The organism is Wolbachia endosymbiont (group A) of Conops quadrifasciatus, assembly GCF_964027015.1.
In the GTDB taxonomy this organism is placed as follows: domain Bacteria; phylum Pseudomonadota; class Alphaproteobacteria; order Rickettsiales; family Anaplasmataceae; genus Wolbachia.
The window spans coordinates 576,713-634,383 of the sequence record NZ_OZ034722.1 but is presented as its reverse complement, the minus strand read 5'-3'; the positions used below and the strand labels follow the sequence as shown (position 1 = coordinate 634,383).

The window sequence follows — 57,671 nt, the reverse complement described above, 5'->3', positions numbered from 1 at the left end:
TAAGGGTCACCCACTTGCCAACAGGGATAATTGTAATACAGCAAGATGAAAAATCGCAGCACAAAAATAAAGCTAAAGCGCTTAAAGTATTGAGGGCAAGGCTATACGAAATTAAAAGACAAAAAAAAGAAATAGAAAGGTCAACAATGAGAAAAAGTCAGATTGGCTCTGGTGATCGTTCCGAGCGCATAAGAACATATAATTTTCCACAATCAAGAATAACAGACCACAGAATTAATCTAACTTCACATCGGCTAGAGCAGATTATAAAAGAGGGTGAACTAGATGAATTTATTGAGGCATTAATTTCACGTAATGAAGCAGAAAGATTGGCCGGGGAAAGTTAATCGCTCACATCTGTAAAAAGATCATTAATTATACCGGATCTTTTAAAAACAATAAACAGGCAGTAAAAACAAGTTTTAGTACTATCGCGGATAGAACAAGAACAGCTACACTAATTGCTTGACCATTGTAAACGTAGCTTGTTAAGCCGATAAAAATAGCTATAGACCTGCTGCAAAAGGTGATTGAAAAAATAATGTGAGAGAAGTAGAAGAAGAATAAGCAGATTGAGTAAGGTAAAAAAATGAGCTTTAGTTACTATAACATGAAGAAACACCCAAGAAACTTTCGTAGTATAACAGGTTTAACTATAGAGGAGTTCGAAAAGGTAGTGGAAAAAGTTAGGTCTGGGTGGGAAAGAGTTGAAAAACAGAAAAAGTGCCATGGTAGAAGATCACAACTACCAACTCTAGAAGATAAGTTATTTTGCGTAATTTTGTACTATCGCACTTACATAACACATAGATTTTTAGGGTGCCTGTTCAATGTGCACAACGCAAATGTATTTAGGTTACTGAAGAAAATAGAGCCATTACTTGCCAAAAAAGTTACTATAACAAAAGATAGAAGTATGACACCAGAAAAAATACTGAAGATTCTGGCTGATGTTACAGAACAGCAAATACAGAGACCAGAAGATAGTAAAAAACGGAAGAAATCATATTCAGGAAAAAAAAGAACCAACACTATGAAAACTGAGATTGTTATCGAAGAAGGTGGAAGAATTTTATCAGTGTCAAATTCATATCGTGGTAGAATTAATGATTTTCGCATAAGGAAACAAGAAAAATATTTACCAATCGATAGCATAAAATATGCCGATTCTGGATATCAAGGTTGGCAAAAATTGCAAAGCAATGTTATAATTCCATATAAAAAGTATCGTAAAAAGCCATTAACTCCAGAGCAGAAAGAGCATAATAGAAGATTAGCATCATTTAGAATGAGAGTAGAAAATAAGATCCGTGAGATAAAGATATTTAAGATTATGTCTCATGTTTACCGCAATTTTCAGAAAAAATACAACCTGAGGTTCAATATTATTGCTGGTATTGTGAATCTTAAGCACGCCTTTTAGTTAACCTTGATTTTAGTCACCCTCCTTTCCTTCTTTTTATTGCTTGATTCTCAGCAGGTCTCATGATAAAAGCTCTAATGAACGAGACTGCAGAAGAAGCTGTGCCTTTAATTTCAGGGAAAACATTTATTGATGCATTAAAAATCACTGGCTGGCAAATTGCACAACCGATAGAAAAAATAATCATAGACAGTGTTACTAAGTAGAAAGAGTGGGGTACAATTATACTGAATATTACAAGCAATAGAGACCCAATAGCACCCACGCTCGTGCCAGAAATTACACACTTTATTGCTCCAAGTTTCTGCAAGATTTTGCCAGCAAATAGACTGATGAGTGAGAAGCACCCAACTATTGCACCTTGATGTAGTGCATAAATAGTGCTAGATAAACCAAAAGTCTTCATATACAGAAAAGGTCCACAAGTGATGAATGACATATAAGCAGCAGAAAAGAGGCTTGACATTAAAGACAACGTAACAAACCTCGGACTAGATAGTAGTTTTCTGTAATCTTTCGTCATTTTTTTCAAACTAAAAATATCGCGGTCCTTTTTTGTTTCTGGTAACAGAAAAAGCAGCAAAACCCAAGAGATCAAACAAAGTATTGCAACAGTTGCATAATTACCACGCCATCCTACAATTTCATCAATGAAACTGCCTAACACTGGCGCAATTGCCATGACAACTGTAAGAACAGAATTCATGATTCCAATAAATTTCACTGTTTCGTTACCTTTATAGCTGTCTGCAACGATTGCAAACACAACTACAGATGTGCTGACACCAATGCCCTGAACAAAGCGAGAGATTAAAAGCCAAAAAATCGACGGTGCAAAAACATAACCAACAGCGCCGATTAATAACAAAGTGTTACCTATGATCATAATCCTTCTTCTGCCATAGCATTCAGACAATGGACCAAAAAATAACCCTCCTATGTAAAAGCCTAGGAAATTATAAGCAATAGTTAATTGAATTGTGCCTTCTGATACGTTAAAATAGTGCACCATATCAGGAAAACTAGGTACGGAAATGTCAATTTCAATGAACTTAGCAATTAGAGACAGGATTAATAGAAAGGGTAGTAACAAATGAATAAAAATATCACATTTAAAGCGTTGAAAGAAGAACATTTTTTACTGTTATTAAAATGATTAGAAACACCTCATGTGAAGCTATGGTGGGTAAATTGGACACTAGGGTTAATTAAAGAAAAATATGACAACTATGTTAAAGCCCTTACTCTCTGTCCTAACTTTACTTATTTCCTCTTACTTTTTCAACAGTCCGTCTAAATTACCACAAGCAGTTTAATTTTTCATCATTATTCAAAAATATGCAAGGAGCTTTATAGAAACTTAACATAATTTTATCATAAAAATGTCATTCTTAAGTCTTATATAAAAACAAATTTTGACACTAAGTGAATCTTTTTCAATTAACTATGAGCTGGATAAATTGGAAAATAAATTTTGTTTACTTTTATAATACCTTAAGATCTAATATCACTTTATCAGTCAAAAGTATCACAATAGGCTAGTATGTTCCTTACTCTTTTCCTAAAAATATTACCTGTTTATATTACAATATTTATTGGTTATTTAGCAGGAAAATGTTTTAAAATTGACAGAAACACTATATCTCAAATACTCTTTTATATAGCTAATCCAATAGTGATTTTATATGGAGTCTCTCATACAGAAGTTAATTTAAAAGTAATTTCTCTGCCGATTTTGATATGGTTTATAGGTAGCACTATGTCCTTATTAGTGTATTATCTTTCTTCTTTTTTATTTAAGGATAACACGAGAAACATATTAGCGTTTAGCTCGGGCAGCACAAGTATGGGTTATTTTGGCCTGCCGATTGCCATGGCTTTGTTTGATGAAGATTCAGTATCTGTATATGTTGTTTGTTATATAGGAATGGCGTTGTTTGAAAATAGCTTAGGATTTTACATAGCTGCAAATGGTATTTATACCGCAAAAGAATGCATATTAAAGTTGTTCAAACTTCCTTCGCTTTATGCGATGGTTCTGGGCTTCTTTTTAAGTATATATGATATACAAATACCTACTTTTTTAACAGATGTTATGATGAATATTAGAAGTACATTTGTCACATTAGGGATGATGCTACTTGGAGTGAGCATTGCAAATATTACAAGCTTTAAAGTAGATTGGAAGCTTGCTTTGATCACTATTACAGCAAAGTACGTATTCTGGCCACTGTTTGTTTTAGGAATTGTCCTTCTAGACAAACATGTTATAGGTGTATACGACGAGAGTATATATAAAGCACTGATGTTGCTGGCTATTATTCCAGTCTCTGGGTCCAGTATAATACTTGCTAATATTTTGAATTATCAACCAGATAAAGCTACTCTGTTGCTTCTAATTAGTACTGCAGTGGGACTATTTTATGTTCCACTAATAATATCATTATTTTTTACTAAACTTATTCTTTTTTGATCAAGCGGTAGATAAAACTTAAATTTACACTAGCTTCTTGCATAATCACATAAAAAACCTACTCTTTTTTGTCATTCCAGCGCGTGACGCTGGAATCTAGTTTCACTTTATGATGGTGTCATGAAAGTAGCTAACACTGGTTCACTCTATAATGGTGTCATTCCAGTGTCAAGCACTGGAATGACACCATAGGGGCGCTGGGATGACAAGAAAGGGGCTTGAATGACAGGAGGTAACGCAAGAAGTCTACTGCTATTCCACGTCAAGAACAACCATAAGTTCATTAGGGTTCACATAACCTAAAGCATTTTTTGCTTGCTCATCAAGCAGATCTAAATCTAAGCTTTTTTCATATAAGCCAAATACTTTATTGTCCAACTTTTCCTTTTCAGAAGAGATATCCTTTAGCAAAAGCTTATTGTACTCAATCTCTTTTTTTAAGTCGATTAACTTCAATAAGCCACGTTTACCTGTAATTGTGCTAATGCTAAAATATAATGTAAGAGAAGAAATGAATAAGGCTGCGCTTAAACACAGTAACTTTTGCTTCTTTTTAGATATAAGCACCATACTTTCACATACAAGAAATACATAACATGAAAAGGTGAACAAAAAGCTAAGAACCTTGACGCGCTTTACACCTTGGCTTTACCTTGTTTATAATGTAAATCTTACCACCCCTTTTCACAACTTTACAATTTTTATCTCTGTTACGATGAGATTTTAGCGACCCTTTGACTTTCATATCTATAGTAAGAATTAAATTACCTTACATTATGATCACTTACAGAGAGTTAGTCAATTGATAAATTTTTCACATTTTATTAAAATACTGTATAATTGTTGCTGATACTTCTTCGATTGACTTTTGCGTGACATCAATAATTGGCCAGTTATTCTGCTTAAATAGTTCCTCTGCTTCTTTAATTTCCTTTTCTACTTTCTCAGGGTTAGCATATATATTATTATCTTCATTGTTAATTGAAGTAAGTCTATTTTTGCGTATTTCTATTAGCCTACTTACGTCTATTGTTACCCCTATCGTTAGTTTATTTTTTAATTTTGCCAAGTCGACATAAAAGGGTACTCCACTAACAAAAGGAATATTTGCAACCTTATAGCCTCGATAAGCTAAATACGTACTGGTGGGAGATTTTGATGTACGTGAAACTCCAACCAAAATTATATCTGCTTTATTAATATCTTGAATACTTTGTCCATCATCATGATTAATAGTGTAGTTTATTGCCTCAATGCGCTGGAAATATTCGTTATTTATCTCAGTATGCAAGTCAAACTTTTCGTCTTTTTCAATTTCAAGATAGGACGAAATTTCTCTAATAATATGTGATAATATTGCTCTATAGGGAATTTTCAACTTTATACAGTTATCTTTTAGATATTTTCTTAGCTCATCATCAGTAATAGTGCATATAACAAAGTTATGCTCATCACTTTTCTTATTAATTTCCTCCAAAATTTTGTCAACCTGCTCTTCTCCTTTCACAAAAGACCAAACATATTCGATTGTTTCTACAGAACGAAAGTGTTTCAGAGCTGATTTTGCAACTGATATAACAGTTTCACCACTTGAATCTGATACTAAGTGTAAATTAAGCTTTTTAAGGGTCATGTTTTATATAGTGTTATACTAAAAATAATAGCAAGCAATCGGCTACTGAAATTGTGCTAATTTGTTAATCTATGTCAATGCAGAAAAACTATCCTGTTGATAAAACTCAAACTAATTGGTAAATTCTTAACACAATTATTCTCAAAATGAATGTTTTTATTAAAGCCTATAAATTTCACTTCTTTTTCTAAAAAAGCACTACCTTGGATTGGGATTATTTGTTTCGCATGTTTTTTAATTGGAATGTTTTTAGCGTTATTCTTCTCCCCAGAAGATTATAAACAAGGAGAAATTGTACGAATTATGTACATTCATGTGCCTTCTGCATGGCTTGCTCTTGGAATATATGGATTAATTGCATCACTTAGTTTTATTTCATTGGTGTGGAACAATAGCATTGCTAGTGTCTTGGCACATGCTGCTGCTCCTGCAGGGACAGTCTTTTCTGCAATATGCTTAATCACAGGTAGCATCTGGGGAAAAGGAACCTGGGGCACTTGGTGGGTATGGGATGCAAGGCTTACTTCAATGCTAATTTTATTTTTCCTATATGTTGGCTACCTTTCATTGTGGAGCGCTTTTGATAATGAAGCGAGGGCAGAAAAATCAGCAGCAGTATTTGCCATTTTTAGTGCTATAAATATTCCCGTAGTAAAATTTTCTGTGAATTTATGGTCTACTCTCCATCAGCCAGCAAGCATTTTGAGAAGAGGTGGAGTAGCAATAGAAAGTTCTTTGCTGTTTCCACTCGTTGTAATGTTTATGTTTTGTGCCACATTTTTTTTAGTAGTGTGGATACTGTATTCGCTTTACTTAATTAATTTATATAAGATAAAGAGAGAAATTAGTGTGCGGTATTAGGTAGCTTTGTAAGTATACAGGTAAATATGCTAGAGAAAATTAGGCAAAATATCTTTGGTCACTTTAAATACTTGCCTGCTGAAACTGAAGAACGTTCTATGTTATGTGATCTAACTAATTTTAAAAGCAGCAATGACCAACTAACTAGAATAGATCAGGTATTGAATCGAGATCAACTTGAACATTTTACCAACGTTCTTGAAACATATGATGCAACGGCACGTAGTTTTTACGATGAGGTGCATTGTAAAATAGCAACCGTTGCAACCATGAACTCTAAAATATTCAAGGAGCCTACCAGTATCTTTAAAGTAAATGTTCATGTGATTCCACAGATAATTTCTGTTTTTTGATTCTATCTGTCCATTTATCATTTTCTATATCTTGTTTGTTGGTTGCTCTTTTTTCTTGCTCAATAATTGCCTTATCTACCTTCTGATAAATTGCATCAATTGCATTTTTTTCTTTGTATACTTCGCTTTTCCCTTCAATAATTAACTTAATAAAAGTATTTACAACAGACTGCACTTGATTATGATTAATATGGCCTCTTATCAAAGAAGGTAAAGAGCCTAATTCCATTATATGTTGACCTATGTTATTACCTATACCTTCTGTATGCATTAACATTTCATCATCAAACTCTTTCAATACTTCTGATGCTATTTTACCTTGAAAGGAAAGCCCTAAATTATCTGCTACTTCACTTATTAATAACTCTCTGTTTTCTTTATTATCTTCCAATTTAGCATAATCACTTAATAGATCCATAACTGTAGATACTCTGACTTCAACAAGATCATTAACATCTTCTAGAGCAAGTCCTAACCCCAAGAACCTCTCTCTGAGATTTTCGCTTAAAAGATTGATAAACTCTTCATTTGCATCCGATCCTGTAGTAGATATTGTACCATCTAAATAGTTACTTTGAGTACCTAAGCTATACTCTATTTGTATTTTTGTCTCAGGTTTAAATCCTAATTTTGCACAGAATTTCTGAAAATATTCTTTAATAATGTCAAACAAGCTCTTGCCATTATCTTTATAATTTTTTAACTCTTTAGGAATAGTAAGTGACAATTTACCATCTCTGTATGTTACAAAGTCTTTACCATCTTGAGACTCAAGTGTAAATTCTAATGAGTTAGACAGATCACATATCTTATCACCATGCATAACTTGATTTTTAACAGAGAGTATTGGTAGCCTCATATCAGATCTAATTCTCACATTATTTTGGTTAGCACAATCAATGTTTATTACTTTTTTAGGATTTTCTACTATGAACGACTGTCCAAGTGCAAGTTGGGTTTGTATAAATGGAGCAGCCTCATACCCTGCTTGATTACAATTAGTGACTAGCTCTTCTAAAATAGCATCACTTGGAACTTCTGCCCCAGCGTATCTAAACATTTTTTTGAAAACTTCTTTTGCAAAGGAACGGTAATCCTTGTTTTCATCTCTCTCTGTAGGTAATAGATGGATATACCCGTGGCCAGCATTGTAAAATTCTTCAAATTCTTTCTTATATGAATCGGTTTTTTGATGATTGGCAGTTTTGGGATCTTTGCAGTATAGCTCATCCAATGTATCACTTACAAGCTCTTTCTCAATATCTTCAAGTACTGAAGCAACAAATGCTTTGCCATGATCCGTATCTATTTCTCTTGTTCCTTTTTTGTTAAATATTTCGTCATTATATATATCGTCACTATTAAAAAGTTCGCTTTTGCGGTGCTTAGCTCCTTCCTTAAATGCAATAATAAGATTTTTATCTATTTCTTTTCCGTTAATAATAAAATTCATCCTTTGAAAATCTAAGAACATTGTTTCACCAGAATTTGCTAATTCATTATCTTGATCTGCTCTTAATTTACTAAAATTGAACTCTTTAGCTGTGGCCTTTAATCTAACTACCGGACTCTTATTATTTTTTCCTTTTGCCTCTTTCATAAATAACACCTTACTGTAAATATGCTGTAAGTTGTATCATATAATGATGAATAATTTGGTAATATATTAAGAAAATCGACAGTATATTTCTTTATTTAAGAGGTGCAGGAAAGGCGCAGATTTCTCTTTCCATTTGTAGCGTACTGCATTAATATTTATGTATTAATTTAGAAAATAATGATGAATAACATTGTAATTGTTGGTCTGCAATGGGGTGACGAAGGCAAGGGTAAAATAGTAGATTATCTTTCTGATAATGCAGATGTAGTTGTGAGATTTCAGGGAGGAAATAATGCAGGGCACACTATAGTAATAGATGATGAGGTTTATAAATTAAATTTACTGCCCTCTGCTATTTTGAGAACGGGCAAAATATCCATCATAGGAAACGGTGTTGCTCTTGATTCACATGCTCTAATCTCAGAAATAGAGTCATTGAAAGTTAAAGGAGTGGACGTAAACTATAACAACTTGATGGTATCCGAGAGCTGTCCATTAATACTTAGCGTACATAAGGACAAGGAAAAGCTATTTGAAGATTTAAACGGAAATCACAAAATTGGTACAACAAACAAAGGGATAGGGCCATGTTATGAAGATAAAGTTGGAAGGAGAGCTATACGCCTTTGTGATTTAGAAAACGCAGATGAGCTCAATAAAAGAGTGGATACTCTTCTGAATTACCACAATGCTATTAGAAAAGGCCTTAACTACCAGGTGGTTAAAAAAGAAGAAATATTAAAAGAAATTCAAGGGATTTCAAAAAAAATTCTTTCATATAAAAAACCTGTGTGGAGGATATTAAATGACTTTGTGAAAGAAGGTAAGAAAATAATATTTGAAGGCGCCCAAGGCACATTTTTAGATATCGACCACGGAACTTACCCTTTTGTTACTTCAAGTAATACTGTAGCGTCGCAAGCAATAACAGGCTCAGGATTAGCCTACAATGCTTACATTATTGGTGTGGTAAAAGCTTATACAACAAGAGTGGGCAATGGTCCATTCCCTACTGAGCAAAAGAACGAGATTGGAGATAGCTTATTTACTATAGGCAAGGAGCTTGGAACAGTGAGCAATAGAAGAAGGCGCTGCGGATGGTTTGACGCAGTTTTAGTGCGCCAGGCTGTGCAACTTTCTGGAGTTTTAAGCATTGTATTAACCAAATTAGATGTGCTTGATTCTTTTGATACAATTAAAATATGCACTGGTTACAAGTATAGCGGGAAAATGTATGATTATTTACCCGCATCGCATTCAATACAGGAGGAATTAGAGCCAATATATGAAGAGTTTCCTGGCTGGAAAGAAAATACTCAAGGTAAAAGGTCGATTGAAGCATTGCCTATCAATTTAATAAAATATATAGAAGGGTTAGAAAAATTAATAGGTGTACCAATTCATCTAATTTCAACTAGTCCAAAGAGAGAGGATGTTATTAAGCTTAAAGATTTCTGAAAACGTCTTTTAACTTTTATCCAATAAAAAAAATACTTGCATAACTCAAAATACTAAGTCTATTATATAAGATATTATTATAAACTTATAGTGAGTAGTGTACAATGAAAGACAAAAGCTTAAGTTTAACACTTGCAGTTATTTTCAACACAATTAAGTTAATAATAAAAGTTAGTGTAGAACGTGGTTATACAGTTTGATTTTTTTGAATATATGTTAATTGGTATAATATAAATATAGTTAAAGGAGGTGTGTTATGATTGGAGGTTTGACTAAGGAAGAAAAAACAGCAGAGGCAGGAGAGGATTCTGGTATTAGATCAATCGCATCATGTGCTTGGAGTGCAATAAATCGCTTGTTGGCATCTTATGAACGCGATCTATATTCGTCACGGCTTACACTACGTTTTGCATCCCTCAAGGACCGTATCGATGAAGTGGAAAAAGAAAATCCTTCCACTAAGGACTCTGCTACAATAAAGTTCTGCCGCTCAATTGCAGAAAATGATAAATTATGCAAAGAATTAAGAAATTTAAATAATCTTGCTGAAAATTTTGCCAATAAAGAATTTGATTCTCAATTAGAGAAGATAATAACAGGTTTTAAACTAAAAGATCTAGAAGACAAGGTAGGCTTCTTAGTACTTTTGAAAGAAGAAAGTGACTTCACTGCTATACAAAAGGCTTATAGGGATGAGTGGAGTTTTTATGACCTAATAAACGATAGAGATTTTAAACAAACGTACATAGATAAAGCAGTAACAGAGTCTGCTAATAAGAGCTTTAAGGAAGATATAAATAAATGCATAGAGTTGGCAGAGCAGGGAAAAAAAGCTGCAAGTAAATATTTTGAGAGGAAAGACGTAGAGCTTCAAGCTTATTACACAGAAACTGATAACGCTCATAGAGTTTTGAATGTTAACCTTATTAATTACAATAGAAGTGAGACAACAAGAATTAGTGACATTTTACAGCAAGAGAAAGATATTAAAGAACTGAATATCTATTGCAATAAAAAACGTGAAATACGCGCTCATCGAGAAGGTAAGGAAAGACATTATAAATTTGAAGAAGGCGCATATTATGAAATGACAAGCACTTGGCCTGTAGAGAATGGATCCAGAATGTGTACCATGATTATGAATGTGAGTAGCGATGGCATAACTGAAGTACTAAAATTTGATGGTAAAGATTTTGTGTCATCGAAGGAGATCCTAGAGTTAATAAAGCAAAATGATGAATTATATATTCAAGGCCTCGTCTTACATGATGCTGTAATGAAATCACTAGAAAAGGGTAAGGCTGCTGATGTTGTACCTACTGCTAATAATAATTTTCAAAATGAATCTATAGTGGCCTATCAAGATAAGGAACCAGGGGGGGAATCGAAAGGTCCAGACCCTAAAGTTGATGATGACAATAGCCTTCCTTCTTCTCCTTCTATTAATAGCAATGCATTAATTCAAACAGAAGTCAATTTACAGCACACTGAAACTCAACCAGAAGTTGCTTCACAACACATAACTGATTTACAAAACAGGTTTGGAAAAGAAGAGCAAAAAAACACAAAATTGCAAACTGAACTGGCACAAAAAGATGAAGAGTTAGCAAGCGCGTTAGCAGAGCTACAAGAGAAAGCACAAGAACTTAAAAGTGTATATGAAGAAAAAGGAAAGCTAAGGCAAGAGCTGGGAGTTGCTAATGCAAAAAAGGAGGAGTTAAAAAGTGAATTAAAGAAATCGCAAGAAGAACTATATCATGTGCAGGAAGGAAAGTCTGATTTAGAGGACAAGTTTGATAAGTTAGAATGCTCTAATAAGGATATAGAGGAAGATAAAGAACGGTTTTCAAAACAAGTATTAGATCTGCAAAAAGAATTATCATGCTCGGAAAAGGTAACCCAAGAATTAATCAATAAGTTAAAAAGTGCTGAAGCAGAAAAAAAAGAAGTGAATCAGAAACTTGCAGAAGCTGGGCAAAGAATTGAAGCATTAAAAAAACAGACTAGTGATTTAAAAGATAAACTTGAAAAAAAGGAGCGAGGATCCAAGATAGAAATAAATGAAATACGCAAGGAGTTAACGCAGCTTAAAGAAAACCTGGAGAGGAATGAGGAAGAACTTAAAAGTGTGTATGAAGAAAAAAGAAAGCTAGAGGACAAGCTGAAAGGTGTTAATACAGACAAGAAGGAATTAGAAGACAAATTAAAAGAATTTGAAAAAGAGATAGACCAAGCAGCACACATAATGAAGGAAAAGGAGCAGTCTATAAGCAATTTAAAACGTCAAATGCAAGAGTTGGAAAATGAGTATAAAGCACAACTGGAATCTTATGAACAAGAGATAGGAAAGTTAGAAAACATGCATGATGAGTTTAAAGAATATGTAGCATTAATATTGGAATCCATGGATAGAGAGCATGAAGATGAGATTAAGGAATTGGAAGAGAACCGTGATGCATTGAGCGACATCATTGCAGGTAAAGTTTTGGATATTGAAGGTCTGATAAAAAAATTACAAAACAGTGAAAAAGAAAAAGAGTTTTTCCGTGGTCAAGTAGAAGAGTTAAGTGAAGAAACGTTTGCTGATAAACAAAAAGGCTTCAACAATCAATTTTATACTCTAACAGGAGACATTTCTAGTGAGCCTGATAATGTTCCACGAAAGAAGATAGAGTTATCCAGATCTTTAAGCTTTGATAGTGAATCTGATAATGAGTCTTATGTTCCACAGGAAGGGGACAATGATAGCGCATATGATAGCAATGAGGAGAATTGTGATAATCATCCTTGTAGTTCAGTTCTAGTCCTAGGGTCCGTAAGTCCTATCAGAGCACAGGCAAGGAGTAGAAGCGTAGATAGGTAGCTCGCCTTTCTCTCGCATTATTGTGAAGATGGTTGGGGTTAAGTTGCAAGAGAAATACTTAAGTGGGGTGCAAAAAGTCTTTTGTGTTGATAATAATTTAAAATCTATAGTAGACTAAAAAAGATTATTAAATTATAATATAACATATGATAAAAGACGAGAAATCGAAAACAATTTTTGAAGTGGAAGGGGCAGTAACTGCTTTACTACCTGCAGCAGAATTTAGAGTGAAACTGGACAATGAACATGAGATTATCTGTCATGTATCAGGGAAAGTGAGAAGAAGTAAAATACGCATCATTATCGGGGATAGGGTGTTAGTTGAGATGAGCATTTACGATAGGAATGCGAAAAAAGGTCGGATCATTAGAAGGCTTAAAGGTACAAGTGACAGAACGATCTCTAAATAATCTTATTCTTGCTTCATCATCAGAAAGACGTGTAGCTTTACTAAAACAAATAAATATTAAACCAGGCTTGATTTTGCCAGCAGATATAGACGAAACTCCTTTGAAAAAGGAACTTCCGAAGGATTACTCAATCCGTATGGCAAAAAGTAAAGCTGAGAAAATACAAAGTTCAAATCCAAATTACTTTGTGCTTGGTGTTGATACAGTTGTTGCTTGTGGTAGAAGGATATTGCTTAAAGCTGAAAACGTTGAGCAAGCAGAAAAATGCATCCGCTTGTTATCAGGAAGAAGGCATAGAGTATATACCAGTGTGTGTCTATTAACTCCCGATCAATCTAAACAACATATTAGAACTGTGGTTACAATAGTGAAATTTAAACGTCTCAGTGAACAAGAAATTAAGTATTATTTAGCATCAGAAGAGTGGAAAAATAGGGCAGGGGGATGCAATATACAAGGCCTAGCTGGGATGTTCGTATTGTTCTTACACGGCTCCTACTCTTCCGTTATAGGGTTACCATTACATGAAACCTATTGTTTGCTAAGTAATTATTTAAACCGGGAGTGTTAAATAAACCATACGCGTCAAGTTAAGGCCCAATATAGCACCATTTAAAGTGGGTAGATAGCCTTTCGAAATCCCTTAACAAGTGTGCCCAACAAATCTGTCTTTTTTCGTCACTGAAGTAGTTGTAAACCGCATACCTATCGGTAACAACCAAATTCTTATAACTAGAAAATGTACTACTCTCTAGAAACTTAACTCCTCTTGTGTCTGCTAATTTAATAAGGCTTGCTTCATTATTAGCAAACACCCAGCACTAGCCAAGTTTACCTTTAGAATAATGGCTAGTTTCATCAATATGCAAAACTTTGCTTGCTCTCTCTACTTGTTCATATACATCTTAATACATAATTCTCCACAAAAACAATCTTCAGGGAGGAGCTGGATAATTATAAGCTCAGCATTATTGTTTGGCGCTATAGGAGCCACACTGGCTACAATGGGAATTATACCTGAAATTGCTGCTATTGGAGTAATTGCAACTGTTGTGTTGTCAGGAATCGCTGGTACTATAGTAGGTAGTGTAGCGGGATATCTTGTTAATGTGGCAATAAATCAATGCTGTGGAGCATGCAGCTCAGTAGTTCAAGAATAAGACCAATCCGGTAAAGAAGCATTTGTGGGAGTGGAAACCATTTTTTGATTTTTCTTTACTAAGTCTACTAAATATAGTTGAGAGTTGCTTGGTGATTCTGTTCTTGTGAAAATGATTTCTCTACCATTTGGTAGCCATGCCGGAGATTCAATTTTATGCCCTTCTGAAAGTAGACGTTTTTCTTTGCCATCTGGCTTCATAACTCCTATGTAAAATTTTCCTGACTGAATCTTTGTGAAAGCTATCAGATCTCCTTTTGGCGACCAAACAGGCGTAGCATATCTTCCACTTCCAAAACTAATTCTTTTAGGTTTTTTACTTTTGTTAGTAAAATCGATAACATACAGCTGCTGACTCCCACTCATATCGGAACTAAAAACCATATACTTTTGATCTGGAGAAAAAGAGGGAGAAGTGCTTATAGCTGAACCTTTAGTAATTTTTTTTGTCCGTTTACTACTTAAATCCAAAGATAATATATTCGTTTCACCACCCAATGAGTGGGAAATTAAAAGAGATTTACCATCAGGAGAAAATCTTGGTGCAGAAATAACTCCTTCAAATGCGCTGATTATTGATTCAGTGTGGTCTTTTAAATTTTTTAATACTATATAACTTTTACCATTTGCGTATGAGATATAAACAATACCCTTTCCATTTGGTGAGAATCTCGGTGTTGACACAAATCTATCGCCATTTGTTAAGTATTTTATATTACTTCCATCTTGATTCATCACAGCAATTTTACGTACGGATTTATAATTGCTATCTTTTTCTTCAGCAATATACGTGATTTTTGTGTTGAAGTGCCCTTTCTCACCAATCAATCTATCATGTATCACATCCGAAACGAGGTGACCAATTTTTCTCCAGTCTTTTGCTGGAAAAACAACTGACTGAGTAAGTAATTCTCTTTTTGTAAAAGTGTCAAATAAACGAAATGATAGCTCTAATGCACTACCAGATACTTCGCTTAAACTTACTGTGACTACAGTATCGCTTTTCCAAGATTTAAATTCAGCTTCCGCGCCACGTTTTACATTAAATAAGCCACAATTAGATAAATTTGTTCCTATTACCTTTGCAATATTTTCGCTTAATTCGCTTTCCAGCGCTGTTTTACATGTACATTTAGATACAACAAGACCAATGTTACCAACACTGCTTTTTTTTATATCAACATATAAAGCAGCTTTTGTAAAATAAGGAATAAATAACGAAACAAGCAATATTAATTGAACGAATAACTTCATTCTTTCATTTCATACCTGTTCTATCTGGACTTCAATTATAGGTCTTTTTAGTAAATATTCCTTTAAGATACTCAATATTGAACTTTCAATCTTATTTTTAATTTTTTTTGTTGGCTGCAAACTAAACAACAACTCAACTTTCTTGACAATTTTCTGTATAATAGCTGCATCTTCTAGCACTTCAAAAACACCAGGTACAAATACTTTCGGTTTAGTAAGCAATTTATTTTTCTTGTTTACAACTGCTGTTACCACAATAACTCCGGCATCTCTCATTCTTTTACGCATTTTTATAACACTGCTCTCCGGATGACGTAGCAGCATACCATCAATACCAAAGTAGTCAACACTGATTGAATCAACTTTTTCTCCGTTCTCCAAATTAACAATATCACCTGGTGCAATCATTATTGCTTTTGCTACACCGCACTCTTTAGCAAATTTTACATGTGCGTGCGTGTGAATATATTCGCCGTGAACTGGAATAGATATCTTCGGTTTTATTAAAGAATACATTTCCTTTAACTCTTCTCTTGTTGGATGCCCAGAAGCATGAACATGCTCTGTTTTTTCAGTAACAACTTCTACCCCCATCTCAATAAAGGCATTGAGCATGTTGTGCGCACGAGTTTCATTTCCAGGAATGATTTTTGACGAAAAGATCATGGTATCACCTTGCTGCATTTTAAATGCTTGATGACTCTTATTAGCAAGCCTTGAAGTTGCTGCCAGTGGCTCACCTTGACAACCTGTGCAAAATAGCACCAGTTTTTCCCTTGGAAAATTTACTGCTTCCTTTGCTTCAAGAAACTGAGGAGAATCAGTTAAATAACCACTATCTTGCGCAACTTTCACTATTCTCCATAAAGATCTACCAAGTAAAACTACTTTTCTATTTAGTGCTTTTGCAGCTTGGCTTATCGTTTCAATTCGTGCCACATTTGAAGCAAATAGCGAAACAGCAACTAATTTTTTAGACCGCTTTATTATGTTATAAATATTATTATAAATTTCACCTTCTGACTCAGGGTGATGCTTGCTTAATATATTGGTTGAATCGCAAATTGCTGCAAGCAGGTCACCTTTATCGCCAATTTCTTTTAGACGCTTTATATTAGAAGTTAATCCAACAACAGGTTTTGGATCAAATTTCCAGTCTCCGGTATGGAGTGCACTACCCATTTCAGTGCTAATTAATATTGAATTTGCCTCAGGAATTGAATGAGTTATATTTATAAACTCGACGGTAAAAGGACCCAAATTTGTGCTGCCATTTATGTCCACCTCTTTCACAGGTACTGTACCTTCTAATCGAAACTCCTTTAGTTTCTCCTTAAGAAAATTAACCGTAAACTTTGTTGTATATATGGAGCACTGCAACTCTTCCCACAAGTGGGGCACTGCACCGCAGTGGTCCTCATGTGCATGTGTAATTATTATTCCAAGCAAATCTTTTTTTCTTTGAGCAATAAAATCTACATCAGCAATGAGCAGCTCAACACCTGGCATAGTTTCATCTGCAAAACCAACACCAAGGTCGATCATAATCCACTTACCTTGATAATGATATAGGCTAACATTCATCCCGATTCTTCCTACTCCCCCAAGCGGAAGAAATAAAAACTCATTTTTGTTTATATTCATTAAATTTAAATTATTAAAACCTGAGAATAGCAAAACTTCGACCTTAAATAAAGAAATTTATTGCTTTTACATAGTTTTAAGGAACTAAGAAGTTTCTGTTGGCTAATAATGTTGATATCAACACTATTGTTAAGTTTTCCATTAATAAGGTCAAAGAATTGCAGGATTAAATGAAAACCCGTAAACAGTTACTCCTTCATGTCATTTAGCAGATTTCTTATTTTTTTTTTACTTTACTAAAAAACCCTTCAGATTGCTGTTGTACACTTGCATTTTCCTCTTCTTCAAGTGCTTTTAATAGTTCAATTTGCTTTTTAGTTAAATTTTTTGGATTTAAAGTCTCAACTATTACCTGTACATATAAATCACCACGAACATGTGAGTTCATATATGGCATACCCTTTTCCCTACAACGTAGTTTGGTACCAGTTTGAGTGCCTTCAGGGACCTTTACTTTTATTTTAGCTCCATCAATTGATTGGACATCGATTTCGCCACCAAGCACTGCTAGTGTCATTCTTATAGGCACTTTACAGTGTAAATCTGCTTTATTTCTAGCAAAGATTTTATGGGAAATTATTTTCACGTATACGTATAAATCTCCACTTTTTCCACCTCTTGTTCCAGCTTCTCCTTTACCACTTATCCTTACCTTAGCTCCTTCTTCTATGCCTTTTGGAATTGAAACGGATATATTTACTTCATCTCTTCTACGTCCACTTCCACCACATTTCTTACATTTATTTTGTATTATTTCTCCTTCCCCATAGCATGTAGTACATGTTCTTTCGATGGTAAAAAAGCCTTGTTGAGTTTTAATCCTACCGCTTCCCTGGCATGTGGGGCACTGAACTGGTTTAATTGCTCCTTCGCTACCTGTGCTTCGGCATGCGTCACATTTTACATTTGTCACATAATGTATAGGCGCTTGTATTCCTTTAAATGCATCTTCTAAGGTAATTTCAAGATCATAACGTAGGTCTGCTCCAGACACTCCTGTTGTGCTACTCTTTGCTCTTGATCTACTTGCACCACCACCGAATCCTCCACCAAAGAAGTCATTGAATATGTCGCTAAAATCTCCTGCAGAGCTAAAGCCTTGAAACCCACCAGAAGCACCTTCGTGGCCATAACGGTCATAGCTTGCCCTTTTCTCAGAGTCAGATAGAACTTCATATGCAGCTGTTACTTCTTTAAATTTTTCCTCTGCTTCTTGATTGCCAGGATTTCTATCAGGATGATATTTTAACGCTAATTTTTTATACGCTTTTTTTATCTCATCAATACTGGCATTTCTTCCTACTTCCAGCAGATCATAGTAGTCTTTTTTGCTCATATATAATAGTTTAGTGTTTAACCTTTAAAGATAGGTATTGCATATGTTAATTTCAAGTGTGACTTCTGTTTCCTATAAAATGTGGTGCACCCTGAGCGACTTGAACGCCCGACCTTTTGATCCGTAGTCAAATGCTCTAATCCAACTGAGCTAAGGGTGCTTTCATAAAGTTAACTTTAGCAGGTTTTGTAGCTTGATTCAATTAATTTGGCTAAAAATAAAACTGTTAATTTTTATCATACGTGAAACCTGCAAAAAATTGCATTTGTTTTCTTAAGAATCATTTTATGGTCAAACTCACAACTATACGAACATTTGTAGTCAAGGCACTGGGATCTGGTAGGCCCAAATTGCAATGTTTGTATAGTTGTGGGTTTAGAACCCCTCACAATTCCCAAACTGCTGTTCCGCATTAGAATTATTAAATTCACTATAAGGAGGAGCGCTTGGAGGAGAGTAAGGAGGAGGTGGTCCATAATTCCTAACTGCTTCTTCAGCCTCCTCAATATTGTCTGATTCTTTCTCATGCTTCATATGAAAAGCTAAACCACCAGCAAAACATACGAGAGAATTAACACCAAGGATAGCTAAACCCCACACTGGTAAGACTGGGTAAACAGCACAAGAGCTACCTACTTTCAAAACATGTCCCCTCAGATTCTCACTTTGGCATCATTCTACCTTATCTAAAGCCATTTTATACCTTTTTATCCCTTCTGGGGTAACCTTTTTTCAGTTAGCTATAGTAGATCTTTCAGAACAACTAAACGTGACTTGTTCTACTTCCATCTAATACAATGTAACAAAGGGGTATAACTCAGAGCTAGAGGTTATGATTGTAATAAAGATATAAAAAAACCGGATAAGTCAAGCAAAGTTACAAATGTAATTTTGCTTGACTATCCATTTATTACCACCTAAAATAGCTAACAAAGCCATCCCGTATGACATTTTATCTATATCTAATTAAGCATATTAATAAGTAAGTAAATTTTAATATAATCTTATTATACTTATAAATATGCTGTATAGAATGAAAGTATGGATGATTTCATAACTGCAAGAAGGAAAGATGATGCTGTGGTATCTGTTTGTCAGGATAATAAGAAAAAAAATGTATTAATTTTAGGGCTCAATCAAGCCGCAAGGAATTTGTTAAAATACGAGGAAGGGAATTTACTTAATAAGCCGTTAATCAATATTTTAAGTGCAAGAGCAGCTGACGACATGAAGAATTATTTAGAGTATACCGAAAATGGACACGATTTACTTGATGTATTACCTAAAGTGATAGGTTTTTCCTTAACTGATGCTAAAGGAGAAGATATAAAGACAAAAGTAAAAGTTTTCCGCACTGCACAATTTGCTAGTAATAAAATAAATTATGAGCTATTGATACGTGATATCAGCTTGTCTCATAAATTAGGAATCTTTAGAGATGAATATCTAATGGGTAAAAAATATAAAAACCATGACTTATTCGATATACCACACAATGAGTCTACTATTCTAGAGTTATACGTTATATTAAATTTTGCCTTTCAACATCAAATTAATGCAGCTATAGGAGTGATTGGCTTAAATAGTAGCTGTAGTGAGACAAATGATGTACTGAAAGTTATCATAGAATATTTTTGTAAAAATTGCCGTAGTGATGATTTTCTAGGGTATATTGATGAGAATAAAGTGCTTTTTGTTTTGATTAACTGCGATGTAAAAAGTACGTCTAAAATAATTAATCGTATACATTCTGCCATTAATAAGCAGTTATTAAAGCGAAAATTACCAAGTGTATCAATAATTTATGGGAATATAGCTCAAAAACGGGCAGCAAAATCTACCAGCGGCGCTTTCTGAAAAGTTGTTTTTTATTTATATTGAGTTTAAACTTAAATTTTTATAAAAATTTAAGTTTATTTATGAAGTTAAGGTACTACCTGGTAGCACTGCTTTCATCATTATTTTTGCAGAGTAGTGCTAGCTCTAGAACAATTTTGGATAAGGAAATATTTTATGTAGAACTAGACGGAAAAATAGATTTGAGATTCGGCTACGCCTTCAACAGAGGTTCTTTCAATGCTAAGGCTAAGGATAAAACTTCAAGTTATTCATACTTGCGCTTTCTTTATTTACAGCAAGTTTATCCAAATACTCAAATGGGGTTTAATGTTAAGGCAGGAGTTTCTGGTATTGCAAACCTAAAAGCGTTAGACATAGAAAAGTTAGACATGGAGAAATGGTATTTCATCATTAAAAATCAGGTGCTTGGATCAATTGAATATGGTAAAAGAAGTTTAGTTAGTCAGGGCATGTTAATTAACACTTCAAAAATTTATACAGCTGCTGGAGGAGTAAATGGTCATTGGACAAACTATGCAAATTTGCGTGGTAACGAAAACAGAGATAATGGCCCTGGATATGATAAAGACAAGGTATTTTGGGTAAAACCCAACATTTACAGTAATTATAATGGACTCGAACTAGGGTTAAAACAATCATCAATTAACTACATCTCCCCTGAAATCTATAACTTTCAACTCGGGTTCAGTTATTTCCCAGGAAAAAATAACTTACAGTACAGCAATTTAATTGCTGCTGGCCTTTCCTATAAAAATGGCCTATCAGATGATATAAATTTTACTACTGCCTTAACTGGTGAATTTGCAAGAGAAAATTTAACTGATTGCTCAGATGGAACTTCTAAAAATTATGAATGTCGTAATCAATTACTGCACTGGAATTTTGGTTTGAAGCTAAAATTGTTTGATCTTGATTGCATTTTTTCGTATGGTAATGGCGGTAAATCTGGTGAGAAGCGTAATCCTGAAATAAATAATACGTATTATATGAATGCAGGTATTGCTTACCATTCTGATTCTCGTAAATTGAGCTTAACATATTTCAATAGTGGTAGGGATATTGCAGCAAACGAGTTAACATCATATGCTTTAAGCATTGAATATCCATTTTTTATGGGCACTTCATACTATTTCGATATTGTAAAATTTAGTACCAAAGAGCCTGAAGTAGAAAATAGTAACTCTGGTTATGTGCTCTTGACTGGACTGAAATTAAGTTTTTAATGAGGTTACATTGCCTCCTTTCATCCAAGTAGCGGATAACATAAGACCTGCTGCAAAAGGTGATTGAAAAAATAATGTGAGAGAAGTAGAAGAAGAATAAGCAGATTGAGTAAGGTAAAAAAATGAGCTTTAGTTACTATAACATGAAGAAACACCCAAGAAACTTTCGTAATATAACAGGTTTAACTATAGAGGAGTTCGAAAAGGTAGTGGAAAAAGTTAGGTCTGGGTGGGAAAGACTTGAAAAACAAAAAAAGTGCCATGGTAGAAGATCACAACTACCAACTCTAGAAGATAAGTTATTTTGCGTAATTTTGTACTATCGCACTTACATAACACATAGATTTTTAGGGTGCCTGTTCAATGTTCACAACGCAAATGTATTTAGGTTACTGAAGAAAATAGAGCCATTACTTGCCAAAAAAGTTACTATAACAAAAGATAGAAGTATGACACCAGAAAAAATACTGAAGATTCTGGCTGATGTTACAGAACAGCAAATACAGAGACCAGAAGATAGTAAAAAACGGAAGAAATCATATTCAGGAAAAAAAAGAACCAACACTATGAAAACTGAGATTGTTATCGAAGAAGGTGGAAGAATTTTATCAGTGTCAAATTCATATCGTGGTAGAATTAATGATTTTCGCATAAGGAAACAAGAAAAATATTTACCAATCGATAGCATAAAATATGCCGATTCTGGATATCAAGGTTGGCAAAAATTGCAAAGCAATGTTATAATTCCATATAAAAAGTATCGTAAAAAGCCATTAACTCCAGAGCAGAAAGAGCATAATAGAAGATTAGCATCATTTAGAATGAGAGTAGAAAATAAGATCCGTGAGATAAAGATATTTAAGATTATGTCTCATATTTACCGCAATTTTCAGAAAAAATACGACCTGAGGTTCAATATTATTGCTGGTATTGTGAATCTTAAGCACGCCTTTTAGTTAACCTTGATTTTAGTCACCCTCCTTTCCTTCTTTTTATTGCTTGATTCTCAGCAGGTCTATAGAAACGAAAAACTTACTTGACACATTTTGCCAGCCCCCTTATCATGACGTGTATAACAATGTTACAAAAAATAATATCATAGGGTTCTCTCTACTTTTTCTGGGTAAGGTCAGAATTTCCTCTTAAGCCTTTAGCTCCTCAAATACTTCACTTGCTCTATTTAAAACAGAATCAGGAAAACCAGCAAGTTTTGCTACATGTATTCCATATGACTCATCTGCAATGCCTTCAATTACTTCATGTAGAAAGATAACCTCTCCGTTCCACTCTCTTATTTTTACACAAAAACATTTCACGTTCTTCAAGTATTTGCTTACTTTAGTTAATTCATGATAATGAGTTGCAAAAATGGCGCGGCACTTATTTACATTGTGAATATGTTCAATCACTGCCTGTGCAATAGATAATCCATCATACACTCCTGTACCCCTACCAATTTCATCAAGTATCACCAAGGAACGATCTGTTGCCTGATTTACTATCGTTGCTGTTTCGATCATCTCTACCATGAAGGTAGAATAACCAGCTGTTATATTATCTGTTGCACCAACCCTGCTAAATATCTTGTCAATCACTCCAATATGCGCACTCTCTGCTGGCACAAATGACCCCATGTGAGCTAAAACTGCAATGAGAGCGTTTTGCCTCAAGAAAGTGCTTTTTCCAGCCATATTAGGGCCAGTAATTAGATGTATACCAGCTAAATTGATGCTATTTGCAATGAATTTATCGTTAACTTCAACCACTGGATGTCTTCCATTGCGAATATTGAACTCTTTACTGTCATCGATAATGGGTTTTACGTAATTATTTTGCACTGCAAGCTCCGCAAACGTGGCTCTAATATCAAGTTTTGCCAAAGCATTTGCAGCAAGAGCAATTTTTTCAGATTCTTTAGCGACTTCACTACACAGTTCACTAAAAATTTTCACTTCTAAGCCGATTGCAGCATCACGTGCCGTAAGAATTTTATTTTCTAGTTCTTTCAATTCATTAGTAGTGTAGCGCATGCTATTTGCTAAGCTTTGCCTATGAATAAATATGTCCGAAGTTATTTTGTGATTTGCTGACACTTCAACGTAATAACCAAGTATATTGTTGTGTAATATTTTGAGTGCGGCAATGCCAGTTAGGTCGCGATAAGACTCACGGAGCTTAGTTACCAACTTGTTACTGTTGTTCAATATATAAGATAACTCAGATAATTCTGAGTTGTATTTTGGATTGATAAATCCTCCTTCTTTCACGGAACTGAGGTTATTATCAAGTATAGCGCTGTTTAGAAGCTCGAATAGATCTTTATGATTACCAAGACTTTTATGTATTGTGCTTAGTTCACTCTCGTCACTACTTATCACCTGAGTAGTAAACACTGGTTCCTTTTCTCTAGTCAAGCACTGGAATGACATCTGAGAGTTAATTGCTGGTTTTTCACTTAAACAATAATTATGCAAGGTAGACAGAAACTCAGATAACTCTAAAGTTTTTCCTAGGCCTATTTTTAATAGGTTCATATCCTTTGGTGAACCACGTCCTAGTATTAAGCGCGATAAAGACCTCTCAATATCCGGAATGTTAGATAATATCTCTCGTGTTTTTCTGCGTGGCTCATGATTATTTACAAAAAATTGAGCGGTGCTGAGCCTCAAATTGATTGCCTTGGAGCAAGCAAGTGGTGAAGCGAGCATTTGTTTGAGCAGGCGTCCACCAGAGGCTGTAACTGTGTGATCAATAACTGAAATTAGTGAACCTTTCTTTTCACCAAATTGAGTTGAAAACAACTCAAGATTTCTCCTTGCTGAAGCATCAATAAGCATGAAATTTTGTTGCTTATAGGTTTTTGGGAATTCAAGCCTTGGAATGGAGCCCCTTTGTGTTACTCTGACATATTCAAGTAGTGCACCGCACGCCATGATTTCTACTTTGCTGAAATTTCCTATACTCCCAAGTTCCCTGATTTTATAAAACTCGCATAACGTTCTGTGAGATTTACTATACTCAAAAAAACTCTGTGCGTGTTGTGTAATTGATATTTTATAATTTTTTAAAATCGATCTAATTTTTTCGTCCTCAGTGAATTTTTCAGAAATTAATAATTCTCTTGGTGATATACGCAATAAATCACTATCTAGAGCTTTCAAATTCGTTAAAGTGTGAAAAAATTTTCCCGTTGATAATTCAAGCCAACTAATAGCATATTCGTCATTTTGTTCAACTATGGATGCAAGATAATTATTGCTTTTATCCTCCAGTAGCGAATCTTCTATAATTGTACCTGGAGTTACAACTCGTACTACATCACGTTTTACTATGGATTTATAGCCCCTCTTTTTTGCTTCATCAGCAGTTTCTAATTGGTCACAGATTGCTACTTTGAATCCTAAATCTATTAGCTTGTGTAGGTAAGATTCGCTACTGTGTGCTGGCACTCCACACATTGGTATTTCTTGCCCATTTGAATTGCCCCTCTTGGTTAGCACTATATTCAGCAATTTCGCAGCTTTAATAGCATCATCGAAAAACAACTCATAAAAATCTCCTAGCCTATAAAATAGCAGATGATCCTTGTATTGAGCTTTCAGGTTCAAATATTGCTCCATCACAGGAGTGTTTCTTTCTTTCACAAAGCTCATAATATTTTTTAATATATTGTATTGGTAATAAATTCAATGTTATTATAGATTATATTGTACATGTGAATAACATAAAATTTAAATAGATGGAGGGTATTTTTATGATACAAAAACAAATTGAGCAATTTCTGTGTCTTTCTACCTTTTTCTTCACCGATTTAAGTGCTTTTATAGCTATAATGTGCTATCGAAGTTCTCTGTAATCTTAGTTGGTTCTTCTAGAATATTCAAAATATCAGTTGCACAATAAACCCGATCTCTCTTTACTTGAGAAGTTTGTGAAACGATGCCTAAATCTTCAAGCTTTACGATTGCTCTTTGGGCTGTTGTAAATACGACACCTAAATTTTCAACCACTTTCCTTATAGTAAAGTAAGGGTTTACAGCGAGATACCTTACAATACCACTCGCAACTCCTTCAGTTTTAGAACTAACTTAAGTTTGCCAATTTGCAATCAAAATGTTAATTCGTTCTGCTCTTGACAATGCATCCAATGATTGCAGTACTACACCATTTAGCACCGAACAGAAGAAATCTGTCAAACCAGGAAGAAACTCCTCAATTTAAGTTTTTAGTAGTTTTTAAGTATAGTTGTATAGGAAGCGCCTCTGAAGTTATAACCGAAATTTTCACTGGTGCCATAAGTGCCCGTCGTTTAGCATGGTTTTGGGAGGAACGGTCAAATCATTGATGGAGTTTTTTAGGCTACCTCGGTTAGGAGATTGTATTATCTAACCGTTCCAAGCTGAAGCGTTTCCCTATTACAAATTATAATAAGGGAGTTACTATGAAAAAAGCAAAAAGTAAATTAGAGATCATGAATCCTGATGCAGCAGGAATAGATGTTGGTTCAGCTGTACATTATGTATGTGTACCAGAAGGAAGTGATGAACAGCGTATACAAAAATTTAGCTGCTTTACAGAGGATCTCCATAACATAGCAAAATGGCTGAAGAAATGTAAAGTTACTACAGTAGCCATGGAGTCAACAGGAGTATACTGGATTACTTTGTTCCAAGTACTTGAATCATATGGACTTGAAGTAAAGCTTGCAAATGCAAGACATGTAAAAAATGTACCTGGAAGAAAGTCAGATGTTCAGGATTGTCAATGGCTTCAACAACTACATAGTTATGGGTTAATCCAAGGATCATTTAGGCCAGATGATCAAATGTGTGTATTGCGTGGTTATGTTCGGCAACGTAAAAACTTAATTGAAAACGCTGCTAAACATATTAATCGCATGCAAAAGGTGTTAGTACAAATGAATATTCATTTACATAAAGTGACAAGCGATATTACTGGCGTCACAGGAATGCAAATTATTAAAGCAATAGTAGAAGGTGAAAGGAATCCTAAAAAACTAGCTGAATTCAGAAGTGTGAATATGAAGAATGATAAGGCTACTATAGCAAAAGCATTAACAGGCGATTATAGAGAAGAACATTTATTTGTATTAAAGCAAGAATATGAAGCATATAATTTTTTTCAAGAAAAAATAATTGAATGTGATAAAAGTATAGAGAACTATTACAAAGCATTAGAGACGAAGTCCGATGAGAGTAAAGAGTTAGGTAAGGAAAAAAATAAGTCTAGAAGAGGCAGACCAAATTTCACCCTGCGTGAGGAATTGTATCGTGTAACTGGTATAGATTTCACTAAAATTCCTGGATTTGATGTACTAACTGTACAAACCATTATTGCGGAAGTTGGCATTAATCATAATAAATGGCGATCAGAAAGGCATTTTACCTCATGGTTAGGGCTTAGCCCTGCTAATAAGATTACAGGAGAAAAAGTATTTTGAACAAAAACTCGTAAAGTTATTAATCGTGCTACGAATGCCTTGCGAATGGTTGCTTATGCTGTGGGAAATAGTAAAAGTGCATTGGGTGCATATTGTAGGAGATTAAAAAAACGGCTAGGAGCAATAAAAGCAATTACTTCTACAGCAAGAAAATTAGCATGCATCTTTTACCAAATGTTGAAATATGGACAAGAGTATGTGGAAAAAGGAATGAGCTATTACGAAACACGTTACAAAGAGAGAGTTGTAAAAAATTTAATCAAAAAAGCACAGGAATTTGGCTACATATTAGTTCAACAAGAAGCGCTAGTTAAGGGAGTTTCTTAGGAGGTATATATTGCTTAGTAGTGGCGAAAGTGGTGATCCTTATGCTATTCCTCGTTTCCCTCCTGTTTTGAGGATTAGCTTAATCATGCGCATGATTTCTTTGTCATTTATTCTTTTGGCAATCTTTTCCATCAGAATATGATGTCGCACACTGTCGAAGTAGGATTTCAGATCTACGTCAATTACTTTTGTATTGCCTTTGATTGCTGCTTCCGCTACTTTTTGTACTGCTTCATGCACACTACGCTTAGGTCGATACCCGTATGATCCTTTTTGGAAGTCTGATTCGAATATTGGTTCGATTATTAGCTTTAGTGCTGTTTGCACTATTCTGTCCCGGATGCAGGGTATTTTCAACGTTCTGAATTTTTCTCCAGATTTTGGTATTTCCTTTCTCCGGTTCCTATTTGGGCTATAGGTCTTGGTTATTAGTTCGTGTTTTATTTGTTGAAGATACTTTCTTAAGCCCTCTGTCTCTATCGATTCGAATGTCACCCCATCAATTCCTGGTGCCCCATTACTCCTCTTCGTTAGTTTGTAAGCTTCCTCCAGTGTCTCCATTTTACAGACATGAACATGGATTCCCCAGAATTGCCATTCCGGTTCTGCCTTCACTTTGGTATATATCTTTCTTCTCAGGTCTTGTAATTTTATCGGCATTTTTGTCATTTTTACCTTTACCTTCCTTTTGTTAAAAGATTTCTACTAGTAGGGTGCCTTTGCTCCATGAGCGTTACCTCATTTCTTTACTACTACGCACCCATCCGCCACCCTCTTATCTTCAGTTCACTTCCTGTTTTTCAGTTATAGAACCTACCTCTCCAAGGTATTTCTCCTTGGGATGAGGAGGGTTTCTCCAGTTGCTTTGTATGTCCTCATTGCCATGCTGTTACTAACACCCCGCTGAAGTAGACCAATCGTTCCATTTGTTTTTCGTCTGGTCTATTCTGTCTTCGCCAGTACCAAGATGGCTCGACCTTCAGAATATTCCTTTCGAGGCAATCTGTGTATTCGCTTTCGCTACGGCCTGGTAATTCGCCATTATCCTACGATAATGTTGTCGGTAGGCTTCAACATTTTGGTTTCCCTCCATGCTGCTACCCAAGCCACAGGATTCCGACTTTTATCCTGGTAGGTCTATCTCCTACTGAACAATATTCGCCTTCTCTGGACGCACTTGGCACTGAAAAAAATAAGAATATTCTTATCCACTTTTTGAACGATATTTTAGGATGTACTGAAGTCAATACTATACAAGAAGTAGAATTCTTAAGCACCATTATGGACCCTGAAATTGTCTCTGATAAACAAAGCATTGTTAGACCTGCTGAGAATCAAGCAATAAAAAGAAGGAAAGGAGGGTGACTAAAATCAAGGTTAACTAAAAGGCGTGCTTAAGATTCACAATACCAGCAATAATATTGAACCTCAGGTTGTATTTTTTCTGAAAATTGCGGTAAACATGAGACATAATCTTAAATATCTTTATCTCACGGATCTTATTTTCTACTCTCATTCTAAATGATGCTAATCTTCTATTATGCTCTTTCTGCTCTGGAGTTAATGGCTTTTTACGATACTTTTTATATGGAATTATAACATTGCTTTGCAATTTTTGCCAACCTTGATATCCAGAATCGGCATATTTTATGCTATCGATTGGTAAATATTTTTCTTGTTTCCTTATGCGAAAATCATTAATTCTACCACGATATGAATTTGACACTGATAAAATTCTTCCACCTTCTTCGATAATAATCTCAGTTTTCATAGTGTTGGTTCTTTTTTTTCCTGAATATGATTTCTTCCGTTTTTTACTATCTTCTGGTCTCTGTATTTGCTGTTCTGTAACATCAGCCAGAATCTTCAGTATTTTTTCTGGTGTCATACTTCTATCTTTTGTTATAGTAACTTTTTTGGCAAGTAATGGCTCTATTTTCTTCAGTAACCTACATACATTTTTTTGTGTATAGTCCCAGAGTGTGATAGTATGATAAAATGTGAGAAAAAAATACCATCAAAGGAGGAATTATGGGACAAGTATTACATGGGTGTGCCAAAACAACAGAGACGATTCGTAGAGCAATACAAAATAGTAAAGAGAGCATAGCAAAACTCTCAAAGTATTATAACCTTAATCCAAAAACTATTATTAAGTGGAGAAAACGCTCATTCACTAAAGACGCTGATATGGGTCCAAAACATCCAAGATCAACTGTTCTAACTTTAGAAGAAGAAGCAATAATCGTCGCATTTCGGAAGCATACACTTCTACCATTAGATGATTGCCTTTATGCCTTGCAGTCTACAATTCCGCACTTAACTCGTTCTAGCCTGCATCGCTGTTTACAAAGACATAACATTAGCAAACTGCCAGATGTTGATGGTGAAGCTAAACCAAAAAAGAAATTTAAGAAATATCCTATAGGCTATTTCCATATTGATATTGCAGAAGTCAGAACAGAGGAGGGAAAACTATATCTATTTGTTGCTATAGATAGAACATCCAAATTCACCTATATTGAGTTACATAAAAGTGCTACAAAACCCATAGCTGCTGAGTTTTTACGTAATTTGATTAAAATTCTACCGTATAAAATCCACACTGTTTTGACAGACAACGGTATACAATTTACCAACCAGAAACGCCATAAATACGCTTTCCAACACATATTTGATAGAGTTTGTGAAGAACATAATATTGAACATCGTCTAACAAAAATCAGCCATCCTTAGACAAATGGGCAAGTTGAACGTATGAACAAAACTTTAAAAAATGCTACTGTTAAAAAATACTACTACCAATCACATCAGCAACTCACAAAGCATCTTTATGACTTTGTCATGGCTTACAATTATGCAAAGAGACTCAAAACTCTTAATGGTCTTACTCCTTTTGAATTTACATGTTCTCAGTGGACAAAATCTCCTGAATTGTTTATACTAAATCCTTACCATCACACTCTGGGACCATACACTACGTCTAGTTCTCCAGATAGTATTGCTAATTCTAACCACCTATCCCATACTGGCCGGCAAAACTGATATACTACCACGTTATGCTGTAACATTGCACACCTCCGGCGAAACTCTATTAATCCTGCTCGGATTGATGAATAATTGACACCACTTAGATCTCCTGTTAGTTGCTTGTAAGTTATTCCCATGCCTACTGCTATTGCTCTGAGCTGCTGTTTCATGAATGCTTCATAACTTCCTCCAACATCTGATGGTTCTGAAAATTTTATATCCTCTCCCGGGTCTAAAAGTTGCATAGTCCCTGGCTCTAAACCTGATAGTGCTACTCCATGCTCATTTGCTTCACCTTCTCCTAAAATATTTGCTTCTGGATCGAGTCTGGTAATAAACCCAGCAAACATTGCAGCAGTCTTTTTTCTCACTAATTCCGCATCATCGTATTGATCAAGTTCATAGAGCTTTAACAGCACACTGGACAACCATGGTACTACTCGTATTTGCCCAGGTCTCAGTAGCCTGTAGATATGTAAAACATCATTTGCTGGCACTCTCACTGATTCGCCAAACGAGCCTTCTCCAGGGTGTTCTCTAAATAGGTAGTACGCTTCTCTTTGCCCAAGTCGGTTAAATTCAATGCCATTGCGAATTACGTTACCGTTGGCAAGGGTTTGATTACTCTTATTGTCTAAATGCTCTGATTCCAGTACTTGCAGTTGCAACTGCACACAAAGTCCATCTTCTCGTTTTCTTGTTCGGAGTTTTACAAAACATTCCCCTCCCTCTATCATGCTCCTACAAACCAAAGCTTGTAATCCATAAAAATCACTCACTCCGCTACTGTCTGCTTCATCTGTCCATCTCAGCCATAATTCTTGGATTTTTTTCCTAAACTCTGCATCTTTAGCTTTTGATTGCGGTTTTATCTCTGTCCCAACGCAATTACTCACTATCGTATCGATTATTTTTGCTGCATAGGAGTTCTTTCTTACCATATCTCGAGAGCGGCTACGTAAGTGCTCAAGGCTCTGAGAGAGTAAGCTATTTATGCTCCCTGATTCTGGTTGAAAATGCAATAATCTTCTGCCAGATCCAGCTCCATCCCAGGCTGAGCTCTTGATTTTTGGTTTGCGGAATAATTGTTTGAATGATTTTAGTAGCATTACTTTTCCTTATCTGAAACTTTCGATAATTCAGCTTCTAACTCTTCTATTGTTGGCAGAGCTGTTTTTACCTCTTCTGGTAGATTTTCAGTGATTTGATACTCTGCTAACCCTATTGGCTTGTTCATGTCACGTAATGCATACTCGGCTACAACTCCAACTTTAGAGCGATATAGGATAAGACCAATTGATGGATTATCACCTGGCTGTCTTAATAAATCATCAACTGCTGAAAGGTAAAAATTCATCTTTCCAGTGTATTCTGGCTTAAATTTCCCTGCTTTTAGTTCAATTACAATATAGCAACGAAGCTTAACGTGGTAAAAGAGCAAATCCAAATAGAAATCTCTATCTTCAACCTGTAAATGGTACTGCCTTCCTAAAAATGCAAACCCTTCACCAAGTTCTAAAAGGAAACGTTCTATGTGAGCTACAAGAGCTTTTTCTACTTCCCTTTCATGCGCTTTTTTACCAAGACTCAAAAAATCAAATACGTAAGGATTTTTAAGCGTTTGCTGTGCTAAATCTGATTGAGGCGATGTAAGCTTATTACTAAAGTTTGTTATTGCTTTACCTTCACGTTTATACAAATTTGTTTCAATTTGCATCGACAAGATATTGCGAGACCAGCCGTGTTCACGCAACTTTTTAGCATACCAAAATCTTTCTTCTTTGTTTTTAATTTCGTACATTATTACGATATTGTGACCCCAAGGTAATTGGTCAACAGCTTGTTGACGAATTTCGTTTTCGCTATATTCTTCCGCAAACCTTCTCATATACTTTAGATTTTGAATGCTAAACCCCTTCATATCAGGAAAAGCATCTCGCAAATCTTTACTTAGTTGTTCAATAACTTTCGCTCCCCAGCCATATTCTTTTTGCCGTTTTAAGATTTCTGTACCAGTATAATGATAAAGCAAAATAAGCTTACTATTAACCGCAAGTGCTGCTTTGTAACGATTAGTAGCAATATAACCTTTCAACTGCTCTAAAAATTCTGTATATTCTTTTCCTATAATTTTTGTCATAGTGTTCCTTTCAACGATTTTTATCATTATATGATCCCTTTATTCGTTGAAATAACAATTTTTCTTTTTGGCTTCACACCTGCAACTTTTAACTCTGCTTTGATTCGTTGCCTGAGCTCCAATAAATCCTTTATTTGAACTTCCCCGTACCGAACTACATGGTCACCATATGCAATCGATACTACTCTCTCTCCGCTTTGTAGCTTCTTTATCGCTTCTTCTACTTGTGCTAAGTATTCTTCACTGTACATTTTGCTCACTCAGCCACTTACTTTTTCTCACTCTTTTTGACTTTTTAGCTTTTTCACCTGCTAAACTCTCCCATTTACTTTCTGGCCATCTATCTATTCCCAGGGCAATAGACGCAGCTCTTGCATAAACTCTGCAATCTAGTACTTCATTTCGGTCTCTTATCTTTTGCCACTCTTGTTTGGTATATCCTTTTACTACTTTGGTAATTAGTTGCTCTGCGGTTAGCTGTTTAAAATACTCAGGTGTATACTCTGGAAAATGACAATACCCCGGCGCCCCTTCTGTTAAAACATTAAGTAGCTGAAAAAGCTCTGACTTTAATATCGATACCCCAACTGGCCACAGCTTCATTCCTCTCTTTAGCTTTTGTCCGCTAACTGTTACATCAACTCTACTTGGGCTGCTCAGTGGCACTAGCGCTTTGTTTGCCCCTTTTACTGCCATTACTCTCCCTGACCCTTGATGACTTCTTACCCAATTGTATACCTCTTGTGTTGCATACCCAGCATCTACCGCCATCATGCTTATCATGTATTCAAGACCATTTTCACCGATAAAATGATGATTTAATAACTCCGAAAGTTTTCCCCATACTTCTTCTCCTCCCGGATCTCCCTCAAATACCTGGTAGTCTATTGATCAACTTTCTCGGTTTCTTCCCCAGGCTACAATCTCTGCCTCTAAACGATCTTTTTGCACATCAACCCCTGCCTTCAACACTACTTTGCCACTTGGCACCGTACCTATCGGAAAATTTTCTCGACGCTCAAATAGTTGCTTCCAGTCTGGTACTTCTCCTTTATCTACCCAGGTTTCTCCGAGTGTTGTATTTATCCAAACTTTCAGTAATTGTTCATTTTCTTTACTATGCAGATAATCTTCTACTGCTTGTTTCCAACTATACCAGCCTACTGGGCTATACAAGCTTGAAAGGTGGAATCCTATTTTTGCCCCTTCTTTTGCCTCTTTTTTTCCTTCTTTCCCTGTAGCTCTCCATTCACCTCTAGCTAGCATCTCTGTTTTCTGATGATTTTTTATTTCTCCCCTACACTCTATGCAAACGTAGTGGGCTGTTGAGGGTTCTTTATCTTCCCACTTTATCTGTGGCCATTTCAGCACCTGATAGTGATCACAATGTGGACAAGGTACAAAAAAGTAACGTTTGTCTGAACTCTCAAATTCCTTCTCTATTCTGCTTATTCCATGAACCGTTGGTGTTGAAACCAAGAATATTTTTCGCCGCGTAAATGTATTAGTTCGCGCGATACTGAGAAGAACTGGATCTCCTTCTCCTCCTGAATCTCCTGGATATGCATCTACCTCATCTAAAAAAAGATATCTTACCGGCATTGAACGCAGACCCACTGGACTATTGGCACCTGTTACTACTACCGTTCCTCCCGGAAACTCTTTACTCTGCACAGTATTGCCTGAATCCCTCGACCTTGGATCTTTTATTTTACTCCTTAAACATGGTGTATCTTCAATGAGCGGCGCAAATCTTCCCTTTGACCAACGCTTGCCCATTTCTACTGTTGGTTGTACTACTAGCATTTGCCCTGGTGTTTGGTCGATTATATATCCTATCCAGTTATTCCCAGCTTCTGTTCCGCCAATTTGTGCTCCTTTCATGAATATTACTTTTTCAGCCGATAAAGACGGAGATAGTGAATCCATTATTTCTCTAAGGTAGGGCGTTCTCTCTGTTCTCCATTTTCCTGGTTCTGATGATGCTATGGTCGAAAGCTGACGATTCTTATCTGCCCACTCTGATACTTTTAGTGGTGGATCTGGCTTTAACCCTGTATAAAAGCTACTGCTATAGATCATAATGTTATTTGCTGCAATTGTTGCACTTCTATAGACCTGCTGCAAAAGGTGATTGAAAAAATAATGTGAGAGAAGTAGAAGAAGAATAAGCAGATTGAGTAAGGTAAAAAAATGAGCTTTAGTTACTATAACATGAAGAAACACCCAAGAAACTTTCGTAATATAACAGGTTTAACTATAGAGGAGTTCGAAAAGGTAGTGGAAAAAGTTAGGTCTGGGTGGGAAAGACTTGAAAAACAGAAAAAGTGCCATGGTAGAAGATCACAACTACCAACTCTAGAAGATAAGTTATTTTGCGTAATTTTGTACTATCGCACTTACATAACACATAGATTTTTAGGGTGCCTGTTCAATGTTCACAACGCAAATGTATTTAGGTTACTGAAGAAAATAGAGCCATTACTTGCCAAAAAAGTTACTATAACAAAAGATAGAAGTATGACACCAGAAAAAATACTGAAGATTCTGGCTGATGTTACAGAACAGCAAATACAGAGACCAGAAGATAGTAAAAAACGGAAGAAATCATATTCAGGAAAAAAAAGAACCAACACTATGAAAACTGAGATTGTTATCGAAGAAGGTGGAAGAATTTTATCAGTGTCAAATTCATATCGTGGTAGAATTAATGATTTTCGCATAAGGAAACAAGAAAAATATTTACCAATCGATAGCATAAAATATGCCGATTCTGGATATCAAGGTTGGCAAAAATTGCAAAGCAATGTTATAATTCCATATAAAAAGTATCGTAAAAAGCCATTAACTCCAGAGCAGAAAGAGCATAATAGAAGATTAGCATCATTTAGAATGAGAGTAGAAAATAAGATCCGTGAGATAAAGATATTTAAGATTATGTCTCATGTTTACCGCAATTTTCAGAAAAAATACAACCTGAGGTTCAATATTATTGCTGGTATTGTGAATCTTAAGCACGCCTTTTAGTTAACCTTGATTTTAGTCACCCTCCTTTCCTTCTTTTTATTGCTTGATTCTCAGCAGGTCTAATCATCTAATGGTAGAAGTGTATGCTTCCGAAATGCGACGATTATTGCTTCTTCTTCTAAAGTTAGAACAGTTGATCTTGGATGTTTTGGACCCATATCAGCGTCTTTAGTGAATGAGCGTTTTCTCCACTTAATAATAGTTTTTGGATTAAGGTTATAATACTTTGAGAGTTTTGCTATGCTCTCTTTACTATTTTGTATTGCTCTACGAATCGTCTCTGTTGTTTTGGCACACCCATGTAATACTTGTCCCATAATTCCTCCTTTGATGGTATTTTTTTCTCACATTTTATCATACTATCACACTCTGGGACTGTACACCTAGGTGCTTCTTTAGATGTGCTAAAAAAGCGATATACTAAGTTAAACTCAGCCATCAAAAACCGGGACATGTTTTTGAGAAGAAAAGCGCACTTTAAATCGCAAATGTTGGAAACGGCTGCGCTTGCACTCGGGCTTGCGGTTCCAGTTAAAGCTGCAATTGATTATGAAAGTGTTATGGCTGATATCAGAGCAGTGATAAAATTTTCTAAAGAGAAGGAAGCCAATGATAGAGGATTTATGGAACTTGGTCAGGGAATAAAGGAGTTATCCCGTACAATACCACTATCTGCTGCAGAGTTAGCACAAATAACTACAAGTGGTGCTCGACTTGGTATTAAAGAAAAAGAAAAGCTTCTAGAATTTACAGAAACAGTATCGAAAATGGCAGTAAATTTTGGTATGAGTGTAGAAGAAATAGTAAGTGCTGTCAGTAATCTTCATAGCATTTATGGAATGAGCTTAGAAGATCTGAAGGATCTGGGGAACTTGGTAAACCATATTGCAAGCAATACTACTGTTGAAGCAAAAGATCTGATGGCAGCAATGAACATAGCTAGTGGAGCGGCACAACAGTTTGGTTTGAAGATTGAACAAACAGCAGGCTTAGTAAGTGCCTTGATTATTTTAGGAAAACAACCAAAAAAAGCAGCAGAAATAATAAGTGGTGTGCTGGTCAAATTTCAAACGGCAAGAGAGCAAGGAGATGAATTTAGAGAAACACTAGAGGAAATCGGGATAGATATAGAAGAGCTTGAGGAGAATATCAAGAAAGACCCTCAAAAAGCACTACTAGGCGTTTTTGAAATTTTGAAAAAAATAGATAGCCCTGATATTCTATTAAAACTCTTTGGTTCAGGGTCTAAAGATATAGCACTACTACTTGAAAACTTAAATGAATATGGAAAAGTGCTGGATTTACTAGCTAATAAAGAAGAACTTAAGAAATCATTGGAAGAAGAATTTAGTGATCGAGCAAGCACTACAGCAAGTAAATTAAAATTGCTGAAGAATTCGATAGCAGAAGTTGGTATGAATCTGGGTTCAGTGATGTTGCCTATTTTAAAACCTATAGTTGAATGGTTAAAATGGGGAAGTGAACGTATAGCTTTATTTGCAGAAAAATATCCTACTTTAACTCAAGCAATCATGGGTACTATAGCAGCACTAATAAGTCTTAAAGTTCTAGTAGTGAGTAGTGGTTATGCATGGAATTTGTTTAGAAGTGGAATATCAACTTTCTCGGTTATTTTACGTGGGATACTAATATCATTATCGACATATACCATTCCAGCAGTAATTACTGGATTGAGCGTTTTAAAAGCTACGACTTTGAGCTTAGCAACGAAAGCTTTTCCTTTACTATCATCAGCCATACCTGTAATAGTAACGGGACTGCGGGCAATAACATTAGCTGTAATTAGCAACCCTATAGGACTCTTAATTGCCGGACTTGTCACAGGTGCAGCACTTGTTATAACCAACTGGCAAAAGGTAAAGAACTTTTTTTCTAGCATCTGGGAGTATATAAAATCGATAATAAAACCCATTGGAGAGATGTTTTCATGGCTGGGAAATACTGTCGGTAGTATATTTGGAAAAGTATTTGAAAACAGTCCGCTGAAAGAATTTGAAAAAAGAAAAAGTATTGTTACTGAAATAAAAGCAGTCCATACTCCCCTTAAGAGCAGCATCTCTAGTAATCTGTCGAATAATAGTGCGATTAAAGAAATGTCTGAGAGAAGTAGAAATAACGTTAGAATCAAGAGCTTTATTGAGGAGAAAAAATCTATAGAAGGTAATCAAGTTAATGAAATATTTGAAAAAAACAGATTTGAAAAGAAAGAGTCAAATAACCAGACATTTAATCAAACGTTTAATATAATTGTAAAAGCAGAGCCTGGTGAAGACACCAATAGCATTGCCAATGCAGTAATAGAAAGATTCAGAGAACAAGCAAGAGGGGCTCTTTTTGACACGGTGGAGGAGATGTATTAAGTGTTACTTGGAAAATTTAAATTTGATCCAGTGAGCCTTAGGTATAGTAAAGAGTAGAGGTGGCATGCAGTTGAATGTATCGAAAAGACATCACTGCAGGGTATTGGCTCAGGAATTGAGAATATTGATTTAACAGGAGTGATTTATCCACATCGTCAAAATGGTAGTTTAGAACAACTAAGGAATATGCGTGACATCAAAAAGCCAAATGTTTTAGTCGATGGTTCAGGAAAGGTACTAGGAAACTTTGTAGTTACCAATATAGAAGAAACACAAGGGTCATCTTTTCTCTGTGGATTGCCAAGAAAAATTGAGTTTCAAATAAAGTTAAAAAGTTATAACAGGTGATTTATTATTTTACCAAAGAGAACGAAATGTTGGATTACATTTGTTGGAGGCATTATGGTTACAGTAGTGGAGCAGTGGAAGTGGTCTTGGAAAAAAATCCTGGACTTGCAGATTATGGCAGCTTTCTACCTGCAGGACTGAGAATCAAGTTACCTGAGATTCAAAAGACATCACAAAAGTCTGTTGTAAAAATTTTAGATTAATGAAGCCAGATTTTAACATAATAGCAGAAAATAACTCTATTACAGAGGCCTTAAGGAGTAGCTTAATATCTCTGCATATTACTGATGAATCAGGGACAACGAGTGATGAAGCTGAAATATGTCTTGAGTATGGAAGTAATGAGCTCAAGGGTGAGTTGAAAGTTTTTCTGGGGTATAAAGAGACAGGGCTATTGTCTATGGGAGTTTATACAGCAAGTGAGATCACGATACAAAGTCCACCACAGATTTTAAGGGTCAAATGCCAAGCAGCAAACTTAAGAGGATCGCTGAAAGAAAAAACATCAAAAGAGTGGAAGGAGATTACTTTAGGCGATTTGGTAAGAGAGATAACAAAAAAGCACGGATATGAAGCTAAAATTGCACAAAAATTTGAAGATATATTTATATCACACATCACTCAAACAGATGAAAGTGATATGAATTTTTTGAAAAGGATAGGAGATGAACATGAAGCAACGGTAAAACCTATAGGAGGACATATAATTTTTATTCCAAAAGGAGGAGGAAAATCATCAACAGGGAAGGTTTTAGGTACAACGGTACTGACACCTGAAGATGTGATAAATTGGAAAGTAAATTTTAATGTACGTAGTAAATATGGATCAGTTATAGCAAAATGGTATAGTTATGAAAAGGGGGAAACCATAGAAGAGAAAGTAGGCAATGAAGAACCAAGTTATCCGATATATAAGCTTTATCCTAGTGCAGAATCAGCAATTAGTGCAGCAAGTGCTAAGCTCAGACGATTAAAACGCGGTGAAGCAAAATTAAACATGACAATACCCGGCAATCCAGAGTTGTTTGCAGAAGCTAAAATAGATTTATCAGGGTTTTGCCAAGAAATAGATGGCGAATGGGTAATAGAAAGGGCAGAACATATTCTAGATAATAGGGGGTACCAAACTATGGTAGAAGCAGCGATAAGCAGAGTTAATTAAGAAAAACTACACAAACAATTGCTATATGCGGTGTAAAGTATTGCAACAAAATATGCCAAACCGGTACCGTTATCAACACGATTACTATCAAGATCACTATTATCAGTCAGATTGGATGGATTTGATAACTGGGTTAGTGATGTTTGGTGGTGGTGTTGTAATTATTATAAGTTACTTTATTTTTGACACTGAAAGGAAAGCTGAGTTAGAAAAAGCTGAATCTGCTAAGAATTATGAAAAGATATTGTAGACTGCTGTTGGAGATTGTAGTCAAAAGGTTGTGAAACTTTTCTTAGAAAGAAACTTAGTAAAAGTTTATGAGAACCGAGATTTTTGGGGAAGTTTATTGGAATATGCGGCAGAAAAAGGGTGCTTAGAGATTATTCAGTTTTTGATAGAAAAGAAAGTCGATATTAACGCTACAAAAGCCCTACTATATGCTGCAGAGCAAGGCAATTTAGAGGTTATAAAATTTTTGTTACAAAAAGGTGCAAATCCGAATGTAAGAAGTTATGGACAAACACCAAGGGACTTAGCTGCTATAATGTTACGGCGCAATGAAAACAATAAGCCCTACAGAGAAATTATAGATCTATTGTATAACGCAGAAAAGCAGTACAAGCCAGAGCAATAAACCGTACGTACAACACACAGTACAAATTTTCAACAATTATCCACAATAAATTATTAAATTATGCAAAATCAAAAGATTCCAATAGCAGTAATTATAACGATGGTAGTACAGACCGTAGCAACAATTTGGTGGCTCGCAAAGCTAGATTTACGGGTTCACATTCATGATAAATTTATAGAGCAGAACAACGGATTGACCGTTACGGTATATCGTCTGGAAGAACGGGTAAAAAATCTTTCTGAGGAGTTAGATGAGTTTAAATTACAAGTTTTAAGCGGAAAAATTAAACCTTAATATCTTTATCTAAATTTTCATTTCACAATGACTAAATATATCTTGTCCGTTGACGGCGGAGGCATAAGAGGAATAATACCAGCCATAATACTAGCAGAAATAGAAAAGAGAGCAAGGAAACCGATAGCTGAAATCTTTGATCTGATGGCAGGCACTTCAACCGGTGGGATTGTTGTAGCTGGATTATGTAAAAAAGATGAACGAGGAAACCCTCAATACTCTGCAAATGATTTAGTTGAGCTTTACCAGGAATATGGGGCATATATTTTCAAGTCTTCGTTTTTTAGGCAATCAATACTATCTTGGTTTAACTGTGCACAATACCCATATGAAAACATCGAGTCGATACTGGAGAAGTATTTTGGTGACGATATTCTAAAAAACACCTTAAGTAAGGTACTGATTACAAGTTATGATATTCATAATAACTACCCATTTTTCTTCAAAAGCTGGAAAGAGGACAGAAATTTTGTCAGACTAAAAGACGCGCTCAGAGCCACAACAGCAGCACCTACCTATTTCATACCAAAACATCTAAAAATTAACCAAAAGGAAATGGTAATAGTAGATGGCGGAGTATTTGCCAATAACCCAGCGGCATGTGCGTATGCAAATAGCAAAAAACTTTTCCCTAATGAAGAAATAGTTCTGGTGTCAATTGGTACAGGTAGACTCTCTAAGCGAATAAAGTACAGGAAATTAGGGAAGATAGCCTGGATAAAACCTTTGTTAAATGTGATGTTTGCGTCGAGCCTTGATGTAGTGAATTATCAACTAGGTAATGTAATGGACGACAGATACGTCAGGATACAATCACAACTGACAATAGCATCGGCTGAGATGGATAATGTAACACCTAAAAATATTAAATGTCTGCGGCAGGAGGCAAATGCAATGATAGAAGGTAATCAAAAAGTAATCGATAAATTTTGCGATATCGTATCTTAATTTATATAAAAATGCCGAGCAAACTAAAGAAATTATACCACAAAGTAAAGAAAGGTTTAAAAAACATAGTTTCGCCCAAAAAATATAAAACTGTGACTAAGGGGCAAGAAGCTAAGCCAAAACCGCTACATTCCATAGAGCAACCTCTAAAGTTGATGGAGAAGATCTCTAAAGTAGAAAATGTCAAAAAAGATAAAAAAGGAATAAAAGAAAAAATAAAAAGCTTCAAAACAAAACCCGTAGAAAAAGAGCTGAAAAAAGGCAACGTGTTCAAAAAAGGCTTCAAAAAGCTAAAAGGGAAAACAAAAAAATTAAACCCAATAAAGGTTAAAAAAAATAAGATCATTGGAAGCAAAAAGTTAGCGCTTTTACTGACATCTGGTACGATTGTGGCAATTTTGCCGATGTTCAATTTGGCCCCTTTTCCAGCATTAGCCATAACTTCGGCATGTGTTTTCAGTATTAACTTCATCGCAGTCAAAACATTGAAGAAAGTTATCAAACAACGCAAATTAGCGGCAGAATCTAAAGAAGTAGCTGAACCGGAAAAGCCACAAGAAGAAATTCAAGATGTATCGGTCCAATCAATAAAAGAAGAATCTAAGCAAATTTCCAAATAATAGATTTCTATATTAATAGATTTGCTTAAATATCTCTCTATTTCTATTTAAATATTATATATTTAATAAAAAACACTAGCAAAGCGGGAATTTTATTCGTAAAATAATCCAAAAGTGAGTGCAAAAGTTAATAATTTAAAAATGTTTGTCGCTGCATACTTGAATACAAACACATTTTTTGTGGGGTTGTTATGACAATAGAAAAGATGTTAAAAAAGGCTGCAAAGGAAATTTATCACCTCAGACATCCTAGTATTCTTTCTTTATTAGTTCGTGCAGCCTTCAAAGAGATTATCAATAGTAGATTTGGTACTAAAATTTTACATTTCTCTGCAAAACGCGATCTTTACAACTTATTTCTATTCCTTGTGGAATATGATGCTAACGTTGATGCCGTAAATAAAAAGGGCAATACAGTATTACACGTTGCCTCTCAATATGAATCCACAGCAATAGCAGAGGTTGCTGTAGTTATGAGCAAAAATGTTAATGCTCAGAATATCGATGGCGACACTCCTTTGCATTATTCAATAAAGTATAAGCACCTTGATGTTATGCAAAAGTTGTTACAATGCGGTGCAGATATCAATTGCCAGAATCGTCTCGGTGAATCTCCTCTTCACATGGCTGTAAAATATGCTGACACAGTAACGTTGGGATTGCTGATCAAAGGGGACGCTTTTCTTGAAATTAAAAATATAGAAGGAAGTACCCCTCTTCACCTTGCAGTTTCATTGAATAAAAAAGATCATGTGGAGCTTTTATTGCAAAATAGAGCAGATATTAACGCAATCGGAAGAGATAGTTGTACTCCTCTGCACCTTGCTGTTATGAAAGGCAATAAAGAAATTGTCGAGTTATTATTAGATAGGAAGGCAAACGCTCATCTGAAATGTTTTTATAACTCTGAAGAAGGTTATACAGTACTGGAAAACGCTGTAGCAAATCGAAAAAAAAAATTGTAGCATTGTTTCTGCTTCATGGAATCATTTTAGAGTAGAGAAGATGTCCTACGAGCAAATCGTTATATACGGTATAATATTAATTATTGCTATTAAAATATTTCTCTTTTTCAGAAGAATATACAAAAATCTCGTCAGAAAGGCTCCATTGAGAGAGAGTGAAAAGAAAACAGAATATAACTTTGAGAATCACGACATCCGGGTTTATAAAGAGAATCCGGAAATAGTTGCTATTGCAAAACCAGTGGGCAAATGGACAAAAATGGCTATACTCAATAATGAATTGATGCAGCGTTTGGCTCAATTGATAGCGGAAGAAGGCGATGAGAAGGGATACTGGCAGCTATTTGTGAAAGCTCAAGCTTCAACCCATGGTAAGTATAAGGGAAGGGGAAGATAGCTCCGTTTGGTAGATCATACAACTTGTTTCTCTTTCGCTGCTGAAGTTAGTATACCCTTTTTATTCTTTATAAACAGCTTTGCACAACAGCCAACATTTGTGCAAAGGTATTCGTTAACCACTTTCTATCAATGACTTTATTTTATCTAAATCACACTCCTTGCTTGAAACTTCTTTTTATAACTGAGGTTCACAAAATAACGTATCGCTCTATAGATACACCTTTTATAGCTCTTATTATTTTTCGTAGTTTTTCCACTCTTAGCTCCTAAATATAAAAACTATGCATAAAAAAAATATTATATATAAATATCTATAAAGGTATATCTTTTTATTTTAGGTTTTCCTCGCTGATTTTTACTATCTCAGACACAAATGTGCACAATGAATCCTTTAATCTTTGATCACCAATTTTTTGATATTCTTGCATTATACTCAATATCTTGTTTTCTCCTTGACCATCCTCATCTTCACAATAGGTTTCATCTTTTGATGTAGGCAGTAGAACTCCATAATGTAATGATAATCCTCCTGCTATTTTAGGTACTGTTTTGAACGATATGTCCCCTTCCTCATATCTTTGTATTTGTGAATTTGTTAATCCGGTCCTATCTGCTAACTCTGTCTGTGGATAACCTCTTGCAAACCGCCAATCTTTTGCCTTATGCGCCATTTGGTAACTTATAGGTCTTATCTCTGTTGTAACCTTTCTAATTTGAATCCCCTCTGACACACATCTGGTTAATGCGCACACCGCATCACGAACTTTTTGGTCCTTAATTCTTTTTAGGTTTTGCACTAAATCAAAAGCCTTCTTGTCTTCACTGTTAATACAATTTATTGGCTTCGGGAAGAAATATTCAACATCACGCGGTGATTTTTGTGCTATCCTTTCGAGCGTTTCAGGTAGAATGTTGTGTATCCCTCGCTCATACTTTCCTATTAGTGACTTTGCTACACCAGTTTTTTCTGCGAAATCCGCTTGAGAGCAATTTAGCTCTAGCCTAACATCTTTGACCTTTTGAATTATATGGTAGCATAAAGAATCAGGATCTATCTTCTTTTCGGTACTCATGTTTTTATTCAATTGCAGTACAAATATATATACCCTTTTATAAAATTTTATTAAAGATAAAACGTTTTTTAGCTAGCCAAGCGGCAAAGTTAAATACTTTTCTGTTTTTATTTAAATATTATATCTTTAATAAAAAACACTAGCAAAGCGGGAATTCTGTTTGTAAAATACCACGAAAGTGAGTGCGCAAGTTAATAATTGATTTACAATTGTCGCTATATACTGAAACAGTGGTTGAGGTAAAAATTATGACTGAAAATACATTAAAACTACAAGAAGAAATAAAGCGTCACAATGAGTTGTACTATCGGGAAAATATATCAGAAATAACCGATGCAGAGTACGATGAACTGGTAAAAAAAGTAGATATTCAAACCGTTGGTACTGCGCCTGATAGAAGATTTTTAGAGGTGGAACATATTGTACCAATGCTCTCGTTGGACAAGGCTCATGGACGAGATGAAGTTGAAGAGTTTCTTGCTAGGGTTAAAAAACTTCTGAATGTGCATGAGTTGGAAATCATATGTGAGCCAAAAATTGATGGATTGTCGTTTTCTGCAATTTATGAGGATGGTATGTTCATTAAGGGTTTAACTCGAGGTGATGGCCATTACGGTGAAGATGTAACAAAAAATGTTGCAACTATAGCAGGATTGCCTAAAGTTTTACCTGATGTAAAGGGCAGATTAGAGGTCAGAGGAGAAGTCTATATAAGAAATGACGACTTTTTAAAATTAAATGAGAACAATGGATTTTCAAATCCACGCAACACAGCGTCAGGTTCATTAAGGCAATTGGATCCAAAGGTTACCGCTAGTAGGCCACTTAGGTATTTCGCATATTCTTTAATTGGTGGAACAGAAAATACCCAGTCTGAAGTATTAAATACGCTGAAAAAGCTTGGATTCTGTGTAAATGAGCATCAATGCTTAGCAAAGAATGTGGACGAAATGCTGGGGTTTTATAACAGAATCTATAATGACCGTTATAGTTTAGGGTATGATATTGACGGAGTTGTCTTGAAGGTAAATAATTTAACATTACAAAGTCGTCTTGGGAATACCAACAAGGCTCCAAAATGGGCAATAGCACACAAGTTTCCAGCAGCTCAAGGAAAAACTAAGATAGTTAAAATATTAATACAAGTAGGCAAAACGGGTAAATTTAATCCGATTGCAAAAGTAGTTCCAATAAATATAGGTGGGGTACTCATTAGCAGGGCAAATCTGTATAATAAAGATGAAATTAAGCGTAAAGATATAAGGGAAGGAGACGTAGTGGTAGTAGCTCGAGCTGGCGATATTATTCCTAAGATTGTGGCAGTAGACAAAAACGCTCGTTCTCGAAGAGCACCAAAGTTTGTTTTTCCTGATATTTGCCCGGAATGTGGCAGTAGAGTTGATGACTGGGAAGCTACGATTAGATGTACCGGAGAAAACGTTTGCCCAGCACAACAAATAGGAAAGTTAAAACATTTTGTGGAAGTTCTTGACATTAAAGGTTTTGGTGATAGACAAGTGGAGTTCTTTTATGACCTTGGTTTGATAAGGAAAATATCTGACATTTTTGCTCTCGAAGAAAAACTCAAAAACTTCAACTTAAGTGAGCTAAATGGATGGGCTGAGAAATCCGTATCTAATCTATTGAATTCTCTCAATAGCAGAAAAACTATAACTCTTGAAAAATTCATATCTTCTTTGGCAATCAGGTTTGTCGGACCGAGTGTAGCAAAAATAATAGCCAAACACTATACATCCTATGAGAGTTGGTATGAGGCTATGGTTCAATTATCCTATGACAGCAAAGCTCCTGATAAATTAATGAGCATAAACGGTGTGGGCGAAAATACTACATATTCCTTGGAGGAATTTTTCTCTGAAGAGGATAATATTGAAATGGTAAATGACCTTGCTGCTCAGTTAAATATTCTGCCTGTGGTTGCTAATACTAGCAATTCCATTTTTAATGGCAAAACAGTAGTTTTTACTGGAAAACTTTCAAAAATGGAAAGAAATGAAGCGCAAGCACTAATGGAATCTTTAGGCGGAATTGTGAGTATCAAGTGTATCAAATAAAACGGACTTCTTGGTTGTCGGCGAAAAACCTGGGTCAAAGTGCAAAAAAGCTGTGGAACTGGGTGTTAAAATTTTAACTGAGGAGGAATGGAATAAACTAATCCTGGGAGAAGAATAAACGCTATTGTTTCCTATACCTTCTCTATCACTGAAAGCCTCAAATCAACAAGTAGCAATTTTCTTTTCGGTAGTACAGGGATTGCAGTTCAACTGCGAGAAAAATGTACATAAAAAAGAGGCTTACAGCAGATGCCCAAAACTCTACAACAATCCGTTTTGTCGAAAGCTGTTGCCTGTAATGGTAATATAACTTGATACCCACGCTATTAAAGCTAAATTCTTGGTCATAAGCTTCAGATGGTTTACCAAGGTGGTGATGTCGCTGTAGATTCGTATTTTTACACACCAAAAAGCGTATCTTTGATGTCTCCTACAGCTCCAAATTCATGATATCCATTTATTGGTCTTTTAAGGCGCTTTACAGAAGGGTTGGTAAAAGATCTACAAAAGGACGTCTAAAGCAGAGAATGCCATTCTAAGCCCACCTCTGAAGGTCATTTTTTTCTCGAAGCTTAAAAAAACAAGATTTAGTAAACCCAATATAAAAACGTTGAATATTTCTTCAGAATTGTGTATAATTATTAATGCTTTTTAACTTACTTTCTCATGGCTCTCTCTAAATTTCTCAATGTGCGAAATGATTATGCATTTAAGAGAATATTTGGTACTGAAAAGAACAAAGACATTCTTATTCACTTTCTTAATGATATATTAGATCTTACTGATGACAACCAGATTAAAGATGTCTCCTTTCTCAGTCCCATTCAAGACCCTGTTATTGCCTCTCAAAAGCAAAGTATTGTTGATGTTCTCTGTGTTGATTCTACAGGGGTCAAAACCATAATTGAGATGCAAGTCGCTAAAACAAGAGGTTTTGAAAAACGTGCCCAATACTACGCTGCCAAAGCTTATTCAAGTCAAGCTGATGTAGGTGACCAGTATCATGACCTTAAAGGGGTTATCTTTATTGCTATTGCTGATTTTATCCTATTTCCTAATAAGCTGGCTTATAAGTCTGATCACGTGACTTTTGATAAGATGACCTTTGAACATGATCTCAAAGACTTTAGTTTCACTTTCATAGAGCTACCAAAGTTTAACAAAACAAAAGAAGATCAATTAGAAAATATTGTTGAAAAATGGATCTATTTTTTTAAGCACGCAGATGAAACGAGCGAAGAGGATCTAAAAAAAATAATAGGTAGTGATGTAATTATTGGTAGGGCTTATGATGAGTTAAACCAATATAATTGGAGTAAAGAAGAACGTCTTGCATATGATCAAGCTAAGAAACGTACCGATGATTATTTATCTACCCTTGAAGAAAAACTTAATGAAGGCATCCTAATCGGACATGAAAAAGGCAGAGCGGAAGGCAGAGAAGAGGGGGAAAAACAGGCTAAAATAGCAGTGGCTAAAAACCTACTTAAAGCTGGCGTATCTATCGACTTGATAGCTGAATCTACTGGTCTTCCTCAAGCTGAAATTGCACAACTCAAAGAAGAAATATCCTGAAATTACAGCGATTTTTGTAATTTGTTATCCACTGTTGGATTATTTAAACAGGTTTTAGGTTTATCATCTGTTTTTCCTGGCAACTGACTCTCTGACCGGCTAATGTTAACAAGGGAAACAGCAGAAAGTATAGAATTAATTGTTCCTTTAACCAGCTGTTCTAATAAAGGCTTGCGTGTTTGCTCTGCTTTTTCAACTTCACGTTTTGAACCTATGAAAGGAATAAATTTAGTTGCTTGTACTATCTCTTCTGCATTCTTACTATTTTTCAAACTATCAAGATATTCCCTAGCTGTCATGCTCACTTCTTTTTTATCTAGGTGATCTTGGAATTTTTCACTGCTTAAATTCATATCAGCATTGATGAGTAACGGTACACTACCTTCCACATTAATTTTAGTTCCAAAGTCATATAGTTGTAGTCTGTTGACCATTGACTTAATAGGACCAAATTTCTCATCCTGCTTCGCCAGAAGTTGACGTTCTGTTTTGATTTCTTTTGCTAAAATTTGCTTATTTTCATCAAACAGTAGGTTATTAGCTTTATTAACATCAAAGTGTTCAACAAGGAAGCCTTTTTCTTCTACTTTATAGCTAGCAAACTTCATCGCTTCTTCTATAACTTGCATGAGCTGATCAATGCTTTTTAAACCAGAAACAAATGCTGTATTACTATCAAAGTAGGCATAATTATCACCTGTTCTGTAAATCGCAACAACGTGATTACTTGTTACTAAATGAATAGCAAAATCACCTTTAATTCCAGCTATATAACTTGATAAATCATCAAGTGTTTTGTAGCCCTGAGTCTGAATTAAGTTTGAAGGTAGACTATTCGTAGCATAATCTAACTGCCTTTCAAAGTTGTTAAGTAATTTACTAAATGCAAAAACTTCCCTTTCTTCCCTTTTAGATATCTGCTTACCCTGTGCTATACGCTCATAAATTTCAGATGAAGTTTCTAAATTACTTAAAAATGATTTTTTACTCTGTAATAATAAAGCTTGAGATAAGCCACGAGTAATAACAATACACTTACCATCAATTTTAACATTTCTCACTTTAAAAGAAGGCAAATATAGACCTTGTTTTATTGATTCAATTGATGCGTTTTGAAAATTATTTGATACAAATTCTGATAAATGCAAATATGTTTCCTCTTGCTCTTGAAAAAACTGTATTGAATATCTGCTTTCTTGTTTTTGCGATTGTTCTTTTTCTACCTCTTCTATTTTTTTACAGAGTAACTCTATGATACTTGAATGAAATTGACTTCTGGCAAGGTTGACTGGCTTCGTACCATCCTTAGCTTCAACATGAATATCAGCTCCTCTGTCAACGAGCACCTTTACAACCTCTAAATTGCCCCAATAAGCAGCGTAGTGTAATGGTGTCCAACCATCTCTACCAGCATAATCAATACTGACTCCTTTATCTATAAAGAACTCTACAATATCTTTCTTTCCAAATGCAGCAGCGTTATGTATAGGCTCGTTACCAGAAATATTTTTATCATGCATATTAGCTCCCTTATCAACGAGCAATTTTACAACCTCTAAATGACCACGTATGGTAGCAATGCGTAAAGGTATAAAACCACGGCTACGGTCATTAACATCATCACCTCTACTTATAAAGTACTTTACTGCTTCTAAATCACCCTTCTCAGCAGCACTATGTAAAGAAGTATAAGAGAGAATATATACAATCCTTGTATATCCCTTTTCTCTAGCAATATCTAAAGGTGTTTTACCACTATTGCTCTTAGCATGAACACGAGCCCCTTTCTTTATCAGAAACTCTGCAACCTCTAATTGACCATTTCGCGTTGCATAGTGTAGAGGTGTCTCACCATTTTTATTTGTATCATCAACACTTACCCCCTTTAGGAGCAACTCTACAATTTTTTGATCATTACCCGCAGCAGCAAGATGTATAGGTCTTTCACGGTAGATATTTTCAGCATCAATATTAGCCCTTTTATCTATCAGAAGCTTCACAACTTCAAAATAACCCTTCCATGCAGCATAATGTAGCGGTGTCCAACCATCTCTATTAGCTTCATTAACATTGGCACCTTCATGTATAAAGTGTTTTACTGCTTCCAAATCGCCATCTTTAGCAGCATCATGTAGAGAAGTATATGTAGGACTTTTCCTTTCTGTATTCCGACCATCTAATATATCTATAATCTCCATTTGTCCATTAGCTCTGGCAATATCTAAAGGTATTTTACCATCATTATTTCTAGCATTAATATTAGCGCACCTCTCTATAAGAAACTTTACAATCTCTAAGTTACCAGATCCAGCAGCACAATGTAAAGGTGTCCAACCATTCCATTACTTAGGAGAAACTCTATAACCCTTTGATGACCTTCCATAGTAGCAACATGTATAGGTTTTGTGCCATAGGTATTTTCTGCATGGATATTTGCTCTTTTATCCGCTAAAAACTTCACAGCCTCTGAATGACCTTTCCATGCAGCGTAATATAATGGTGTACGACCTTCTTTATCAGTCTCGTCAACACTTATACCTTTATTTAGGAAAACTCTATGACATCTATATGACCTTCAATTGCAGCTACATGTATAGGCTTTTTGCCAGCAGTAGTATTATCTTCTGCATGAGTGTTAGCTCCTCTACTAAATAAAAACTCTACAACTTCTAATTCACCTTCTGATGCAGCACAGTGCAGCGGTGTCCAACCATCTTCATTAGTATCATTGACATCGGCACCTTTACTTATAAGGTACTCTACTGCTTCTAAATCACCATCTTTAGCAGCATTACGCAAAGAAGTATGGCTTTCTATACTCATTTTCTTTCTTTGTATTATTTCGATGCTACTGCTAGTCAATAAAGTAACAGGATGATCAGAACCTAATTTAGCCTCTTGAGTATTAAACACTTCTTGAAGAATTCTTAAAGCTTTACTGTATTTACCTTGATCACTAAGCACTACTGCCATGTTATAGCGAGTCATTAAAGTATCTGGATGGTCAGGACCTAAAACATCTATTCTTTTTTGAATATCAAATACTTTCTGATAGGTGTTCAAAGCCTTACGGTATTTACCCTGGTCGGCAAGCACTCCTGCCATATTATAACGAGTACTTAAAGTATCTGGATGATCAGGACCCAAAACATCTATTCTCTTTTGAATATTAAGTATTTCCTGATAGATGTTCAAAGCCTCACTGTATTTACCTTGGTTTTCAAGCACTCCTGCCATATTATAACGAGTACTTAAAGTATCTGGATGATTAGGGCCTAAAACATCTATTCTTTTTTGAATATCAAATACTTCCTGATAGATTTTTAAAGCCTCACTGTAGTTACCTTGATCATCAAGTACTCTTGCCATATTATGATGAGTACTTAAAGTATCGTGATGATTAGGGCCTAAACAACTTCTTGAATATCAAATGCTTCTTGATAGGTTTGCCCCAAGCCTTATTATATTTGCCTTCTTCTTTAAACATCTCAGCCACACTAAATGCCAGATATCCAACTATTTCTCCATGTCCCTCTTCTCTCGCATAGTCCGAAGGTGTTTGACCATGGTTGTCTTGTGCGTTAACGTTAGCTCCTTTATTTATTAGAAGCTTCAGAATTTCTATATGATTTTTTTTAGCAGCCCAATGCAATGCTGTCATACCATTATTGTTTTTCTCTTCAACATTTGCACCATAATCCAATAATATCCGTGCTGCACTTACGTAACTACTTTCAGCAGTCCACATCAATGGTGTATCGCCTTCAGTATCCTTAGCATCAATATACGGGCTTATATTTCCCTGTATTTTTTTGATTTTATCGAGAACTAATTTTACTACTTCCCCATTATCACTATGAACCGCTGAATGTAATACAGTATGGTGACTGTTTTTTGCCAATATATTGGCTCCCATACGAAGACATCTTTCAATCTTTAAAAGACTGCCTTGCTCTACAGCATTGAATAATTCCTGGTCAACTCTTCTCATAAACCCTCCAGTAATACCTTTACACTGTTATGTAAATTTCAGTATAAGTAACATAAGACCTGCTGCAAAAGGTGATTGAAAAAATAATGTGAGAGAAGTAGAAGAAGAATAAGCAGATTGAGTAAGGTAAAAAAATGAGCTTTAGTTACTATAACATGAAGAAACACCCAAGAAACTTTCGTAATATAACAGGTTTAACTATAGAGGAGTTCGAAAAGGTAGTGGAAAAAGTGAGGTCTGGGTGGGAAAGACTTGAAAAACAGAAAAAGTGCCATGGTAGAAGATCACAACTACCAACTCTAAAAGATAAGTTATTTTGCGTAATTTTGTACTATCGCACTTACATAACACATAGATTTTTAGGGTGCCTGTTCAATGTGCACAACGCAAATGTATGTAGGTTACTGAAGAAAATAGAGCCATTACTTGCCAAAAAAGTTACTATAACAAAAGATAGAAGTATGACACCAGAAAAAATACTGAAGATTCTGGCTGATGTTACAGAACAGCAAATACAGAGACCAGAAGATAGTAAAAAACGGAAGAAATCATATTCAGGAAAAAAAAGAACCAACACTATGAAAACTGAGATTGTTATCGAAGAAGGTGGAAGAATTTTATCAGTGTCAAATTCATATCGTGGTAGAATTAATGATTTTCGCATAAGGAAACAAGAAAAATATTTACCAATCGATAGCATAAAATATGCCGATTCTGGATATCAAGGTTGGCAAAAATTGCAAAGCAATGTTATAATTCCATATAAAAAGTATCGTAAAAAGCCATTAACTCCAGAGCAGAAAGAGCATAATAGAAGATTAGCATCATTTAGAATGAGAGTAGAAAATAAGATCCGTGAGATAAAGATATTTAAGATTATGTCTCATGTTTACCGCAATTTTCAGAAAAAATACAACCTGAGGTTCAATATTATTGCTGGTATTGTGAATCTTAAGCACGCCTTTTAGTTAACCTTGATTTTAGTCACCCTCCTTTCCTTCTTTTTATTGCTTGATTCTCAGCAGGTCTAATGTTTTAAAACTTAGTTCAATAACAGGAAGTGGAATTGAGCAGATTATTAATATGGGTATAAAAGAATTTCTAAAATGGTTAGAAGTAAGTAAAGGAGTAACAAATAATGCTTTCAATAAAGATAGGTGCTGCATTAGATGGTAGCTTTAATAGCGCAATGGTAGGTAGTACAGCTAAGCTTTCTAAGCTGGGTGATAGTATAAGGCAGCTTGATTCGTCAACGAAATCAATCTCTAAATTTAAGCAATTAAATCATGATGCCCTTGAAGCCATGAAGAATTGGAAGGAAGCGGAGAAGAAAGCGAAAGAATCAGCTACAGCAATTGCTAAAGAGAAGAAGGAAAAAAAAGAACCAAGCAAAGCACTGAAAAATGAATTTGAAAAATTGAAAGCATCGGCATCAAAGGCAAAAGAGGCTTATATTAAAAAGAGAGATGCACTTCACACATTAAATGAAGAAGTAAGGAAAAGTGGAAAAGATATTAAATCCTTAGTAAGGGATCAAACTAAACTTGGTTCATCTATTGAAGTACTAAAAGGGAAATACAGTAAACTAGGATCTGTAATACAAAAACAGCAAAATGCCTTAGCAAAAAAAGCGCATTATAGATCACAAGTAATGGAGACTATAGGACTAGGGCTTTCACTTGCAGCGCCAATTAAAGTTGCGATTGACTTTGAAAGTGCTATGGCTGATGTGAAGAAGGTAGTGAGATTTGCTGAGAATGATGCAGCTCATAACCAAGGAGCCGCAGAATTTGGTCAGACATTAAAGGAATTATCCCGTACAATACCATTATCTGCTGCAGAGTTAGCACAAATAGCTGCAAGTGGTGGACAACTTGGTGTTCCAAAAGAAGATCTAATAGGATTCACAACAACAGTAGCTAAAATGTCCACAGCATTTGATATGTTTGCAGAAGAAGCAGGTGATTCTATAGCTAAGCTTGCCAATGTTTATGGGATTAAAGTAGCAGGTATGGAAAGAGTAGGTAATATTATAAACCACCTTTCAGATAATAGTGCTGCTAAAGCAGGAGATATGGTTAAAGCATTAGCTATAGTTGGTGGTAGTGCAAAACAGTTTGGCCTTGATATTAAGGAAACAAGTAGTTTAGTAAATGCCTTTATTAGTTTAGGCAAACAACCGGCAAAAGCTGCTACTGCAATAAATGCTCTACTTAGCAAACTTCAGACCGCTGAGGGACAGAGCAAAGAGTTCAAAGCAGCATTGGAAGACATGGGAATAACTGCTGAAGAGATGACACAAAGGATTAGCGAAAATGGCCAAGACGCACTACTTTATTTTTTTGAAACTCTGGAGAAAGTAGATAAGCAGGAACGTTCTCAAATCCTCCTCAAGCTATTTGGTCAAGAATATCAAGATGATATTGCATTATTAGTCGGAAGCTTAAAGAATTATAAAGATGCCATAAATCATTTAGCTGACGAGAAAAAATTTGAAAAGTCCATGCAAGAAGAGTTTAACAATCGTGCAGCAACTACAGCAAATAATTTACAACTACTGAGGAATGCAATAGCAGAAGTAGGAATGAATCTGGGCTCAGTAATGCTACCTCCTTTAAAGTGGATAAGTAATATTCTAAGAGAGATAACTAACCCCATAGCTTGGTTTGCAGAAAAATTTCCAGTTATTACTACAGGAATAATGAGCATAATTTCAGCTCTTATTATTGGTAAGATTGCAGTAGTAGGTTTTGGTTATGCATTTGCATTAGTTGGAGGTGGAATACTAACTTTTAAGGCTATTTTGCATGGAACACTTTTGCCAGTATTAACTTCATTATCAGCACGAGTAATTCCAGCAGTAATTATGGGACTGAAAGCTTTAACGCTAGCCATGGTTACTAATCCTATAGGAGCTGCTGTTGCTGGACTATCAGTTGGTGCAGCGCTTGTAATCGCTAATTGGCAAAAGGTGAAGGACTTTTTTTCTAGCATCTGGAAATCAATTGTAAAACCTATAGGAGAATTTTTCAATTGGATTGGTATAGGAAAATTGTTTAATGATAGCCCGCTAAAAGCATTTGAGACACCATTAGAAACAAAAATTGGCAAGGTAGTTACTGAAAGTAATGTTTTGAGTAATGGAAACCCTTTATTGAATAATAAAGAAATTTCTGAAAGCGGAAAGAGTATTATTGGAAATACTAAAATCGGTAGCGTTATTGAGGAAAAAAGTTCTGTAGCAGATGACTTAGAGAAAGTTTTAAAAGACTGTGAAAAATACAAGTGTAAACAAAAAGAATCAAAAATTTTCAATCAAACTTTCACATTTAATATAAGTATTAAAGCAGAGCCAAATCAAGATGTTCGTAGCCTTGCAGATGAAGTAATAAAAAGGATAAGAGAAAAGTCACGAGATGTTATGTTTGATACGATAGATCCCATTTACTGATGCTATCCCTTGGTCCATATAAAATTTTTCCAACAAGCTTAAAATATAGCAAGGAAAAGCGTTGGAGTGTGGTTGAGTGTATTGGTAAGCAATTACTACAGAATATTGGCCAAGGGGCAGAAAATGTAGATTTAGAAGGAGTAATTTATCTTCATAACGGGTTAGATCAGTTAAAGAATATAAAAGAAGCAGAAGAAAATCAGATGCCTCACACTTTAGTTGATAGCATGGGAAATGTTTTAGGACAATTTGTAATCACTCGCTTTGAAGAAAAGAAAACGTCGTTTTTTCCTTGTGGATCGCCGAAAAAAGTTGAATTTAATTTAAGTCTAAGGCGTTATTCATGACTATATATTACTCGACAAAAGAGAATGACATGTTGGACTATATTTGTTGGAAGCACTATGGATTTACTTCAGGAGCAGTAGAAATAGTATTAGAAGAAAACCCTGGACTTGCAGAACATGGAAGTTTTTTACCGGCAGGACTAAAAATTAAATTGCCTGTAATAGAAAAACCTCTACAAAAGTCAACTTTAAAGGTTTGGGAATAAAATGCAACCAGACTTTGTCATTAAAGGGTATGAATTAACAAAAGACCGCTTAGTGTCAATGCATATTACTGATGAATCAGGGACTATAGAAGATGTAGTTGAAATATGTGTCGATTACAGGGATGATAACATAAAAGTTCTAAAAGAGTTAAAGATTGCTTTGGGATATAGAGAAACAGGAGTACTACCCATAGGTGTATATACAGTTAATGAAGTTACGGTGCAAAGTCCACCAAAAACCTTGATGATCAAAGGTCATGCAACAAATTTGATGATCTCACTAAAGGAAAAAGTATCTAGGGAATGGCATCAGATTACACTAGGTGATTTAGTCAAAGAAATAGCAAATAAACATGGGTATGGGTACAAAGTTGCTGAAGAATTTAAAGATATATTGATACCACACATTGATCAGACTGAAGAAAGTGATATAAATTTGTTAACTAGAATAGCTATAGAGCGCGAAGCTATGGCAAAACTGGCAGGAGGATATATATTGTTTATTCCAAAAGGTGCAGCAAAATCAGCAACAGGAAAAGCTTTAGGAACAACGACCATTAGACCTCAAGATACAATCAATTGGAAAGTGCATTTTACTGTACGTGATAAATATAATTCAGTGATAGCAAAATGGCATAGCTATGAGAAGGGAGAACCAATATCAGAAACAGTAGGCAGCGGTGAACCAAGGTTACCCTATACAAACAATTTACCCAAATGCAGAATCAGCAATTAGTGCAGCAAATGCCAAATTTAAACAACTACAGCGTAATAATGAGACTTTAGAAATGACAATACCAGGTAATCCAAAGTTATTTGCAGAGGCAAAACTTAATCTTGTAGGGTTCAATCAAGATATAGATGGTGAATGGGTAATTGATAGAGCAGAACATACTTTAAATAGTTCGGGATATCGTACTGCATTATCAGCATCTTTGAGTAAGTGAAATCCATGTTAAAAGAAAATAAGTAAATTGCTGATTTAATGTGAAAAAAATGCTAAATATGAGCAAAAAGTCCAAGAAACAAGCTACATTGTGGTTTATAGTAGCAATAGTGTGTATTGTTATTACGTATTACTATCAAAAATCTAAGGCTGCTGAGGAGTATCAGAAAATGTTGGAAGTAGCAGTTAAGAACTGTGACTTAGAAACTATGAAATCATTAGTAAAAAAAAGTAGAGATGATTCAAGTGTTAGTAAGGAAGTATTATATTATGCCGCAGAGAAAGGGTGCTTAGAAATTGTCACATTTCTGTTAGATGCAGGAGTAGATATAAATACTAGTTTAGCACTACTTGGTGCCGCTGACGGTGGCCAATTGGAGGTTGTGAAACTTTTGCTAAAGAGAGGAGCTAACCCTCATGTTGAAGGCTGGAAAAAAAGAACTGCAAAAACTATAGCAATGAAGAGGGCATCTTATAGTGGAAATAAGAAGTCTTATAGAGAAATCGTAGACCTACTTGCTGAGGCGGAAAAACAGTATAAGCCAGAACAATAAACCGTACGTACAATGCGTAATACAAACTTTCAATAACTATTTATAACAAATTAACATTATGCAGAACCAAAAAATCCCATTAGCAGTAATTATCACCATGGTAGTACAGACCGTAGCAACAATTTGATGGCTCGCCAAGCTAGATTTACGGGTTCACATGCATGATA

The 57,671-nt window shown here is 35.2% G+C and carries 52 protein-coding genes, 1 tRNA gene and 12 pseudogenes (2 of these 65 running past the window's edge); 39 read left to right on the top strand and 26 right to left on the bottom strand.

All coding sequences use genetic code 11. From position 1 onward, the window contains the following. Positions 1 to 347, top strand: the final stretch of a protein-coding gene (gene prfA / locus AAGD69_RS03360) for a peptide chain release factor 1 (protein ID WP_341812595.1). 733 nt of this gene lie to the left of the window's left edge; 347 of the gene's 1,080 nt are visible here — the last part of the coding sequence; its start codon lies beyond the left edge, outside the window; the stop codon is at positions 345 to 347. Positions 348 to 610: 263 nt separating this feature from the next. Then, the gene (locus tag AAGD69_RS03355) at positions 611 to 1,423 is read left to right on the top strand and encodes a transposase family protein (protein WP_410529866.1); all 813 of its coding nucleotides are present in this window, start codon (positions 611 to 613) and stop codon (positions 1,421 to 1,423) included. 61 nt (positions 1,424 to 1,484) lie between these two features. Here AAGD69_RS03355 and AAGD69_RS03350 read toward each other — a convergent pair. After that, a pseudogene (locus AAGD69_RS03350) lies at positions 1,485 to 2,516 on the bottom strand (multidrug effflux MFS transporter); the annotation flags it as partial. Between the two features lie 450 nt (positions 2,517 to 2,966). Between AAGD69_RS03350 and AAGD69_RS03345 the strand changes: the two are divergent. Continuing rightward, positions 2,967 to 3,896, top strand: a complete 930-nt coding sequence (locus AAGD69_RS03345) for an AEC family transporter (RefSeq protein WP_341812594.1) — start codon at positions 2,967 to 2,969, stop codon at positions 3,894 to 3,896. 252 nt (positions 3,897 to 4,148) lie between these two features. Here AAGD69_RS03345 and AAGD69_RS03340 read toward each other — a convergent pair whose 3' ends face one another. From AAGD69_RS03340 to AAGD69_RS03330, 3 genes are all read right to left on the bottom strand, one after another. After that, entirely contained in the window at positions 4,149 to 4,466 is a 318-nt protein-coding gene (locus AAGD69_RS03340) for an FtsB family cell division protein (protein WP_341812593.1), read from the bottom strand. Positions 4,467 to 4,512: 46 nt separating this feature from the next. Next, a complete protein-coding gene (gene ykgO, locus AAGD69_RS03335; RefSeq protein ID WP_006279631.1) occupies positions 4,513 to 4,641 on the bottom strand; it encodes a type B 50S ribosomal protein L36 in 129 nt (42 codons plus the stop codon). 69 nt (positions 4,642 to 4,710) lie between these two features. Continuing rightward, a complete protein-coding gene (locus AAGD69_RS03330; RefSeq protein WP_341812592.1) occupies positions 4,711 to 5,529 on the bottom strand; it encodes a pyruvate, water dikinase regulatory protein in 819 nt (272 codons plus the stop codon). Between the two features lie 150 nt (positions 5,530 to 5,679). Here AAGD69_RS03330 and ccmC point away from each other — a divergent pair, with 150 nt between their 5' ends. Together ccmC and AAGD69_RS03320 are read left to right on the top strand one after the other, a co-directional pair. Then, positions 5,680 to 6,390: a heme ABC transporter permease CcmC gene (ccmC, locus tag AAGD69_RS03325; RefSeq protein ID WP_341812591.1), complete on the top strand. Its 711-nt coding sequence runs from the start codon at positions 5,680 to 5,682 to the stop codon at positions 6,388 to 6,390. A gap of 26 nt (positions 6,391 to 6,416) precedes the next feature. After that, on the top strand, positions 6,417 to 6,743 hold the full coding sequence (locus tag AAGD69_RS03320; protein ID WP_341812590.1) for a hypothetical protein: 327 nt from the start codon (positions 6,417 to 6,419) through the stop codon (positions 6,741 to 6,743). Here AAGD69_RS03320 and AAGD69_RS03315 read toward each other — a convergent pair. Then, positions 6,697 to 8,343: a hypothetical protein gene (locus AAGD69_RS03315; RefSeq protein ID WP_341812589.1), complete on the bottom strand. Its 1,647-nt coding sequence runs from the start codon at positions 8,341 to 8,343 to the stop codon at positions 6,697 to 6,699. The two genes, AAGD69_RS03320 and AAGD69_RS03315, sit on opposite strands and share 47 nt — an antisense overlap. A gap of 180 nt (positions 8,344 to 8,523) precedes the next feature. Between AAGD69_RS03315 and AAGD69_RS03310 the strand changes: the two genes are divergently transcribed. The 4 genes from AAGD69_RS03310 (at position 8,524) to AAGD69_RS03295 (ending at position 13,645) form a co-directional block, all read left to right on the top strand. Next, positions 8,524 to 9,801, top strand: a complete 1,278-nt coding sequence (locus AAGD69_RS03310) for an adenylosuccinate synthase (RefSeq protein ID WP_341812588.1) — start codon at positions 8,524 to 8,526, stop codon at positions 9,799 to 9,801. 256 nt (positions 9,802 to 10,057) lie between these two features. Then, entirely contained in the window at positions 10,058 to 12,664 is a 2,607-nt protein-coding gene (locus tag AAGD69_RS03305; protein WP_341812587.1) for a hypothetical protein, read from the top strand. A 146-nt stretch (positions 12,665 to 12,810) separates the two neighbouring features. Then, the gene (gene infA / locus AAGD69_RS03300) at positions 12,811 to 13,074 is read left to right on the top strand and encodes a translation initiation factor IF-1 (RefSeq protein ID WP_164224845.1); all 264 of its coding nucleotides are present in this window, start codon (positions 12,811 to 12,813) and stop codon (positions 13,072 to 13,074) included. Further along, positions 13,052 to 13,645, top strand: a complete 594-nt coding sequence (locus AAGD69_RS03295) for a Maf family nucleotide pyrophosphatase (RefSeq protein WP_341812586.1) — start codon at positions 13,052 to 13,054, stop codon at positions 13,643 to 13,645. The genes infA and AAGD69_RS03295 overlap by 23 nt, the downstream gene beginning before the upstream one ends. Before the next feature lie 52 nt (positions 13,646 to 13,697). Here the strand turns inward: AAGD69_RS03295 and AAGD69_RS03290 are convergent. Further along, positions 13,698 to 13,976, bottom strand: a pseudogene (locus tag AAGD69_RS03290) (IS66 family transposase); the annotation flags it as partial. Positions 13,977 to 14,045: 69 nt separating this feature from the next. On the opposite strand from AAGD69_RS03290, the gene AAGD69_RS03285 reads away from it, so the two are divergent. Beyond that, on the top strand, positions 14,046 to 14,234 hold the full coding sequence (locus AAGD69_RS03285) for a hypothetical protein (RefSeq protein WP_341812585.1): 189 nt from the start codon (positions 14,046 to 14,048) through the stop codon (positions 14,232 to 14,234). On the opposite strand, the gene AAGD69_RS03280 is transcribed toward AAGD69_RS03285, so the two are convergent. The 5 genes from AAGD69_RS03280 to AAGD69_RS03260 all read right to left on the bottom strand — a co-directional run bounded on the left by AAGD69_RS03280 (position 14,225) and on the right by AAGD69_RS03260 (position 19,001). Next, a complete protein-coding gene (locus tag AAGD69_RS03280; protein WP_341812584.1) occupies positions 14,225 to 15,487 on the bottom strand; it encodes a protein TolB in 1,263 nt (420 codons plus the stop codon). The genes AAGD69_RS03285 and AAGD69_RS03280 overlap by 10 nt on opposite strands. 9 nt (positions 15,488 to 15,496) lie before the next feature. Continuing rightward, positions 15,497 to 17,131, bottom strand: coding sequence for a ribonuclease J (locus AAGD69_RS03275; protein ID WP_341812638.1), 1,635 nt, complete (start codon positions 17,129 to 17,131; stop codon positions 15,497 to 15,499). A gap of 217 nt (positions 17,132 to 17,348) precedes the next feature. Continuing rightward, positions 17,349 to 18,467 (bottom strand): molecular chaperone DnaJ, encoded by a 1,119-nt coding sequence (gene dnaJ, locus AAGD69_RS03270; protein WP_341812583.1) that lies wholly within the window; start codon positions 18,465 to 18,467, stop codon positions 17,349 to 17,351. An 82-nt stretch (positions 18,468 to 18,549) separates the two neighbouring features. Continuing rightward, a tRNA-Arg gene (locus tag AAGD69_RS03265) sits at positions 18,550 to 18,627 on the bottom strand. Between the two features lie 215 nt (positions 18,628 to 18,842). Continuing rightward, complete coding sequence (locus AAGD69_RS03260; protein ID WP_265033939.1) at positions 18,843 to 19,001, bottom strand: hypothetical protein; 159 nt, start codon at positions 18,999 to 19,001, stop codon at positions 18,843 to 18,845. A gap of 507 nt (positions 19,002 to 19,508) precedes the next feature. Between AAGD69_RS03260 and AAGD69_RS03255 the strand changes: the two genes are divergently transcribed. The 3 genes from AAGD69_RS03255 (at position 19,509) to AAGD69_RS03245 (ending at position 22,506) form a co-directional block, all read left to right on the top strand. Further along, positions 19,509 to 20,324 (top strand): hypothetical protein, encoded by an 816-nt coding sequence (locus AAGD69_RS03255; RefSeq protein WP_341812582.1) that lies wholly within the window; start codon positions 19,509 to 19,511, stop codon positions 20,322 to 20,324. 62 nt (positions 20,325 to 20,386) lie between these two features. After that, the gene (locus AAGD69_RS03250; RefSeq protein ID WP_341812637.1) at positions 20,387 to 21,550 is read left to right on the top strand and encodes a porin; all 1,164 of its coding nucleotides are present in this window, start codon (positions 20,387 to 20,389) and stop codon (positions 21,548 to 21,550) included. A 143-nt stretch (positions 21,551 to 21,693) separates the two neighbouring features. After that, a complete protein-coding gene (locus AAGD69_RS03245; RefSeq protein WP_410529809.1) occupies positions 21,694 to 22,506 on the top strand; it encodes a transposase family protein in 813 nt (270 codons plus the stop codon). A gap of 186 nt (positions 22,507 to 22,692) precedes the next feature. Here the strand turns inward: AAGD69_RS03245 and mutS are convergent, their stop codons facing one another. Next, the gene (mutS, locus tag AAGD69_RS03240) at positions 22,693 to 25,203 is read right to left on the bottom strand and encodes a DNA mismatch repair protein MutS (RefSeq protein WP_341812581.1); all 2,511 of its coding nucleotides are present in this window, start codon (positions 25,201 to 25,203) and stop codon (positions 22,693 to 22,695) included. 174 nt (positions 25,204 to 25,377) lie between these two features. Next, the gene (locus tag AAGD69_RS03235; protein ID WP_341812580.1) at positions 25,378 to 25,560 is read right to left on the bottom strand and encodes a hypothetical protein; all 183 of its coding nucleotides are present in this window, start codon (positions 25,558 to 25,560) and stop codon (positions 25,378 to 25,380) included. Positions 25,561 to 25,991: 431 nt separating this feature from the next. Here AAGD69_RS03235 and AAGD69_RS03230 point away from each other — a divergent pair. Continuing rightward, positions 25,992 to 27,338: pseudogene (locus AAGD69_RS03230) on the top strand (IS110 family transposase). Between the two features lie 39 nt (positions 27,339 to 27,377). Here the strand turns inward: AAGD69_RS03230 and AAGD69_RS03225 are convergent. Next, entirely contained in the window at positions 27,378 to 28,007 is a 630-nt protein-coding gene (locus AAGD69_RS03225; RefSeq protein ID WP_341812579.1) for a reverse transcriptase domain-containing protein, read from the bottom strand. Positions 28,008 to 28,343: 336 nt separating this feature from the next. On the opposite strand from AAGD69_RS03225, the pseudogene AAGD69_RS03220 reads away from it, so the two are divergent. Further along, positions 28,344 to 28,658, top strand: a pseudogene (locus AAGD69_RS03220) (PD-(D/E)XK nuclease family transposase); the annotation flags it as partial. A 61-nt stretch (positions 28,659 to 28,719) separates the two neighbouring features. Here AAGD69_RS03220 and AAGD69_RS03215 read toward each other — a convergent pair. After that, positions 28,720 to 29,298, bottom strand: a pseudogene (locus AAGD69_RS03215) (transposase family protein); the annotation flags it as partial. A gap of 71 nt (positions 29,299 to 29,369) precedes the next feature. Between AAGD69_RS03215 and AAGD69_RS03210 the strand changes: the two are divergent. After that, positions 29,370 to 30,383, top strand: a pseudogene (locus tag AAGD69_RS03210) (IS481 family transposase). Here the strand turns inward: AAGD69_RS03210 and AAGD69_RS03205 are convergent. From AAGD69_RS03205 to AAGD69_RS03190, 4 genes and pseudogenes are all read right to left on the bottom strand, one after another. Then, positions 30,317 to 31,477, bottom strand: a pseudogene (locus tag AAGD69_RS03205) (phage portal protein); the annotation flags it as partial. The pseudogenes AAGD69_RS03210 and AAGD69_RS03205 sit on opposite strands and share 67 nt — an antisense overlap. Next, positions 31,477 to 32,508, bottom strand: coding sequence for a YhcG family protein (locus AAGD69_RS03200; protein ID WP_341812578.1), 1,032 nt, complete (start codon positions 32,506 to 32,508; stop codon positions 31,477 to 31,479). The pseudogene AAGD69_RS03205 and the gene AAGD69_RS03200, both read right to left, overlap by 1 nt. 26 nt (positions 32,509 to 32,534) lie before the next feature. Continuing rightward, positions 32,535 to 32,759, bottom strand: a complete 225-nt coding sequence (locus AAGD69_RS03195) for a gpW family head-tail joining protein (protein ID WP_341812577.1) — start codon at positions 32,757 to 32,759, stop codon at positions 32,535 to 32,537. Further along, a pseudogene (locus AAGD69_RS03190) lies at positions 32,749 to 34,590 on the bottom strand (phage terminase large subunit family protein). Before AAGD69_RS03190 ends, AAGD69_RS03195 begins: the two are co-directional and overlap by 11 nt. A gap of 132 nt (positions 34,591 to 34,722) precedes the next feature. On the opposite strand from AAGD69_RS03190, the gene AAGD69_RS03185 reads away from it, so the two are divergent. Further along, a complete protein-coding gene (locus AAGD69_RS03185; RefSeq protein ID WP_410529812.1) occupies positions 34,723 to 35,535 on the top strand; it encodes a transposase family protein in 813 nt (270 codons plus the stop codon). Positions 35,536 to 35,597: 62 nt separating this feature from the next. On the opposite strand, the pseudogene AAGD69_RS03180 reads toward AAGD69_RS03185, so the two are convergent. Beyond that, positions 35,598 to 35,852, bottom strand: a pseudogene (locus AAGD69_RS03180) (IS481 family transposase); the annotation flags it as partial. Between the two features lie 135 nt (positions 35,853 to 35,987). Between AAGD69_RS03180 and AAGD69_RS03175 the strand changes: the two are divergent. The 11 genes from AAGD69_RS03175 to AAGD69_RS03125 all read left to right on the top strand — a co-directional run bounded on the left by AAGD69_RS03175 (position 35,988) and on the right by AAGD69_RS03125 (position 43,284). Next, positions 35,988 to 37,916: a phage tail tape measure protein gene (locus AAGD69_RS03175; RefSeq protein ID WP_341812636.1), complete on the top strand. Its 1,929-nt coding sequence runs from the start codon at positions 35,988 to 35,990 to the stop codon at positions 37,914 to 37,916. A gap of 138 nt (positions 37,917 to 38,054) precedes the next feature. After that, complete coding sequence (locus AAGD69_RS03170; RefSeq protein WP_341812576.1) at positions 38,055 to 38,264, top strand: phage tail protein; 210 nt, start codon at positions 38,055 to 38,057, stop codon at positions 38,262 to 38,264. Positions 38,265 to 38,290: 26 nt separating this feature from the next. Next, on the top strand, positions 38,291 to 38,467 hold the full coding sequence (locus tag AAGD69_RS03165) for a tail protein X (RefSeq protein ID WP_341812635.1): 177 nt from the start codon (positions 38,291 to 38,293) through the stop codon (positions 38,465 to 38,467). Next, positions 38,467 to 39,426 carry a phage late control D family protein gene (locus AAGD69_RS03160; protein WP_341812575.1) on the top strand — a complete coding sequence of 320 codons (960 nt, stop codon included), beginning with the start codon at positions 38,467 to 38,469 and terminating at the stop codon, positions 39,424 to 39,426. Before AAGD69_RS03165 ends, AAGD69_RS03160 begins: the two co-directional genes overlap by 1 nt. A gap of 52 nt (positions 39,427 to 39,478) precedes the next feature. Further along, entirely contained in the window at positions 39,479 to 39,676 is a 198-nt protein-coding gene (locus tag AAGD69_RS03155; protein ID WP_341812574.1) for a hypothetical protein, read from the top strand. Between the two features lie 30 nt (positions 39,677 to 39,706). Then, a complete protein-coding gene (locus AAGD69_RS03150; RefSeq protein ID WP_341812573.1) occupies positions 39,707 to 40,060 on the top strand; it encodes an ankyrin repeat domain-containing protein in 354 nt (117 codons plus the stop codon). Positions 40,061 to 40,120: 60 nt separating this feature from the next. After that, on the top strand, positions 40,121 to 40,354 hold the full coding sequence (locus AAGD69_RS03145) for a hypothetical protein (RefSeq protein ID WP_341812572.1): 234 nt from the start codon (positions 40,121 to 40,123) through the stop codon (positions 40,352 to 40,354). 27 nt (positions 40,355 to 40,381) lie between these two features. Then, positions 40,382 to 41,302, top strand: a complete 921-nt coding sequence (locus tag AAGD69_RS03140) for a patatin-like phospholipase family protein (protein ID WP_341812571.1) — start codon at positions 40,382 to 40,384, stop codon at positions 41,300 to 41,302. Positions 41,303 to 41,313: 11 nt separating this feature from the next. After that, on the top strand, positions 41,314 to 41,922 hold the full coding sequence (locus AAGD69_RS03135; protein WP_341812570.1) for a hypothetical protein: 609 nt from the start codon (positions 41,314 to 41,316) through the stop codon (positions 41,920 to 41,922). Between the two features lie 191 nt (positions 41,923 to 42,113). Next, positions 42,114 to 42,887, top strand: a complete 774-nt coding sequence (locus AAGD69_RS03130) for an ankyrin repeat domain-containing protein (protein ID WP_341812165.1) — start codon at positions 42,114 to 42,116, stop codon at positions 42,885 to 42,887. Positions 42,888 to 42,927: 40 nt separating this feature from the next. Beyond that, positions 42,928 to 43,284 carry a hypothetical protein gene (locus tag AAGD69_RS03125; protein ID WP_341812164.1) on the top strand — a complete coding sequence of 119 codons (357 nt, stop codon included), beginning with the start codon at positions 42,928 to 42,930 and terminating at the stop codon, positions 43,282 to 43,284. A 331-nt stretch (positions 43,285 to 43,615) separates the two neighbouring features. Here AAGD69_RS03125 and AAGD69_RS03120 read toward each other — a convergent pair whose 3' ends face one another. Continuing rightward, positions 43,616 to 44,359, bottom strand: a complete 744-nt coding sequence (locus AAGD69_RS03120; protein WP_341812163.1) for a helix-turn-helix transcriptional regulator — start codon at positions 44,357 to 44,359, stop codon at positions 43,616 to 43,618. A 248-nt stretch (positions 44,360 to 44,607) separates the two neighbouring features. Between AAGD69_RS03120 and ligA the strand changes: the two are divergent. Both ligA and AAGD69_RS03110 read left to right on the top strand, forming a co-directional pair. Then, a pseudogene (gene ligA, locus AAGD69_RS03115) lies at positions 44,608 to 46,552 on the top strand (NAD-dependent DNA ligase LigA). 548 nt (positions 46,553 to 47,100) lie between these two features. Next, positions 47,101 to 48,009 carry an Rpn family recombination-promoting nuclease/putative transposase gene (locus AAGD69_RS03110; RefSeq protein WP_341812569.1) on the top strand — a complete coding sequence of 303 codons (909 nt, stop codon included), beginning with the start codon at positions 47,101 to 47,103 and terminating at the stop codon, positions 48,007 to 48,009. A gap of 2 nt (positions 48,010 to 48,011) precedes the next feature. Here AAGD69_RS03110 and AAGD69_RS03105 read toward each other — a convergent pair whose 3' ends face one another. The 5 genes and pseudogenes from AAGD69_RS03105 to AAGD69_RS03095 all read right to left on the bottom strand — a co-directional run bounded on the left by AAGD69_RS03105 (position 48,012) and on the right by AAGD69_RS03095 (position 52,000). Further along, positions 48,012 to 50,207 carry an ankyrin repeat domain-containing protein gene (locus AAGD69_RS03105; protein ID WP_341812568.1) on the bottom strand — a complete coding sequence of 732 codons (2,196 nt, stop codon included), beginning with the start codon at positions 50,205 to 50,207 and terminating at the stop codon, positions 48,012 to 48,014. A gap of 39 nt (positions 50,208 to 50,246) precedes the next feature. Further along, positions 50,247 to 50,318: pseudogene (locus AAGD69_RS06975) on the bottom strand (ankyrin repeat domain-containing protein); the annotation flags it as partial. Beyond that, positions 50,303 to 50,545 (bottom strand): ankyrin repeat domain-containing protein, encoded by a 243-nt coding sequence (locus tag AAGD69_RS06970; RefSeq protein ID WP_410529870.1) that lies wholly within the window; start codon positions 50,543 to 50,545, stop codon positions 50,303 to 50,305. The pseudogene AAGD69_RS06975 and the gene AAGD69_RS06970, both read right to left, overlap by 16 nt. A gap of 8 nt (positions 50,546 to 50,553) precedes the next feature. Further along, on the bottom strand, positions 50,554 to 51,378 hold the full coding sequence (locus AAGD69_RS03100) for a tetratricopeptide repeat protein (protein WP_341812567.1): 825 nt from the start codon (positions 51,376 to 51,378) through the stop codon (positions 50,554 to 50,556). A 31-nt stretch (positions 51,379 to 51,409) separates the two neighbouring features. Further along, positions 51,410 to 52,000 carry an ankyrin repeat domain-containing protein gene (locus tag AAGD69_RS03095; RefSeq protein WP_341812566.1) on the bottom strand — a complete coding sequence of 197 codons (591 nt, stop codon included), beginning with the start codon at positions 51,998 to 52,000 and terminating at the stop codon, positions 51,410 to 51,412. Positions 52,001 to 52,155: 155 nt separating this feature from the next. Between AAGD69_RS03095 and AAGD69_RS03090 the strand changes: the two genes are divergently transcribed. The 9 genes and pseudogenes from AAGD69_RS03090 to AAGD69_RS03050 all read left to right on the top strand — a co-directional run. Continuing rightward, positions 52,156 to 52,968, top strand: coding sequence for a transposase family protein (locus AAGD69_RS03090; RefSeq protein ID WP_410529819.1), 813 nt, complete (start codon positions 52,156 to 52,158; stop codon positions 52,966 to 52,968). A 43-nt stretch (positions 52,969 to 53,011) separates the two neighbouring features. After that, the gene (locus AAGD69_RS03085) at positions 53,012 to 53,176 is read left to right on the top strand and encodes a hypothetical protein (RefSeq protein WP_341812565.1); all 165 of its coding nucleotides are present in this window, start codon (positions 53,012 to 53,014) and stop codon (positions 53,174 to 53,176) included. Positions 53,177 to 53,189: 13 nt separating this feature from the next. Continuing rightward, entirely contained in the window at positions 53,190 to 55,451 is a 2,262-nt protein-coding gene (locus AAGD69_RS03080) for a phage tail tape measure protein (RefSeq protein ID WP_341812564.1), read from the top strand. Between the two features lie 68 nt (positions 55,452 to 55,519). Next, positions 55,520 to 55,798 (top strand): phage tail protein, encoded by a 279-nt coding sequence (locus AAGD69_RS03075; RefSeq protein WP_341812563.1) that lies wholly within the window; start codon positions 55,520 to 55,522, stop codon positions 55,796 to 55,798. Continuing rightward, a complete protein-coding gene (locus AAGD69_RS03070; RefSeq protein WP_265035152.1) occupies positions 55,795 to 56,004 on the top strand; it encodes a tail protein X in 210 nt (69 codons plus the stop codon). Before AAGD69_RS03075 ends, AAGD69_RS03070 begins: the two co-directional genes overlap by 4 nt. 1 nt (position 56,005) lies before the next feature. Continuing rightward, positions 56,006 to 56,740, top strand: a complete 735-nt coding sequence (locus AAGD69_RS03065; protein ID WP_341812562.1) for a phage tail protein — start codon at positions 56,006 to 56,008, stop codon at positions 56,738 to 56,740. Further along, on the top strand, positions 56,685 to 56,951 hold the full coding sequence (locus tag AAGD69_RS03060) for a hypothetical protein (protein WP_341812561.1): 267 nt from the start codon (positions 56,685 to 56,687) through the stop codon (positions 56,949 to 56,951). The genes AAGD69_RS03065 and AAGD69_RS03060 overlap by 56 nt, the downstream gene beginning before the upstream one ends. Before the next feature lie 49 nt (positions 56,952 to 57,000). Next, complete coding sequence (locus tag AAGD69_RS03055; RefSeq protein ID WP_341812634.1) at positions 57,001 to 57,504, top strand: ankyrin repeat domain-containing protein; 504 nt, start codon at positions 57,001 to 57,003, stop codon at positions 57,502 to 57,504. 58 nt (positions 57,505 to 57,562) lie between these two features. Further along, a pseudogene (locus AAGD69_RS03050) lies at positions 57,563 to 57,671 on the top strand (hypothetical protein) (it continues 107 nt past the right edge of the window).

Bases quoted from the DNA above. Each gene is read 5' to 3' on its own strand.
- AAGD69_RS03355 (WP_410529866.1), top strand. From the start codon at position 611: ATGAAGAAACACCCAAGAAACTTTCGTAGTATAACAGGTTTAACTATA.
- AAGD69_RS03345 (WP_341812594.1), top strand. From the start codon at position 2,967: ATGTTCCTTACTCTTTTCCTAAAAATATTACCTGTTTATATTACAATA.
- AAGD69_RS03340 (WP_341812593.1), bottom strand. From the start codon at position 4,466: ATGGTGCTTATATCTAAAAAGAAGCAAAAGTTACTGTGTTTAAGCGCA.
- ykgO (WP_006279631.1), bottom strand. From the start codon at position 4,641: ATGAAAGTCAAAGGGTCGCTAAAATCTCATCGTAACAGAGATAAAAAT.
- AAGD69_RS03330 (WP_341812592.1), bottom strand. From the start codon at position 5,529: ATGACCCTTAAAAAGCTTAATTTACACTTAGTATCAGATTCAAGTGGT.
- ccmC (WP_341812591.1), top strand. From the start codon at position 5,680: ATGTTTTTATTAAAGCCTATAAATTTCACTTCTTTTTCTAAAAAAGCA.
- AAGD69_RS03320 (WP_341812590.1), top strand. From the start codon at position 6,417: ATGCTAGAGAAAATTAGGCAAAATATCTTTGGTCACTTTAAATACTTG.
- AAGD69_RS03315 (WP_341812589.1), bottom strand. From the start codon at position 8,343: ATGAAAGAGGCAAAAGGAAAAAATAATAAGAGTCCGGTAGTTAGATTA.
- AAGD69_RS03310 (WP_341812588.1), top strand. From the start codon at position 8,524: ATGAATAACATTGTAATTGTTGGTCTGCAATGGGGTGACGAAGGCAAG.
- AAGD69_RS03305 (WP_341812587.1), top strand. From the start codon at position 10,058: ATGATTGGAGGTTTGACTAAGGAAGAAAAAACAGCAGAGGCAGGAGAG.
- infA (WP_164224845.1), top strand. From the start codon at position 12,811: ATGATAAAAGACGAGAAATCGAAAACAATTTTTGAAGTGGAAGGGGCA.
- AAGD69_RS03280 (WP_341812584.1), bottom strand. From the start codon at position 15,487: ATGAAGTTATTCGTTCAATTAATATTGCTTGTTTCGTTATTTATTCCT.
- AAGD69_RS03275 (WP_341812638.1), bottom strand. From the start codon at position 17,131: ATGAATATAAACAAAAATGAGTTTTTATTTCTTCCGCTTGGGGGAGTA.
- dnaJ (WP_341812583.1), bottom strand. From the start codon at position 18,467: ATGAGCAAAAAAGACTACTATGATCTGCTGGAAGTAGGAAGAAATGCC.
- AAGD69_RS03260 (WP_265033939.1), bottom strand. From the start codon at position 19,001: ATGAAGCATGAGAAAGAATCAGACAATATTGAGGAGGCTGAAGAAGCA.
- AAGD69_RS03255 (WP_341812582.1), top strand. From the start codon at position 19,509: ATGGATGATTTCATAACTGCAAGAAGGAAAGATGATGCTGTGGTATCT.
- AAGD69_RS03250 (WP_341812637.1), top strand. From the start codon at position 20,387: ATGAAGTTAAGGTACTACCTGGTAGCACTGCTTTCATCATTATTTTTG.
- AAGD69_RS03245 (WP_410529809.1), top strand. From the start codon at position 21,694: ATGAAGAAACACCCAAGAAACTTTCGTAATATAACAGGTTTAACTATA.
- mutS (WP_341812581.1), bottom strand. From the start codon at position 25,203: ATGAGCTTTGTGAAAGAAAGAAACACTCCTGTGATGGAGCAATATTTG.
- AAGD69_RS03225 (WP_341812579.1), bottom strand. From the start codon at position 28,007: ATGACAAAAATGCCGATAAAATTACAAGACCTGAGAAGAAAGATATAT.
- AAGD69_RS03200 (WP_341812578.1), bottom strand. From the start codon at position 32,508: ATGACAAAAATTATAGGAAAAGAATATACAGAATTTTTAGAGCAGTTG.
- AAGD69_RS03195 (WP_341812577.1), bottom strand. From the start codon at position 32,759: ATGTACAGTGAAGAATACTTAGCACAAGTAGAAGAAGCGATAAAGAAG.
- AAGD69_RS03185 (WP_410529812.1), top strand. From the start codon at position 34,723: ATGAAGAAACACCCAAGAAACTTTCGTAATATAACAGGTTTAACTATA.
- AAGD69_RS03175 (WP_341812636.1), top strand. From the start codon at position 35,988: ATGTTTTTGAGAAGAAAAGCGCACTTTAAATCGCAAATGTTGGAAACG.
- AAGD69_RS03165 (WP_341812635.1), top strand. From the start codon at position 38,291: ATGTTGGATTACATTTGTTGGAGGCATTATGGTTACAGTAGTGGAGCA.
- AAGD69_RS03160 (WP_341812575.1), top strand. From the start codon at position 38,467: ATGAAGCCAGATTTTAACATAATAGCAGAAAATAACTCTATTACAGAG.
- AAGD69_RS03155 (WP_341812574.1), top strand. From the start codon at position 39,479: ATGCCAAACCGGTACCGTTATCAACACGATTACTATCAAGATCACTAT.
- AAGD69_RS03145 (WP_341812572.1), top strand. From the start codon at position 40,121: ATGCAAAATCAAAAGATTCCAATAGCAGTAATTATAACGATGGTAGTA.
- AAGD69_RS03140 (WP_341812571.1), top strand. From the start codon at position 40,382: ATGACTAAATATATCTTGTCCGTTGACGGCGGAGGCATAAGAGGAATA.
- AAGD69_RS03135 (WP_341812570.1), top strand. From the start codon at position 41,314: ATGCCGAGCAAACTAAAGAAATTATACCACAAAGTAAAGAAAGGTTTA.
- AAGD69_RS03130 (WP_341812165.1), top strand. From the start codon at position 42,114: ATGACAATAGAAAAGATGTTAAAAAAGGCTGCAAAGGAAATTTATCAC.
- AAGD69_RS03125 (WP_341812164.1), top strand. From the start codon at position 42,928: ATGTCCTACGAGCAAATCGTTATATACGGTATAATATTAATTATTGCT.
- AAGD69_RS03120 (WP_341812163.1), bottom strand. From the start codon at position 44,359: ATGAGTACCGAAAAGAAGATAGATCCTGATTCTTTATGCTACCATATA.
- AAGD69_RS03110 (WP_341812569.1), top strand. From the start codon at position 47,101: ATGGCTCTCTCTAAATTTCTCAATGTGCGAAATGATTATGCATTTAAG.
- AAGD69_RS03105 (WP_341812568.1), bottom strand. From the start codon at position 50,207: ATGGAGATTATAGATATATTAGATGGTCGGAATACAGAAAGGAAAAGT.
- AAGD69_RS03100 (WP_341812567.1), bottom strand. From the start codon at position 51,378: ATGGCAAGAGTACTTGATGATCAAGGTAACTACAGTGAGGCTTTAAAA.
- AAGD69_RS03095 (WP_341812566.1), bottom strand. From the start codon at position 52,000: ATGAGAAGAGTTGACCAGGAATTATTCAATGCTGTAGAGCAAGGCAGT.
- AAGD69_RS03090 (WP_410529819.1), top strand. From the start codon at position 52,156: ATGAAGAAACACCCAAGAAACTTTCGTAATATAACAGGTTTAACTATA.
- AAGD69_RS03080 (WP_341812564.1), top strand. From the start codon at position 53,190: ATGGTAGGTAGTACAGCTAAGCTTTCTAAGCTGGGTGATAGTATAAGG.
- AAGD69_RS03070 (WP_265035152.1), top strand. From the start codon at position 55,795: ATGACTATATATTACTCGACAAAAGAGAATGACATGTTGGACTATATT.
- AAGD69_RS03065 (WP_341812562.1), top strand. From the start codon at position 56,006: ATGCAACCAGACTTTGTCATTAAAGGGTATGAATTAACAAAAGACCGC.
- AAGD69_RS03055 (WP_341812634.1), top strand. From the start codon at position 57,001: ATGCTAAATATGAGCAAAAAGTCCAAGAAACAAGCTACATTGTGGTTT.